This is a genomic window from Listeria farberi, from assembly GCF_014229295.1.
Classification (GTDB): Bacteria; Bacillota; Bacilli; order Lactobacillales; family Listeriaceae; genus Listeria; species Listeria farberi.
Map to the genome: position 1 here is coordinate 169,623 of NZ_JAARZL010000004.1, position 57,671 is coordinate 227,293.

The following is a 57,671-nucleotide window of genomic DNA, read 5'->3' on the forward strand; positions in this document are numbered from 1 at the left end:
TTTGTTTTCGGAGCAGTCTTGGGCGCTATGGCCGCTTTTGATTTTGGTGGACCGGTAAATAAAGTAGCTTCTTTGTTTGCAGACGGCTTACTACTGGAGGGAGTCAAAGAACCAGAAGCTGTAAAAATTCTAGCTTCGATGGTACCGCCATTTGGAGTAACGCTTTCTTGGGTAATCTCAAAATTAATTAAAAAGAAAAAATATACAAAATCAGAAGAAGATAATATCAAACTCGCCTTTCCAATGGGAATTTGTATGATTACAGAAGGTGTTATCCCGATTGCTGCAGTGGATCCGATACGCGTTATTATTTCATGTACATTAGGGGCTGCTGTTGGTGGTGGTCTTAGTATGACTTGGGGTATTGGATCGCCAGTACCATCAGGTGGAATGTTTATTGTTCCAGCAATGAATGAACCAATTTTATTCTGTTTGGCACTTTTGATTGGAACTTGTGTAACAGCAGCAATGCTACTCCTATTAAAACGGGAGCCTACAGAGGAAGAAGAATTAATTGCGGACCAAGCTATAGAAGAGGAAGAAGTCGATTTGTCTGGAATTAAAATTTCATAAGACGAGGAGAAATAAAAAATGTATGTTTCGATGAAAGGAATCCTAAAGCGTGCAAATGAAGGGCGCTATGCTGTCATGGCAATTAATTGTTTTAATTTAGAAACAGCACGAGCGGTTATCGATGCTGCTCAAGAACTCCGTGCGCCTATTATCATTGATTTGCTCCAAGATCATTTAACAAGCCATCTAGACGCTCGTTTTTTAACGAACCCTATTATAAAAATGGCAGAAGAAGCAAGCGTTGAAGTAGCGATTAACTTGGATCACGGGCATAATGTTGCTATTGTAAAACAATGTTTAGAAGCAGGCTTTTCAAGTGTCATGATGGATGCATCCAGTTATCCTTATAAAGAAAATGTTGCAATTACGAAGAAAATGGTTGAATTTGCAGAAACTTATAATGCAAGTGTTGAAGCAGAAGTTGGAAATATTGGCGCGGTGACAGGGGAAAATTATACAAATCAAGCTATGTATACGGATCCTAAACAAGCTATTGATTTTGCTAACCAGACTGGAATTGATGCACTCGCGATTTCATACGGCTCTTCGCACGGTGATTATCCAGGAGGGTTCACGCCAGCTTTTCAGTTTGACATTGTACGAGAAATTAAAGAAGCGACTAATATGCCACTTGTTTTACACGGAGGTTCTGGTTGTGGTGAGGAAAATATTTTGGAATCCATTCGGCTTGGTATCAATAAAATCAATGTTGGCTCAGACTTCATGAAAGCGCAAGTTGATAAAATAAAAACTAATTTAGAAGAAACGCCAACGATTAATTATGTTGACTTAATTAGCGATACGATTACAGCCGGCAAAGAAGTTGTGCAATATTATATTCAATTATCCGGTTCTACTGGAAAATCACTTTAAAAGGAGAAATGAAAACATGTTAGTAAATATGAAGCAATTATTAGAAGTAGCTAAAGAAAATAAATTTGCGGTTGGTGCATTTAACGTGGCAGATAGTAATTTTTTACGAGTAGTGGTAGAAGAAGCTGAAAAAAATAATGCACCAGCGATTATCGCGGTACACCCAACAGAACTAGATTTTACAAAAGATGATTTTTTCCAGTATGTCTTATCAAGAATTAAAAATAGCCCAGTGCCTTTTGTACTTCATTTGGATCATGGTGATAATATGAGTGATGTGATGCGAGCAGTTCGCTGTGGTTTTAGTTCTGTCATGATTGATGGCTCGTTGCTACCTTTTGAAGAAAATATTCGCATCACAAAAGAAGTAGTAGATGTTTGCCACCGATTAGGTATTTCCGTAGAAGGAGAGCTTGGAACTATCGGGAAAACAGGTAATAGTATTGAAGGTGGAGTAAGTGAGATTATCTATACGAAACCAGAAGAAGCGAAAGAATATATTTTGCGAACAGGGGTGGATACACTCGCAGTAGCTATAGGAACAGCTCATGGAATTTATCCAAAAGACAAAGAGCCTAAATTACGTCTTGATATACTACAAGAAATCAAAGACCTAGTAAATATTCCACTTGTGCTCCATGGGGGCTCAGCGAATCCAGATGATGAAATTGCTGCTGCAGTTAAAATTGGGATTCAGAAAGTTAACATTTCCAGTGATTATAAATATGCCTTCTATAAAAAATGTCGCGAAATTTTAAGTACGACTGAATTATGGGATGCAAATGCGATTTACCCAGATTGTATTAATGCTGCAAAAGCAGTAGTGAAGTATAAAATGGAACTATTTAAGTCAATTAATCAAGTAGAGAAATACCAACTAGCAAATACCCAGGCTTGGCGCAATAACGTAATCTAAACGAAAAACCAAGAGCGATTTTTATTGCTCTTGGTTTTTTATAAAGTTGAAAGTAAAGCTTCTGTATGAATCAATTCTTGTAGCTTTTGGACATCGTTAATGCGCCAAGGCTTTTTTTGTGATTCTAAAATACCTTTTTCTCGTAAATGACTAAGAACTTTAGATGTATAACTTTTGGAAGAGTTTGAGTGGTCAGCAAGGAACTGATATGTTAAAAATTCAGGTAACTCCACTGCTTTTTCAGAAACCCTTAAGCCATAATCAAGCATAGTATTTAGAGAAAAATAAATACTATCGCGAGAACTTAATTTTTCTTGGACGGCGATAAGATACAATCTCCTTCTCGTTTCAGCAAGTTGGTGGAGCATTAAATAATTTCTAGGATCCTCTAATTGCATCATTTTCCGAAAAAATTGAAATTCAATTTTCCACCAAACTACATCCGTTAATGCAATTAGCATCATATGTTTAGGTATATCCTCAGTATAAACTGGAAGATAAGGAAAAGCGCCTTTCTGTAGAATATAAGAAAAATTATACTGATTTGTTCCTTCAAAAACTAGCTTCATATAGCCTTCTTCTATTATATAGATATATTTTCTTTTTTTATCTGCTGTAAGGATTGTTTTATGAAGAACGCGTTCTTGTATACAATATTTATTAAAACCAGGATCTTTTTTAAGTAACTTAAGAATATTACTAATGGAAGCAAATTGATCTAATGTTTCTTTCAAATACATGCTAGTTCCTCCTTTATTGTAATTTCCCCCTATTGTTCTGCAATAAAACGCTAAAACAGATATTCTTCTAGAAGAATACTTTCTTCCAAATAATTGACGCGAAGGAATAGTTAATCTAGCTAAAAACCGCCTTAAAAAGTTCATAATTAGCTTTAAAAAAAGGTTAAAACTACAATTTTAGAAGAAAATAGTATTCAGTTAAATACTATTTTTTAAAAATAACAAAGGGACTATATTTGACCAAATTTAGACGGCTCTTAACAAGGTTTATAATATAAATATCAAGAAAAACGACAAAATAAATTACTCAGCAAATAAGGTTTAAATGTGACGAAAAAGTCAAAAATAGTTGCTAAAAGGTGGAAGTTTGGTTTTTTTGTTGGGTTCCTTTTAAAAGTGTTTGGTAGTATCATCACTTGTAAGAAGCCACTCATCGCATTATAAAACTATTTGCTTATGACACAAAATAGAAATGAGATGACAATAAATGCAGTCGTTATTTGAAGATTTGTATAGTAAAAAAGTATTAGAAGAAGAATTTGGGTATAAACGATTTTTACAAACTTTAATTGACCACAGAATCCCGTATAAAAAAACAAAAATTTCAACCAATACAATTTTATTAACAGAAGATATTTTAAATACAAAAGTTTACTTTATTGAAAAAGGGATTGTTTCATTAGAAAAAGAGAAAAATGTAGTAAGTTTTCTAGGCCCCAACCAAATTGCTGGTTTAAATGACTATTTTATGGCAGAAGCGAATGTTTATACAGCAAGAGTCATCGAAACGATTACAGCATATGAATTCGATAAAGAGGATGTCATTTGTTCGATTATTGGGATGCAAGAGGGGTGGCTCTATTTATATCTTAATAATCGTAATCATGAAAATGTTTTAATTGAAAAATGTAACTTAATGCGGGGGAACGGGGAAAGTCGATTAAGGGAGTCTTTAGAACAATTAGGGAAATTTTTTGGTATTGAAAAAGAGGGAGTGCTTCGCATACCAAAGTGTTTTACAAGAAAATTAATTGCTAATTATGCCAATCTTTCAGTTCGATCGGTTACACATTTGTGTGGAAAGTTGATAGAATCGGGATTTTTAGCAGAAAATTCGAAGTCTTTTATTTTATTGAAAAATTATGAAGGTAGCTGTGGCAAGATAAGAACTAAAGCAACATCTCCATAGCGAAACGAAAAGATCATTTAGCATTGTTTAGATGCTAAATGATTTTTTTATATAAAAAAACAAGAAAAGAATTCTTTTCTTGTTTTTTAAGGATGAGCCGTGCTGGGTTCGAACCAGCGACCCTCTGATTAAAAGTCAGATGCTCTACCAACTGAGCTAACGGCTCTAAATATGACTGGGCTAGCTGGATTCGAACCAGCGCATGACGGAATCAAAATCCGTTGCCTTACCGCTTGGCTATAGCCCAATAATAGAAAATGGTGGAGGGGAGTGGATTCGAACCACCGAACCCGAAGGAGCGGATTTACAGTCCGCCGCGTTTAGCCACTTCGCTACCCCTCCGATATAAATGCCGACTGCAGGAATTGAACCCGCAACCTACTGATTACGATTCAGTTGCTCTACCAGATTGAGCTAAGTCGGCGAAGAATCGCTCTTTACTGGTAAATCGAAATCTCTTGCATCGTTAAATCTTTAAAACAGATACTAATACATAATATAACATTTTTAATATTTTTACCAGCTTTTTTTTCAAAAAAATGAAATTAATTTTTTTAGCTGCTTTTTTGATTAAAAGTGACCCGTACGGGATTCGAACCCGTGTTACCGCCGTGAAAGGGCGGTGTCTTAACCGCTTGACCAACGGGCCATTTACATAAAAGTTTTTTACCGCTAGAAACTATTATATAAAAAAAGGATATCATTTGTAAATACCCAAATTAAATTCTTTTTTTTCTGAAAATAAAAGTGTGAAGAACGGGTTATTTATCTGATTAATGGGTATGTATATTGAAGAGAATATGAAATAAATATTTAGGTGACATAAATGGAAAATGAAGCTTTATGAACAACTATTCAAGTGGAATGTAATTAGCCTTATAAAATAATACAAATTAGTATTACAATCTAAAATCAGCTGTGCTATAATGTGTCTGGTCAACTTGAAGTTAGCTAAAAAATCACATAAAAAAGGTAGGGAATACTATGGCATCGCCGCTAAAAAGATTATTAATCGGCCGCCCTCTGAAAACATCAGAAGCTGGAGACCAAAAATTAGGGAAATTAAAAGCTTTAGCCGTTCTATCATCAGATGCGCTTTCTTCCATTGCATACGGTACAGAACAAATTTTATTGGTACTTGTAACTGTTAGTGCTGCAGCTATGTGGTATTCATTACCCATTGCACTTTGTGTTCTTGTTCTTTTGTTTGCACTAAATCTTTCTTATAAACAAATTATTTATTCTTATCCACATGGTGGTGGAGCATATATTGTTTCAAGAGAAAATTTAGGAAACAATGCTGGACTAATCGCAGGAGGTTCTTTACTGGTAGATTATATGCTTACAGTAGCTGTAAGTGTGTCTTCAGGAACGGATGCAATTGTTTCAGCAGTGCCATCATTGTATCCTTTTGCAGTGCCTATAGCAGTATTGCTTGTAGTGGGTGTAACGATCATTAACCTTAGAGGGATTACTGAATCTGCTAGTTTACTTGCCATTCCGGTCTATTTATTCGTTTTTTCCATCATTGCTCTTATTTTTACAGGTTTATTTAAAGTGTTAACTGGTATGGATGCTAGTCATGAAACAGCCGCAGTTGGAACTCACGTACAAGGTGTAACAATCTTTCTACTATTAAGAGCATTTGCTTCCGGGTCTGCTTCTTTGACAGGTATTGAAGCTATCTCAAATGCAGTGCCCCTATTTAAAGAGCCGCGGCCAAAAAATGCGGCCAAAACATTAACTTTAATGGCAGGACTATTAGGCTTCTTCTTCGTAGGTATTACGGTTTTAGCATTTGTTTATGGAACCGTACCTGAATTGAAAGTAACAGTGCTATCTCAGATTGCTGAAAATGTATTTGGCAGAAACTTTATGTTTTATTTCATTCAAGCTACAACAGCGCTGATTTTGGTTTTAGCCGCTAATACCGGATTTTCTGCATTTCCAATGTTAGCTTTTAACCTAGCTAAAGATAAATTTATGCCAAGAATGTATTTAGCTAGAGGAGATCGATTAGGCTACTCCAACGGGATTATTACTTTAGCTGTAGGATCTATTTTATTAATTATTTTATTCAAAGGGAAAACAGAATTACTTATCCCGTTATATTCAGTAGGGGTTTTTATACCATTTACTCTGTCACAAACAGGTATGATTGTAAAATGGTGGAAACAGCGCCCGAAAGGCTGGAAGAAATCTTTATCCGCTAACTTACTTGGGGCGTCTATTTCATTTACAGTACTTCTAGTATTATTCTTAACGAGAATTGAGTCTGTATGGCCTGTATTTGTATTTATGCCTATTATGATTTATGTTTTCCATCGTACAAGACATCATTATCGTAAAGTAGGACCACAACTTAGAATTGACGAAACAATGGACTTGCCTGATTTCAAAGGAAATGCCGTTATTATTTGTGTATCCGATACCACCAAAGTTGTAGAAGGAGCATTACAGTATGCTAAGTCTATTGGCGATACAGTCATTGCTGTTCATATTTCTATTGATAAAAAGCAGGAAAAAGAATTTGTTGAGAGATGGAATAGAGTTCATCCGGAAGTTCGTATGGCTAACCTGTATTCTCCGTATCGGTCGATTTCAGATCCATTAATGAAATTTATTGATACAGCAAAACAAAAAGCTGACCAAGACAACTACTCACTTACGGTATTAATACCACAGTTTATCCCTAGAAAAGGTTGGCAAAATGTCCTTCATAATCAAACAAGCCTATTGATTCGTACAAGACTTCTAATGAAAAGAGATGTTGTTGTTTCAACGTATCCATATCATTTAAAAGAATAATAAGAGAAAAACGGAAGAGACCTTCGGGGGAAGAGGGGGGATGCTCTTCCGTTTTTATAATGGAACGATATAAGCTTACCTGGATGAAATGGATTTGTAAAAAGACGAAAATAAGATTTTGAGAGCAAAAAAATGAATAGAAATACCTTTTTCTCTAAACAAAAATCCTCTTTTTGCCATTAAATGCGAAAATAAATTCTATTTTAAGTTTTAAAAGATTTTTTTCATGAAAAATAAAAAGAATTCCTCACTATAATAATTAGGGGAACTTTTATGTATATATTATAAATAAAACATATCTAGAAATGGATATATCGGTGAATAAAAAGTAATACTTATATACAAATATGAATAAATATAAGTAGCATGACAGGTAAGTAAAAGGACTTAATTAATATTACAAACTGGTAACAAATTTTTCTTTTTGATGAATTCAGAGTGAGTGGATTTATTATGGGCGAAGAAAGCGCTATATAGAGCCATTTCCTTTTTTTTGAATAAGCCTTGAAGTTCCTTTCAGACCTTGAAAAAAGCCAGTTTTCGCGTTATAATTTCTGTAGTTGATAGGAGAGATTAATTTAGTAAAGGAGCGCTTTGTATGCAGGAACAGGACATTAGGTATTATGTACTACCTACTATTATCACTTTTATATTGGGAATAGCTGCAATGAATACATCTAGTTTTCCATTTATTAGTTTTCTGACAACTACGCTCGTGGCTATTACTATTGGAATTTTAATTGGTGGGATACATCAATTGTGCCGAGTAATTATTAAGGCTTATCAACACACAAAGGAACGCAGAGTCTCTCAAAAAAAGTGGCAAACACTTTAAAATGAGTCTTTACATAATTATAATAGACCAAGCATTTTCGTGTTTTTAAAGGGAATGCTTTTTTTGTGGGTTAAATCTTATTTTTTTTTGCGGAAAAGATGGTACAATAAGGAAGATTATGAATGGAGGAGGTTGGAGATGGCGACTTTAGCAGATGTTGCGAAACGGGCAAATGTCTCCAAAATGACAGTTTCACGGGTTATTAATCATCCAGATCAAGTCTCAGATGAACTGAAAATGCTTGTTTATAGTGCGATGGAAGCTCTAGAGTATGTACCTAACTATGCAGCTAGAGCACTTGTTCAAAACAGGACACAAGTTATTAAATTTTTGATTTTAGAAGAAATTGATACAGTTGAACCTTATTATATGAATTTATTAACGGGAATCAGCCGTGAATTAGATAAGTATTATTATTCACTTCAACTTGTTACGCAAAGGTCCAGAAATATCGGAGCTTATGATGGGCTTATTGTCACAGGAATACGGGATAAAGATTATGATTTAGGTCTTTTGGATATTGATAAACCAGTTATTTTTTATGGTGAGAATAAACGTGGCTATGATTCTATAGATGTAGATAATAAAAAAGGAACGATGCTAGCGACAGAGCATATGGTAGAGATTGGTTTTTCGCGAATTGTATTTTTAGGAATTGATTTACTTGATGAGCAGTTTATGAAATCACGTTTAGAAGGATACGAAAAAGTGGTGCGAAAACATGGACTTAATCCGGAAAGTTATTTTATTGCGAATAGTTCGAGTGTTGCAGAAGAAAAAGCATTTGAATTATTACGTTATAACTCAGAAAAAATTGCCATTGTTTGCGCTTCAGACCGTATTGCGATAGGAGTTGTTCGTGCAGCAGCAACTTTCGGTCGTCGTTTTGGTGAAAATATTGCCGTAACAGGATTTGATGGTGTCTTCTTAGATCGAATCTCTTCCCCAAAAATCACTACTGTTCGCTCTCCTGTCGTTGAAATGGGAGAAGAACTTGCAAAAATGTTACTTGCTAAAATTAATAATCACGGAAAACCTCAAGGAAACCTATTATTTACTCCAGAATTACTGATAAGAGCTTCTACAACTGGAAAAGAAGAGTAATAAAAACGCTAGGAATCTTTTTCCTAGCGTTTTTTTTATTTGAGTAAAATAGGTAAAAATGCAACAAAATCAAAAATGAAATGCACGATAAAAGTAACCCAAATGGAGTTGGTTTTTTTAAACAAGTAGTTCAAAATGAGCCTGGCAGGAGCTAAAGTAATGATACATTGTAGAAAGTTAAAATCATAAGATGTCAAATGCCAAGTTGCAAAAAGTAAAGAACATAATAGTGAAGCTTGCCAAAATTTCCAGTTCCATTTTTTCCAAGCGGCGTATAACAAGCTTAAGGATAGTAATTCTTCACCGAGTAGCATAAATGGAATACTTGTAAAGACATAAGACCATGTAAGAACACTGTTGATACCATTTTCCGTTGTACTACCTGCGAAATAAGCCCACGCATAATTGAAAAAAGCGCTGATAATAATTAATGCAGGAGCACCGATAATTATCCATTTGAAACTAAAATGTTTAAACCAATCAAGAAATTCTGCTTTTAGAATGATAAAAGCAATAACTCCCATACATAGGGCATTAAAGAAAGCACCTATGAATTCTAACACTCCAATATTGGAAATGATGTGCGGCAAAAGAAGAAAAAGAACACCAATAATGATTGCGCTGGAAAATAACCAATACCCTTGTTTCTTTAAGCTTAAAGTATTTTCCATTTTATCCTCCTTTTAGACCTTTTTTCAAAAGATTTTATTAGTCCATGAGTTATTATAGCTCTTTACTTTAAATCAGTAAAGTTACTAATTTGTCACTTTAAAAGAGGAGAAGTAATTGTTTTTTCTATATATTGAAAGAATGTTAAATAGCCAAAAAAACTTGTTACCGTTAACGAGCGAGAAAAGGTTGCAAACGCTTTAATGGAAATGCTAATTTGAAATAGAACGAAAGGTGATATAGGAGGAGAAAAAATGGAAAAAGCAGGGATTTATCATCAACCGGCGAGTAGCTATGCTTATAGTTATGACGCTAAAACATTACATATTCGGATTAGAACGAAACGTTTGGATATTAGCAAGGTTACTTTAATTGCTGCGGACCCTTACTTATGGAAAGATGGAAAATGGCAAAGTGAATCTTATACGATGCGCAAAATCGCAGAAACAGAAGAGCATGATTATTGGTTTTTTGCAATCACACCAGAACATAGACGTCTTCAATATGGGTTTTTATTAACTGATACAGAAGGAGAAACAGTCTTTTACGGTGGACGAGGTTTTTTTGAGCCGACAGAAGCGAACTTAGAAACGATGGATTATTATTTTAAATTTCCATTTATACATGCTGTTGACACGTTTGAAGCGCCTGAATGGGTAGGTAAAACTATTTGGTATCAAATTTTCCCAGAACGTTTTGCAAATGGAAACCCGGCAATTTCTCCTGAAAATGCCTTGCCGTGGGGAAGTAAAGACCCGAATACAACAGACTTTTTTGGTGGAGATATCGAAGGGATAATCGAACACTTAGATTATTTAGTAGAGCTTGGTATTAATGGGGTTTATTTGACGCCTGTTTTTGAAGCACCAACCAACCATAAATACGATACAGTTGATTACAAAAAAATTGATCCGCATTTCGGAGACAAAGAAACTTTTAGAAAGTTAGTTCAAGAAGCGCATAAACGTGGTATTCGCATAATGTTAGATGCGGTGTTCAATCACATCGGAGACACTTCCGCACAGTGGCAAGATGTTGTTTTAAACGAAGAAAAATCAGCATATCGCGATTGGTTCCACATTCACAGTTTCCCAGTTCGTCAAAATGAAAATGGCAATATCGAAGGAGAAGCAACACTTTCTTATGATACATTTGCTTTCACAACGCACATGCCAAAATTAAATACAGCTAACCCAGAAGTTCAGAAGTATCTACTAGACATTGCCACTTACTGGATTCGCGAATTTGATATTGATGGTTGGCGCTTAGACGTTGCTAATGAAGTCGATCATGCTTTTTGGAAGGAATTCAAAAAAGCAGTCCAAGCGGAAAAAGAAGATATTTATATTCTTGGTGAAATTTGGCATGACTCTTGGATTTGGTTACTTGGAGATGAATTCCATGCAGTAATGAACTATCCGTTTACTCAAACGATTATCGAAAACTTTATTGAAGAAAAAATTACTCCTGAACAAATGGTTTCAGGTATTAATGAACAATATATGCGCTATCCAAATCAAGTGAATGAAGTGATGTTTAACATGCTTGATAGCCATGATACAGCGCGTATTTTAACCCGTGCTAATAATGATGAGGACAAAGTAAAACAAGCGCTTGCCTTCATGTTCGCACACACTGGTTCGCCGTGTATTTATTACGGAACAGAAATCGGTATGGACGGTGGAAATGACCCAGGTTGCCGTAAGTGTATGGAATGGAATGAAGCAAAACAAAATCAATATATGCTAGCATTTACGAAAAAATTAATCGCGCTAAGAAAAGATAACCAAGCAATTATCACATCCGGCGAATTAACTTGGCTAGGTGCAAGTAGCGAAACAGGCATTACAGCATTTTCTAAAGAATTAAATGGTGAAAAACTGTATTTCCTTTTCAATCAAGCAAAAGAAGATAAAGATTTCACAATTTCATTTGAAAATACAGCGACTGATATTTGGAACAACCGAGCTGTAACAGAAAATCTTGTCATCCCAGCAAAAGGATTTCTTGTTATTAAAGAAAACAGCTAAATCAATGGCGTAAAGGAATTTTTCACATGTTTACCGAAAAAATGTTGTTATCGGTAACATGTGAAATCTCCTTGTAAACGCTTTCGGAATCAGCATATAATAAATGCATAGGTTAACCTAATTCACAAACTTAAAAAAGAATTGAAAAAAGATGGGGACTTTGAAATCAGACATTATAGAGCGGCTTTTTTCATAAAGAGGAGGAAAAGTAAATGAAGCGTTTCAAAAAAGTGGGAATAGTTTCGGCGGTTTTAGTAATGGCTTTAAGCTTAGCAGCATGTGGTGGCGGCAAAGACACGAGTAAATCTGGCTCATCTGATGAAAAAACATTAACCGTTTCCGTTGATGCAGGCTACAAAGACTACGTGAACAAAATAAAAGGTGATTTTGAAAAAGACAATGACGTGAAAGTAAAAGTAGTCGAAAAAGACATGTTCGAAACATTAGAAGCTCTTCCACTTGACGGTCCTGCTGGAACTGCTCCAGACGTAATGATGTCCGCATTTGATAGAATTGGAAGTTTAGGTCAACAAGGACATTTAGCTGAAGTAAAACTTGGTAATAAAGACGATTACGATGAAAAAGACCAAAAACAAGTAACCATTGACGATAAAATTTATGGTGCTCCAGCAATTATTGAAACTCTAGTACTTTACTATAATAAAGATTTACTCGACAAAGCTCCAGCAACATTTAAAGATTTAGAAACACTTTCAACAGATTCTCGTTTTGCCTTCACTTCTGAAAAAGGAAAAAATACTGGTTTCTTAGCAAAATGGACTGATTTCTACTTCTCATATGGACTACTTGCAGGGTATGGCGGTTATGTATTCGGCGATGAAGGTACAAATCCAAAAGACATCGGTTTAAACAATAAAGGTTCGGTTGAAGGAATTACTTACGCAACAAAATGGTTCCAAGATGTATGGCCAAAAGGTATGCAAGACAATAAGAGTGCAGATGACTTTATCCAAGATCAATTTGTTAAAGGTAAAGCAGCAGCAATTCTAGGTGGCCCATGGTCAGCAGCAAACTATAAAGAAGCAAAAATTAATTACGGCGTAGCAAAAATCCCAACGCTTAATAATGGTAAAGAATACTCTCCATTTGCAGGCGGTAAAGGTTGGGTTGTAAGTAACTATTCTAAAAACAAAGATGTAGCTCAAAAATGGTTGGATTATGTTACTAACCAAAAAAATCAAGAAACTTTATATGATATGACAAATGAAGTACCAGCTAACTTAAAAGCACGTGATACAGCGAAATCGAAAAATGACGAATTAACAAATGCTGTTATCGAACAATACAAAAATGCACAGCCAATGCCAAATATTCCTGAAATGTCAGAAGTTTGGACAGGCGCTGAAAACTTAATGTTTGACGCAGCTTCTGGTTCGAAAACACCGCAACAATCAGCTGACGATGCAGTAAAAGTAATTGAAGATAACGTAACACAAAAATATACTAAATAATTAGGAGTTGGCGGGGCAAAGGTAGCGCGCCCCGCCAATTTTTCAACTTAGCTAGTGAATCTATATCTAGAATTGAGGGTAACAAAATGAAACTAGAACAGAAACAAATTAAAAATGTTCGTCAAGCGACTTTGTTATCAATCATTCCGGGACTTGGTCAATTTTATAATAAGCAAAATTTTAAAGGGATTGTCTTTTTCGCACTATTTGCTTTGTTTATCATAGAATTTTTTGCAGTTGGGCTGAATGCACTGATTGGCCTTGTAACACTTGGATCTGTACCAGGTGTAGATCATTCCTTATTTTTAATGATTGAAGGTACTTTACAATTAATTGTGACATTACTATTTATAGGCTTTTGGTTTATAAATATTTTCGATGCAAGACGCGTGGCTATGCAGTGGAACCTTGGTGAAACTGTTAACCGTTCCGCAATTGCTATTATAAAAAATATGCTCGACAAAGGTTTCCCGTATTTACTTACACTACCCGCTTACCTAGTGATGACTTTTGTTATTATTTTCCCAGTTCTTGTAACGCTTTTCATGGCATTTACCAACTACGATTTTTACCATATTCCGCCAGCGAACTTAATTGACTGGGTTGGATTTAAGAACTTCTTTAATATTTTCTTCCTAAGTTCGTACCGTGACACCTTCCTAAGTGTATTCTCGTGGACACTCATTTGGACAATCTGTGCGACTTCTTTACAAATTGTCGTTGGCGTATTCACAGCGATTGTTGCAAATCAAAACTTTATTAAAGGGAAACGTCTTTTTGGGGTAGTTTTCTTACTTCCGTGGGCGGTTCCAGCTTTTATTACAATCATGAGTTTTTCAAATATGTTTAATGATAGTATTGGGGCAATCAACTCGCAAGTCATTCCGCTCCTAAACCATTTGCCATTTGTTGATATCAATGCGATTGCTTGGAAAACAGATCCTTTCTGGACAAAAGTAGCACTGATTAGTATTCAAGGTTGGCTTGGTTTTCCATATATTTACGTTATGGTTACTGGGGTGCTTCAAGCAATCCCTGGTGAACTATACGAAGCGGCTAGAATTGATGGGGCAAGTGCAATTCAACGTTTCCGTAAAATTACGTTACCGATGATTTTATTTGTAACAGCACCTGTATTTATTACGCAATATACATTTAACTTCAATAACTTTTCGATAATCTACTTATTCAATGAAGGTGGTCCCGGAAGTGTCGGAGCAGGCGCAGGATCAACCGATATCTTAATTTCATGGATTTATAAACTAACAACTGGTACTTCGCCGCAATATGCTGTAGCCGCTGCTGTGACACTTCTTATCTCTATTATCGTAATTACAGTTTCGATGATTGCCTTTAAGAAAACGAATGCCTTTGGGAACGAGGAGATGATGTAAATGAGAGACTTTATGAAAGATCAGCGGACAACAAAGTTCTTAACACAGTTTTTCACGTATTTATTTTTAACCGTGCTAACGATTATTATTTTGTATCCAATTCTAATAACAGCATCTTCTGCCTTTAAACCAGGGAATATCGCAGCATTTACGCTTGAGTGGTCGGATAGTTGGACACTTAATAACTTCACGAGATTGTTTAATGAAACATTGTATCTTGATTGGTACAAAAACACACTGATTATCGCGGTTGTAACGATGATTATGCAAGTAACAATTGTGACGCTTGCAGGTTATACATATAGCCGTTACCGTTTTAAAGGACGTAAAAATAGCTTGATTTTCTTCCTTATTATTCAAATGGTGCCAACAATGGCGGCCCTAACAGCTTTCTACGTGTTAGCAATGTTACTAGGCGCACTTGATCAATATTGGTTCTTGACATTGATTTATATTGGCGGCGGGATTCCAATGAACACTTGGCTAATGAAAGGATACTTTGATACCGTGCCGCGTGATTTAGATGAATCGGCCAAACTTGATGGGGCAGGACATTTCCGGATTTTTGCCCAAATCATTTTGCCACTTGTAAGACCAATGATTGCCGTTCAAGCTCTATGGGCATTTATGGGACCATTTGGAGATTTCTTACTTGCTAAATTCTTACTAAGAACTCCAGAAAACTTGACGATTGCGGTAGGACTTCAAACGTTCATTGCCAACCCACAACAACAAAAAGTAGCTTTATTTGCAGCAGGAGCAATATTAGCCGCGCTACCAATTTGTTTACTGTTCTTCTTCTTACAAAAGAATTTTGTTTCTGGCTTAACTGCTGGTGGAACAAAAGGATAATTGATTTTTAAAAAGGCTGTGATACCAATGAAAAAAGTTCCGTTTATCATTCAATATGTAAAAAGTACGCTTGGACCAACGGCAATTTTCGAAGGTCGGAAAATACTGAAATTCTGGCAAATGGTTATCGTATTTATTTTCTTAAATGCGCTTCTATTGCTTCCTGTTTCGGCGCACTTTGCCAATCAATCGAGTTTTGATTTACCTAGTTTAATGCCAAAAATGGCGACGCTTGGTACAGATCAATTTGCAACAGAACTTAGTAATCTTTCACTCGAAAACGGAGAATTAACTGACAAAAATGCACATATTGTCGAAAAATCGACTAATGGCGTGGCTGGTGTAAATTTAACACAGGCAGAACTTGCCGGAGCTAAAAATATCATTAACTTCAAAAACCGAGAAATGACGCTTACAGATGCAAGTGGTTATACATTTGAAGTGAGCTATCCAAAAGATGCCACATTAAGTGAAATCACTTCTGGTGAATCGCTAGTAGATTGGGTTTCTGCGCAGTGGTATTTAGAAAATCAAGCCTTTGTTTTCTTATCGATGGTGCTGATGATTGGCTCAATTATTTTTGTTAGTTCACTTATGTTAACAACATTTACCTCACTTTTCATTTGGATGACAAAACGGAGCAGTTTTTCAAGCATTGCATCTTTTAAAGAATCAGTAAATTTAACGCTAAATGCACTGGGAATTCCGGTGATTGCGGCTTGTATTATCGGTTTTATTTACTTCGATATTACGATTATTATGGCTGTTCAGTCACTTGGAATGGTGTTGATGATAGCATGGACATTTTTAAAAACAAGATTTTATAAGACTAGTGAAAAAAGCATGGCTGCTAGTCGCTAATTAGGAGGTTTTAGTATGGCACAGAAGCAATTATTTGAAATCGAACCATGGACATTACGGACAACCAAACTAGATAAAGAAAATAAACGTTTGCAAGAAAGCCTAACTTCACTCGGTAATGGATACATGGGGATGCGCGGGAATTTTGAAGAAGGATACTCCGGCGACGGCCATATTGGAACTTATTATGCAGGCGTGTGGTTTCCAGATAAAACAAGAGTTGGTTGGTGGAAAAATGGCTACCCAGATTATTTCGGTAAAGTCATTAACGGCCTTAATTTTATCGGGATTGAAGTACATCTTGACGGTGAAAAACTCGATTTATTTGTAGATGAGGTAAGCGATTTTGAACTTGAATTAGATATGGAAAAAGGTGTTTTGAGACGACAATTCACGGTAGTTAAAAATAACAAAAACTTTCAGATTACAGCAGAACGATTCTTAAGTGTTGCGACAAAAGAACTTGCGGTTATTCGCTATCAAGTGGAAGCGTCAAGTCCTGCAAAAGTGGAATTAACGTCCTTTTTAGATGGCAATGTGCAAAATGAAGATGCTAACTATGAAGAAATGTTCTGGCAAGAAGTTAAAAAAACTTCATCGGCAAGTCGCGGTTCGCTTGTCACAAAAACCATTCCAAACAACTTTGGAACTCCACGATTTACTGTTTCTGCAGTGATGGAAAATAAGACCAATGCGGCAAACGAAACGAATCAAACAAAAGCTCTTTATACCGAAAATTATTTTCAATTTGACCTACAAGAAGATGAAGTGGCTCAAATAGAAAAACGGGTTGTCATTACAACATCTCGCGATTATGAGGAAGCGGAAATTCTTCCAGCAGGAGAAGAAATCTTACAAAGTTTAGAAGCAAAAACTTATGAAGAACTATTAGCTGAGCATGTTTCAGGTTGGCGTGAACGATGGGATAAAGCGGATGTTGAAATTTCTGGAGATAATTCCGCACAACAAGGGATTCGCTTTAACATATTCCAATTGTTTGCGACTTATTACGGGGAGGACGCAAGACTAAACATTGGTCCTAAAGGATTTACTGGTGAAAAATATGGCGGCGCAACATACTGGGATACCGAAGCATTCGCCTTACCGATGTATTTATCGCTGACTGACAAATCTGTGAGCCATAACTTGCTTAAATACCGCCACAATCAATTAGATGGTGCTAAAATCAATGCAAAGAAAATTGGCTTAGATGGAGCCCTCTATCCGATGGTAACTTTTACCGGAGTCGAGTGCCATAATGAATGGGAAATCACGTTTGAAGAAATTCATCGCAATGGCGCGATTGCTTATGCGATTTATAACTACACAAACTACACTGGTGATGATTCATATTTAAAAACAGATGGAATCGAAGTATTAACCGAAATCACTCGTTTCTGGGCTGATCGCGTGCATTTATCTGACCGTTTAGATAAATACATGATTCACGGTGTAACAGGACCAAACGAATATGATAATAACGTTAGCAATAACTGGTATACTAACTATATCGCTGCTTGGACGATTCGTTATACGTTAGAGAACTTAGATTCAGAAGCGAAAAAACGTTTAGGTGTCACCGAGTACGAAATAGCAAAATGGGAAGACATTGAGCATCGTATGTATTATCCTTTTGATGAAAAATGGCAGATTTTTGTGCAACATGATACCTTTTTAGATAAAGAATTGCGTTCCACTGACACATTAAAACCAGAAGATATGCCGATTAACCAAAATTGGTCATGGGATAAAATTTTACGTTCTTGCTTCATTAAACAAGCCGATGTACTTCAAGGTTTATATTTATTCTATGATGACTTTGATTTTGATACGAAACAACGCAACTTCGAATTCTATGAGCCACTAACGGTACATGAATCTAGTTTATCGCCAGCTGTGCATGCGGTGTTAGCGGCAGAGCTCGGTAAATATGATAAAGCAGTAGAACTATACAAACGTACAGCAAGACTAGATCTTGATAACATTAATAATGATACAGAAGACGGACTGCACATTACTTCAATGGCAGGAAGTTGGTTATCAATCGTACAAGGCTTTGCAGGCATGCGAGTAACATCTGGTCAGTTAAGTTTTGCTCCATTCGTGCCAAATGGCTGGAAAAATTACCGTTTCAAAATTAATTTCCGTGATCGTTTGTTGGAAGTAAAAGTAGAAGTTGGACAAGTAACTATAAAATTATGCCACGGAGAAGCTATTAATTTAGAAATGTATAAGAAAAATTATTTGCTAGAAACAGCGGTAACAGTAGAAATATAAGAGTAGTAGAACTTGCTAGAAACGATAAGATTCGTTTTTGGCAAGTTTTTTCTTTAACAAATCTTTCCGATTTTTGGCGGGACGATTGCTTTTTCCGCCTGCACTCTTATGCTATAATAAAGAAAGTGAACCATGTGATCATAAATGGTTTTCAAGAGGCACGGAGGTGAAGTGATGGATTTTTCCAATATGTCGATATTGCATTATCTAGCAAATATTGTAGATATTCTTGTCGTATGGTTTGTAATTTATAAAGTGATCATGTTAATCCGAGGTACGAAAGCAGTACAATTATTAAAAGGTATTTTTATTATCATTGCAGTTAAACTATTAAGCGGATTTTTTGGTCTCCAAACAGTAGAATGGATTACGGATCAGATGCTTACTTGGGGATTTCTTGCAATTATAATTATCTTCCAACCGGAATTGCGCCGTGCTTTAGAGACACTTGGTCGAGGCAATATTTTTACGCGATACGGTTCTAGAATCGAGCGAGAGCAACACCATTTGATTGAATCAATTGAAAAATCCACTCAATATATGGCGAAACGTCGTATTGGTGCGCTAATTTCAGTAGCACGAGATACTGGGATGGATGATTATATTGAAACAGGAATTCCACTTAATGCAAAAATTTCTTCTCAATTATTAATTAATATTTTTATTCCAAACACACCACTTCATGATGGTGCAGTTATTATCAAAGGAAACGAAATTGCATCAGCAGCAAGTTACTTGCCACTTTCAGATAGCCCGTTCCTATCCAAAGAACTTGGAACGCGTCACCGGGCTGCACTTGGAATTAGTGAAGTGACAGATAGTATTACGATTGTAGTTTCTGAAGAGACAGGCGGAATTTCCCTAACTAAAGGTGGAGAACTTTTCCGTGATGTGTCAGAAGAAGAGTTACATAAAATTCTTCTTAAAGAACTAGTCACAGTAACTGCAAAGAAACCTTCTATCTTTTCTAAATGGAAAGGAGGCAAAAGCGAATGATGGATCGAATTTTGAATAATAAATGGTCGATTCGGATTATAGCCTTATTACTCGCAGCCATCCTTTTTACGTCTGTTAATGCAAACAATAATAATGCCACTACTTTCTCAACAACATCATCCAGCGATACGGAGGTTATTGAGAATGTTCCAGTAAAAGTATATTACGACAAAACGAACCTTTATATTTCAGGTGTTCCAGAAACAGTTACAGTAACGCTTTCTGGTCCTAGAAGTATTGTCCAATCTGCAAAAGCACAACAAGATTTCACCGTATACGCAGATTTAAAAAATGCATCCATTGGAACGCAAGAAATTAAACTCCAAGTAAAAGATGTATCGGACCGGCTTAAAGTTAAAGTTAATCCGGCAACTGTTAACGTAAATGTTCAAGAAAAAGTAACAAAAAAATTCTCTGTAGATGTAGAGTTAAGTAAATCTGTTATTGCAGATGGTTATCAAGCGGGAACGCCGATAATTGATCCTAAAAAAGTTTCCATTACAGGTGCAAAAGACACAATCGAACAAATTGCTTACGTTAAAGCGACACTTGAAAGTAATGGTAAGCATAAATCGGAATTTACCGATAAAGCGACGGTATCCGTTTTTGATAGTAACTTGAATAAGCTTGATGTAGAGGTTAGTCCGCAAGAGGTAGAAGTAACTGTACCAGTGGAAAAAGTCGGAAAATCAGTACCAGTAAAAATTAAACAAGAAGGCTCGCCAGAAAGTGATATAGAGATTTCTAGCATGACACCAGATAAATCAGAAGTAGTGGTGGTAGGTGATGATGCGGTCCTTGATAAAATTAAGGAAATTGAAATTCCGATTGATGTTACTAAAATAAAAGCAGATACTGTCAAAGAAATTACTGTGCCAATTCCAACAGGCGCAAAATCAGTACAACCTACGACCATTGAGGTTAAAATAAAAACCATAAAAAAGTCTGAAACAAGTAATGGGTCGACCACCTCAGATAATAATCAAAACACAGAAACAAATAATAACGATACAACGGATGATTCTGAAGCAGATGATTCTAAAACATCTAAGTCTTTTTCTAGTATGCAAGTATATATGAGTGGTCTGAAAAATACTTTTGATGCCCAAATGATAACACCAGCAAATGGTAAAGTTTCTGTAACTATCACTGGAGAGAAAAAAGTATTAGAAGATATAACTGCAAAAGATTTAAGTGTTATTGCTAACCTTAGTAAGAGTAAAGCTGGCAATTATAGTATCCCGCTAGAATTAAACGGTTTACCAGATAACGTAGCGTATGTTATTAATCCTAAAAAAGCTGATTTCATTATTACAGAAAAAGAAGCACAAAATACAGCACCTTCCAAAAACACATAAACTTAAGGAGTGTGGGATCAGCGTGTCCCATACTCCTGCTTTTTTACAAAGGTTTTATCTACATAGAATTGTTTGAAAACTGACTAATGCCAACGTTTTATTATAGAGAGATGAAATTTTTTCTTAAAAAAGGTATAATAACAAATGTATGGTTAAGGCTTAACAAAAATAGAACCAACATTTGAAAAGAGCAAAATTTAAAAGACAAACAAAAATCATTTAGATAATGAATGACTTAGAAGGAGAGTAATAAAATGGGTAAATATTTTGGTACGGATGGAGTTAGAGGGGTTGCAAACTCAGAATTAACACCAGAACTTGCATTCAGATTAGGTCGAATGGGTGGGTATGTTTTAACTCGTCACGTGGGTGAACATCCGCGTGTGCTTGTTGCTCGTGATACACGTATATCTGGAGAAATGCTTGAATCCGCTTTAATCGCAGGACTTGTTTCTGTAGGAATTGAAGTTATGCGTTTAGGTGTTATATCAACTCCTGGCGTCGCTTATTTAACTAAAGCGCAAGGAGCTTCTGCCAGCGTCATGATTTCTGCAAGCCATAATCCAGTAGATGATAATGGAATTAAGTTTTTCGGTTCGGACGGTTTTAAACTTTCTGATGATCAAGAAGAAGAAATTGAACAATTACTTGATACAGCAGAGGATACACTACCTCGTCCAAGTGGTGAAGGTCTAGGAACAGTTAGCGATTACTTTGAAGGTAAACAAAAATATATTCAATACTTAAAACAAACAATCGAGAATGACTTCAATGGTTATCATATTGCTTTGGACTGTGCAAATGGAGCAACTTCTGGCTTAGCAACACATTTATTTGCTGATTTAGATGCTGACATTAGCTCAATGGGCGCTTCTCCAAATGGCTTAAATATTAATGATGGCGTTGGATCTACACATCCGGAGGCGTTAGCTGCATTTGTTTTAGATAAAAAAGCAGATGTAGGTTTAGCTTTTGATGGCGACGGCGACCGCGTGATTGCAATTGATGAAATCGGTCAAATTGTCGATGGAGATAAAATTATGTTTATTTGCGCGAAATACTTGCGCGAACAAGGTCTATTAAATAGTAATACGATTGTTTCCACAGTAATGAGTAACTTAGGTTTTTATAAAGGCTTAAGAGAACTTGAAATTGAAGATGTTCAAACAGCTGTTGGTGACCGTTATGTAGTAGAAGCAATGCGAGAAGGTAACTATAACCTTGGCGGAGAACAATCTGGTCATATTATTTTCCTAGATCATAATACTACTGGTGATGGCCTGCTTTCTGGAATTCAACTAATTAACGTTATGAAAGCAACTGGGAAAAAATTATCTGAACTTGCTTCAGAAATGAAAACATTCCCACAAAAACTGGAAAATATCCGTGTAAGTGATAAGAATCATGTAACAGATAATCCAAAAGTAAGTAAAGTAATTAGTGAAGTAGAAGCTGAAATGGCTGGTAATGGTCGTGTTCTTGTTCGTCCATCTGGTACAGAACCATTAGTAAGAGTAATGGTGGAAGCTGCCACAAAAGAAGCAACAGACGAATATTGTGAACGTATTTCAGCGGTTGTTCGTTCAGAAATGGCACTTAACGATTAAAGCTACAAACAAAAAATCCTGATGATATAAACTTCATCAGGATTTTATTTCTTTCGAAAGAATGATTTGATCTACGCAAGCAATACCGTTTTCGACAATGGTTTGCCCTTTATAATGATCTATAAAATAATTTGGAACGATTTGTTGCATCCGAAAGCCGTTTTTTTGATAAAAAGCGAGTTGGTCAATACTTGAATTGCCTGTTTTAACAATGATTTCAGTAAAGTTGTTTTGTAAAGCAAAATCAAACGCTTTTTCAAGTAGTTTCTTACCAATTCCTTGATTTCTAAGCGTAGATATAACAGCAATATTCATAATTTCAAGTTGCTTATTATTTAATGGAAGTAAACAAACGACGCCGATTGTTTTAATGGCATCATTTAATTGGAAAACGTGTGATTTATCAAGATATTTCGCAATTTGTTCTTCACTTGGATCAGCTTCAAGTAACAATGCTATTGGAGCAGGTTGTGTTTTATCCCAAACGGTCCAGTTCATTTTTATCACCTCGATTTTAGATTAACATGAGGAAACATAAATAGGAAGGGAAGTGGGCAAATTGCCTGAAAAATTAAGAGGAATATGCGGTAGTTTGCTAATTGCTCTAGGTGTGACACAACTATACAGCTTTGTAAGTGCTTTGGTTGGTTATTTTAGTGCAGAGAAAGATAGCTTTACATTTGTTTGGAATTATTGGGTATTACTGATTTTTGGTTTAGCATTATTTATTGTTGGTTTTAGTTTCATTAAAAGCGAAAAATTTCGATTAGTAAGCATTATGCTAATCAGTTGCTTTGTTTTATTTCAAGTCTTTTCCGTGTATTATTACCAACTAAGAATTTTGGCGAAATTGGAATATTCGCAGCCATTTGAGTGGTCAGGAACGTTACTGGTTATCAGTAGTATTTTAGTGTTAATCACGTTATTATTTGGCCCGAAATTCGCTTTAAAAGAGGTAAGTGAAGACCAGTCTTGGAAAAATAAATGGCGTTACGCATCTGGCTTTTTCGCAATTTTTGGTGCTGTTACGGCAATCTTTGCGGCAGTAACAATTTTTAAACAACTACATTCGGATAGTATTAAAGAAGGCTATTTATTTACAACTTCACTTGATGCTTACTTTGCTTGTTTTATAGCTGTGATTTTCTTGCTTGTAACTATACTGGCATGGCGTAAAGTCTCGCTTTTATTAATTGGAATTCTTATGGGAGCTGCTTTCATTTTACTTACGAATTATTTATCTGTAACCAACTGGATTAATTTTGCAAAAGAAAACTTGTCGATTACGTTTGGTAGTAATGAAAGGCAAGTCTTTGGAATGCAATTTTTAATGGGAGCATCTGCTTTTCTATCTAGTATCTTTGCTTATATCGCAAAAAAGTCCTCTAAATAATTAGAGGACTTTTTTTATTATTTTTTACCGAAAACAATGTTCGTATAGCTATTTAGAGTGACAAAGTAATACACAATGTACATTAATGTGTAGACACCGGTAGAAATCACAACTGGTAGTGTTAAATCTAGTGCCAGCATATGTGAAAGTCCGATAAGTGCAAAACTACTGTGTGCAATTCCGATAACTAATGGAATCAAGAAGACAACGAGTAATTGTTTAGCAAGAATTTTGCGGATGTCTTTTTTAGTAAGACCGATTTTCTTCAAGATGTCAAATGTACCGATGTCATTATATGCTTCAGTTAGTTGTTTAAAGTAGATAATACTTCCTGTCGCTGCTAGGAAAACAAAACCGATAAACATACCGATAAATAGAAGTACACCGGTTACTGTGATGATTTGTTGATAAGTAGCTGCGTAAGAAATGAGATTGCTATCTTTTGGAACTAGCGATTGCATTTTTTTATCTAAATCTTGAGCTTGTTTTGCATCTTTTACAGTGATAGATTCAACTGTTTGAGATGGGATGCTCTTATCAGTAGCGATTTGGGCAACTTGTGCATCTGGAAGAACGAGTAAGCCCATAACAGATGCAATTGGTGAGTTTTGAACAACTGATTTAATTTCAACAGTTGGTTTGTTTGGAGAAGCTAACGTATATTTTTCGCCAAGCATTTCTTTCTGTGCTTTTTCATCATAAGTGACAGAAAGTACCATTTGTGCTTCATTTTCTTTTAAACTAGCTGTGTTTTCTGGATTTCCTTGTTTTTTAACGAGCGCATTATACGCGGATTCAGATATAACTGGAAAACCTTCATTTATATCATATTCTACAAAGTCTGGTCGAGTTCCTTCTGCCTTGACAGTGTAGTAAGTGCTCTTTTGTTCGTATTCTACTGGGTGATCAGAGTCACTTTCAGCTGTTTCCACGATTTTATTATTTAGCGCTTTGTCTTTCGGAACTAGATACTCAAAACTTGATGGTGCAGAAGTGTTTGCGGATGTATTTGCTTGATAGTATATACTGCTTATCGTTCCAATAGCAGACAAGGTAGTTGCACTTAAAATAGAGATAATAATTAATGTTTTTGCATTGGATGAAATCCTAAAGTTCAACTGAGAGGTAGAAATGATATTACTACCCTTATAAAAAATCCGTTTGTTGTTTCTTAGCTTTGTAAGTAAATATGGTAAGAAGAAGGTAATAAACAAAGAAGTACCAATAATTACGGAAGCTAAAATGACCAGTGCTCCGATAGAAAAACCTAATTGCGCCCATAACGAATTTTTGGCATCAAGTGGTTGTCCAGCAATAAAGTACCCAAGCGCAATTAAAACTAGAGAAAGTAGCGCCAAAATAAAAGAAGGTTTCGGACTTTTTTCACGTTTTGATTCAGAATGGAATAAGTCTAATAATGTGGTGCGATAGATAATTCGATAGCCTGTAATAGATGTAAACAAAGTAATGATAATAAAGACAATACTTGTTTGTAAAACAGCTCCCCATGAAAAGGCAAAACCGCCAATACTATCCAAATTAATTAAGTTAAGTAAGATGGTTACAAAAATTTTTGAAAGAAGTGTACCAGCTAAAATACCAATTACTAAAGCCCCGATACCCATAATGAAATTTTCATAAAATAACATCCGACCAATTTCTTTTTTTCGAAGTCCAAGCAAAGAATAAAGTCCGATTTCTTTTTTCCGTTTTCTTGTGAAAAAGTTGTTGGAATAAAGAATGAAAATTGCTACAAAAATAAGCAAAATGACAGAGGAGCTAGAAAACGCGGTCGATAACTTAGCAGATTGGTCAATTCGAGCTACGACTGACGGATCTTTTGAAAGAACAAGGAAGGTAAAATAAATCATAATGCTAAAAATCATTGATGCAAAATATAGAAAGTAATGTACGAAATTATGTCTAATATTTTTCTTCGCTAAATCAAATAACGTCATCTGTGTCGCCCCCCAATTTTGCAAGAACGTCTAGAATTTTTTGGAAGAACTCCTTACGTGTTTTCGTTCCACGATAGATTTCTGTATATAACTCTCCGTCTTTAATAAATAAAATTCGTTTGCAGAAGCTAGCTGCAAATGCATCGTGTGTAACCAACATAATGGTAGCTTTATCTTGTTCATTTAAGTCACGTAAGCTTTCAAGTAAGTTGGTTGCAGATTTGGAATCAAGTGCCCCAGTTGGCTCATCCGCAAAAATCAAACTAGGTGAAGTAATAATCGCACGTGATGCAGCTGTACGTTGTTTTTGACCACCAGAGATTTCACTTGGGTATTTATCAAGAATTTCTGTAATACCAAACTTTTCACTAATACTTGCTAATTTTTCCTCCATTTCTTTGACGGGGCGTTTCGCTAGTGCAAGTGGAAGGATAATATTTTCGCGGATGGTAAGTGTATCTAATAAGTTATAATCTTGGAAAATAAAACCTAGTTTATCACGGCGGAAAGTAGACATTTGTTGTTCATTCATGTTTTCAAGTTCTTGTCCGGAAATCATAATTTCACCAGAAGTTGGCTTATCAATAGTAGATAAAACATTAAGTAAAGTAGACTTACCAGCTCCAGAAGGACCCATAATTCCAGTGAATTCTCCCTCTTTAATATCAATACTGATATTTTCAAGTGCAGTATACACATTTCCTTTGCTTCCATAAATTTTTCTTACATTTTTTGCTTGTAGAACTGTCTCCATTATTTTCTCTCCTTAAAACTAGATTCATTTAGTATATGTATCATTCTATCGTTTAAAAGAGAGGCGTTCCATCGTATCAAATGACAATTACGGGAGATATCCTTACAAAATTGTTAGTTTTGTGAAATAAAAAACTGGAATCCGTCTCAATAAACTTTTGAAAAAAGATTTATTAAAGAGAATTCCAGCTTATTTTAATTAAAGGGTAAATAATTTGGAGAGGTTTTCGGATGGTAGAAGGTTTCCGATGAAGAAGGAGCCAAATTCTGCATAACGGGCACTTGCTTCATCAAAACGCATTTCTGTCACGATGCGTTTGAATTCTAGTGCATCATCTGAAAATAAGGTAACGCCCCATTCGTAATCATCAAACCCAATAGAACCACCAATAATTTGTTGTACTTTCCCAGCATAACTTCTACCAATAAGACCGTGGTCACGGATAAGTTTTTGGCGTTCTTCCATTGGAAGCATATACCAATTATCAGCACCATCCCGTTTTTTACTCATAGGATAGAAGCAAATGTGTTTTTTAGGTGGAAGAGTTGGATAAAGTCTCGCACGAACCCCTTTATTTTGATAAGGATCTTCGCCGCCCGCCATGTGAGATGCAAGATAGTTACTTAATTCCACAACAGATATGTAGGAATAGGTTGGTAATAAGTAGTCGGCAATGGCTAATTTATTAAAACGGTTTTCGACTTCATTTAATGCCTCTAAGGAATCACGTAAAGTAAAGAATACTAAATCCGCTTTTTGACCAAGAATGCTGTAAATGGTATGTTCACCCTCACCGATATTTTTTGTGATTTCCATATCACTTAAAAAGTGGCTTAGCTCATTTAACATAAGTTCTTGATTTGCTGGATTTAATTCACGCCATGCTGCCCAGTCAATTGAACGAAAATCATGTAGACAAAACCATCCATCTAAAGTTTTTACTGCTTCATTCATTATGTATCACTCCTTGTTTAGAATATCACTAACTAAAGTGTAACATATCGGATGTGGTTCGTCCGTTTCGCTGTTTGTGAAATTACGTTTCAAAAGGGCGGTACTTTTTTCGTAAACTTTGCTGACTTTCTAACCGAAGTTCAATATCCATTTTATGAAAGAGAACCATATTTCCTTTTTTTGTAAAAGGGAGTACATCGCGTTTTGCTAAGGAGAGGAGGGCTTGCTTAGATATGCCTAAGTAAGTCGCGGCTTCATTTGTAGTCAAGAAGTTTTCTTCTAGCCATTTAAAATCTATTTGTTGTTGACGCACATCTTTTCACCTCTTTTTCTTTAAGTGTAGAAAATATCTGGCAGAAATACAAGAGAAAACATTAACAATTGCCTAAAAACAAGCTATACTTTAATTAAACCATAAATCTAGGAGGCATAAATATGAATGACGTATTAACTTTGCTGAGAAATCATCGCTCTTTTCGAAAATATAAAAAAGGGGTGGAGATTCCAGAAGAAAAGCTCGATGCGATTATCCGAGCAGCTCAAGCAGCTCCGTCGTGGATTAACGGTCAACACTATTCTATTATTGCGATTAAAGATCAAGAACGTAAAAACAAAATGGCAGAACTTTGTGGCAATCAACCTTACATAGCAGAATGTTCCGTTTTTCTTTGTTTCGTTGCAGACTTTCACCGCGTAAAAGTAGCGAGTGATATGCACGGTAAAAGTTTCCAAATTGCTGGGGAGGAAGATTTACTAATGGTTGCGGCAACAGATATCGGACTTTGTATGCAAAATGCTTTAACAGCTGCTGAATCGCTTGATTACGGAACGATTTGTATTGGTGGTTTGCGACGAAATATTACGGCAACCGCTGAATTCCTAAATTTGCCAGAATTCGTCATGCCAGTTGTCGGACTTTGTATCGGAGTTCCGGATGTAGAAGCTCCTGTAAAACCTCGCTTGCCGAAAGAAGCAGTTTATTTTGAAGAAACCTACCAAACGGATGTGATGCCTTTACTCGAAGCTTATGACCAAGAAATCATTCCTTTTTCTGAGCGGGAAGGTTTTGTGTCTTATACCGAACGTTTAGCAAAATTTTATGATAAACCGTATTATCCGAATTTAACAGAACAAATAAAAGAAAGAGGCTTTTTAGGCGGGAAATAACTAGCATCTTCGCCATTATTAGTATATACTTTTAATTGACAAAACCCAGCAAAATCGCTGGAATGGAGGTAATTTTATAATGACAGAAGCATTATTTTTAAACCCTGTTTTTCAAGACCGAATTTGGGGTGGAACGAAATTACATGATTATTTTGGTTATGATATCCCGTCTAATACTACAGGGGAAGACTGGGCGATTTCTGCTCATCCGAACGGTCCTTCCGTAATCAAAAACGGGGAATACAAAGGAAAAACGTTAGCCGAATTATGGCAAGAAAAACCGGAACTTTTTGGTAACCCGAAAGAAGCTGTTTTTCCATTACTTACAAAAATATTGGATGCAAATACGGATCTTTCTGTACAAGTTCATCCCAATGACGAATATGCTAAAGTACATGAAAATGGCGAACTAGGAAAAACGGAATGCTGGTATATTATTGACTGCGCTCCAGGTGCGGAATTAATTTATGGACATAAAGCCGCAAGCAAAGAAGAATTCGCTAGCTGGGCAAAAAATGGCGAATGGGATAAATTGCTTCGTAAAGTGGCGATTAAACCAGGTGAATTTTATTATGTTCCAAGCGGTACAATTCACGCGTTAGGTACTGGCACTTTAGTCCTTGAAACACAACAAAGCTCTGATACGACTTATCGTGTATATGACTATGACCGTAAAGACGCAGAAGGAAACTTGCGCGAACTTCATTTAGATAAAGCTATTGATGTTACGACTGCGCCACATGTGGATGCGAAGTTAGATATTAAAACAGAAACACGAGACGGCTTAACCGAAACGACTTTTGTATCGAATGACTTCTTTAGCGTTTATAAATGGGAAGTGGATGGCACGGCTGAATTTGTGGCCAAAGCGCCTTACACGTTAGTAAGTATTTTAGACGGAGAAGCGGTACTTACAATTGATGGTAACGAACAGGCTATTAAAAAAGGAGATCATTTCGTTTTACCAAATGAAGTGAAATCTTGGGAAATTAGTGGCAAAATCACAGCGATTGTTTCTACACCTCCTGTAAAATAACAAGAAAAGCTCTGGTTAGTATCAAAGCTAAGACTGGAGACAAAGCGGGAAACCATTTTGTCTCTTTTTTATGTAAATAGGTTTGTTCACTTTATGGTACAATAAAAAAAGAATACAACATAGAGGTGAAAAATGTCTTTAAAGATAAAGTGGATTATAGCAATTAGTATTATCGTCATACTTTTAGTTGCGGGATGGTTTCTCGGAACTAGACTAACGGTAAAAAAATATGAAGTGAGCTCTACTAAAATTGAAAAAGAGATTAAACTAGTGCAATTATCGGATTTACATTTTAGTGAATTTGGCGATAAGAATGAAAAATTGTTACATAAAGTGGCAAGTTTAAATCCAGATGTGATTGCGATTACAGGGGATCTTTTTGATAAACAAGGGGATAGCGTTCCTAAAGAGCTTATAAAGCAGCTTACGAAGATTGCGCCCGTTTATTATTCGCCAGGAAACCACGAATACGATGTTAAAAATGCCTATGAGGACGATTACAAGCCTTTTTTAGAAAAAATGGGTGTAGTTAACTTAGAAGATAAAACGGCTACTATCGATGTTGATGGGCAGAAATTTCAGATATCTGGTTTGCGGAGTAGTGCGAATTTAGATTATGATTATCCTTATTATAAAGAAGGTATAGCGGAGATAAAACCGCAGCAATATTCGCAGTATTATCAAATTCTTTTGTCACATATGCCGGATTATTTTGAGCTTTATGTGGAAAGTGGTTTTGATTTAACGTTAAGTGGTCACACGCATGGTGGGATTGTGCGTATCCCGTATACGAATATTGGCGCGATTGCTCCTGGACCGCAGCGAACACTTTTGCCGGAGTATGTATACGGTGAGCATTCGAAAGATGGGAAGACAATGATAATTTCTGCTGGTCTTGGTGCAGGAAGTCTTCATCAAAAAGCATTTCCAAGATTAGGAAATCCATATGAAATTGTTGCAGTGACGATTAAACCAGCGTCGAAATAAAAAAGAGCCTGAGATAGGCTCTTTTTCTATTTAAAGATATGATCCAAATTCGTATGCTCATCTGACTCGCAATTACAGGCTTTTTCAAGTTCGCAACCGCCGCATTTTCCTTCTTTGCTGCGTTTGACAAATTTGATAATCGCATAAATGGTATAGCCAAAAATTGCTCCGCCAAGTAATAAATTAACGATAATACTCACGAAAAACATCCTCTCTTAAACGAATAGACTGCCGATTTGATATACAAGAAATACTAATACATAAGCTGTAACGAGTGGATAGGCGACAGAAAATGCGGTCCATTTCCATGAACTAGTTTCTTTTCGAATCGCTGCAACAGTTGCTAAACATGGGATGTATAGCAAGATGAACAACATAAAGCAATAAGCCGAAAGGGGCGTATAGAAGGTGCTAACGATGCTGCCAAGCGAACTTTCTCCAACTGCATAAATAATCGCCATTGTAGAAACGACTACTTCTTTTGCTAGAAAACCAGGAATCAGTGTCGCGCCAGCTTGCCAAGTACCAAATCCTAAAGGAACGAGCAGTGGTGCGAGCATTCCACCGATGATTGCTAAGAAACTTTCACCCATTGGTACATCGAGTCCGGCTGGGCCAGCATAGTTCAGTAACCAAATGATAACCGAACCTGCAAAAATAAATGTTCCTGCCTTACGTAAGAATCCTTTTCCTTTTTCCCATGTACTGCGCCATAACGTTTTAAGTGAAGGTAAACGATATGGTGGTAGCTCAACGACGAATACGGAATTATCTTTTTTAAGTAATGTTTTTGAAAGAATTTTAGTAACGATAAGTGCCATTAAAATACCGATAACATAAAGAGAAAGTACGACAAGCGCCTGATGTTTTTCGAAAAATACGCCAACAAAAAGAGCATAAACAGGAAGGCGCGCGGAACAGGACATAAATGGTGATACGAGAATGGTTAATGTTCGTTCTTTGGATTCCTCAATCGACCGTGCTGCCATAATTCCAGGAACATTACATCCAAAACCGATAATCATTGGAATAAATGCTTTCCCATTTAAGCCAAAAATTTCCATTATTCGGTCCATAACAACCGCTATTCTAGCCATATATCCGGAATCTTCTAAGACAGAAATGAAGAAGAAAATAACCAAGATTTGGGGAACAAAGACGAGCACGCCACCAACCCCAGCAATGATACCATCTGCAACCAAATCAATAATAAATCCAGATGCGCCAATGGTTGTTAAGAAGGAAGTTACCCAATCTGTCAGCGAGCCACCGATAAAACCATCAAGCAAATCAGACAGAGGAGCGCCAACCCAAGTAAAAGTTATTTGGAAAATTAACCACATGATTCCAAGGAAAATCGGAATCCCGAAAAACTTATGCGTAAAAATCTTATCGAGTTTGTCGGATAGTGGAATATCGGAATTGCGCGTATATTCGACTGAGGTCAAACAAATATCATGAATGTAATTCACGCGAACTTGGTGAAAATGATTTTCTAATTTGCCGGCAAGCGCAATTTCTAGTTCTTCGCGGATATCTTTCAATCGCTCAAACGAAGGGTTGTCTGTTAAAAATTCTTCAGTGACTTCATTTTTAGAAAGGAATTGAACTGCGAGCCATCGAGATTGCTTAGCAGGAATAACATCTTTAGTTAAAGCTTGGATTTCTAAAATAGCCTTCTCCGCAGGTTCGCCATATGGTAAAATAAGCGGAATTGCCGGCGCCACATGTTTTTCCGATAAAGTAGTTAAAATATCATCGGTACCTTTTCCAGAACGAGCAACTACTGGTAAAATCGGAATGCGCAGTTTTTTTGCTAAGTTTTGGATGTTTAAGTGGATGCCACGACCTGCGGCAACATCAATCATGTTAAGACCCATCACAACAGGTGCACCGAACTCAAGTAATTGAATCGTTAAATTTAAATTTCGTTCAATTTGCGAGGAATCGACAATATTTAACATACAGTCGAATTTCTCTTGCAGTAAAAATCTAGTTACAACTGTTTCATCACGAGAAATGGGATTTAAGTCATAAATACCAGGTAAATCAATTAATTTGCCTGTTTTAGAACGTAAAGTACCAATTTTCTTTTCAACAGTGACTCCGCTCCAGTTTCCTACATATTCATAAGAGCCTGTTAATGCATTAAATAAGGAAGTTTTCCCAGTATTCGGATTTCCGAGTAAGCAATATGTATTTTGACTCATCTGCGTTCCACCATAATGGCACAAGCATCACATTGCCTAATACTGATATATTGCCCTTTTGTTTCAAAAGTACAAGGGCCACCAAATAGACCTTTTTGTTTGATACAAATATCACAACCTTCATCGCAACCAAGTGCAAGTAAGCGACGTTTAAGCATGGCGTTCTCAATTTTTAATTCTGAGATGCGAACTTTTTCACCAACAACAGTTTCATTTAATTGCATAAGCTAGCAGGCCTCCTTCTATGTTATGTATTGAACATGATAATCATTATCAACTATGTTCATTTTATCACGAATAGACCTTAATATGAAGTGTTTTGTTAAAATTAACAACAAAGTAGCAAAATAATAGGGTATAACAGTAAAAAAGTTTCCTAAGGGAAGAATGCTCTTTTAACTGAATGTTACGCCTTTTTACCTCTGTATTGATACACGGAAATAAGTGCTGGAGCTGTTTTTAATCACTTTTTTTCTATCAAGTTGTTTCTTTTTATAGTAAAATGGTAACTATAATATTTAATATTAATGGAGGCAATTAACACATGAGTAATTTATTTACTACAATTAAAGGACAAGTTACTGGGAAAAACGTGCGCATTGTATTACCTGAAGGAACAGATGAACGTATTGTTGGAGCAGCTGCACGTCTGCAAAAAGAAAATATCGTAACACCAATCTTACTTGGAAACAAAGCTGAAATTGAAGCAAAAGCAAAAGAAATTGGTGTTTCTGTTGAAGGTATCGCTATTCACGAACCTGCGACAGATCCACTTTTTGATGAATTAGTGGCTGCATTTGTAGAACGTCGTAAAGGTAAAGCTACAGAAGAAGCAGCTCGTAAAATGCTCGTTGATCCAAACTATTTCGGCACAATGCTTGTATACACAGGTAAAGCAGAAGGCCTTGTAAGTGGTGCGGCTCACTCTACTGGTGACACGGTTCGCCCTGCCCTACAAATTATTAAAACAAAACCAGGCGTAAGTAAAGTTGCTGGCGCGATGATCATGGTTCGCGGTGAAGAACGTTATTTATTCAGTGATGTAGCTATCAACATTGCACCAGTTGCAGCAGATTTAGCGGAAAACGCGATTGTTAGTGCCGAAACAGCAGAAATCTTTGGCATTGACCCACGTGTTGCTATGTTAAGCTTCTCTACAAAAGGTTCTGCAAAATCCGATGAAACGGAAAAAGTGGTTGAAGCAACAGCTCTTGCAAAAGAAAAAGCACCTGAATTAACGCTTGATGGTGAATTCCAATTTGATGCAGCATTTGTTCCAACGGTTGCTGAGAAAAAAGCGCCAGGATCGGTTATTAAAGGGGATGCAAATGTATTTATCTTCCCAAGTCTAGAAGCAGGAAACATTGGCTACAAAATTGCCCAACGTTTAGGTAACTTTGAAGCAGTTGGACCAATTTTACAAGGCTTAAATGCGCCAGTTAATGATTTATCTCGTGGTTGTAACACAGATGATGTTTATAACTTAACGTTAATTACGGCAGCGCAAGCAGTGAATAAATAATATGCAAAAGCAGTAGACTAAGTTGTCTACTGCTTTTTTTATACCATTTTTTCGAGGAAGTAATTCATCCAACGATTGTCATTTGTAAGCTCAGGATGAAAAGCAGTTACGAGAATATTCGCTTGTTTAGCAGCGACGATTTTCCCGTCAATTATTGCTAATACAGTTACTTCACCACTTGGTTCTATTAAGTAAGGTGCACGGATGAAAATTGCTTCAAAATTAGGCTCACCAAATGCTTCGACGTTTAACTCGGCTTCAAAACTCTCTTTCTGCCTACCAAAACCATTACGAATCGCGGTAGCATCAATCAATCCTAGGCTTTCTTCGCCACCTTCAATTTCTTTTGACAAAAGGACAAGCCCAGCACAAGTTCCAAAAATAGCTTTCCCTTCACTTGCAAAAGCGCGGATAGGTTCCATTAAATCATAGTGCTTCATTATCTTCCGCATCGTTGTGCTTTCACCACCAGGTAAAACAAGTCCGTCAAGCCCAGCTAAATCATTTGAATGCTTTACTTTAAAAGCAAGAGCGCCGGCTGATTCAATCATTTGGATATGTTCATCAACTGCACCTTGAAGCGCAAGGACACCAATTATTTTCATATTAAAAACTCCGATCTTGCATTCTGTCTTCTGGGTTAAGGCGAGACATTTCGATTCCTTTCATCGGGGAACCTAGCTCTTTGGAAAGTTTTCCGATTAATTCATAGTCTGTATAGTAAGTAGTAGCTTGGACAATCGCACTGGCGAATCTTGCTGGGTTATCAGATTTGAAAATACCAGAACCAACGAAAACGCCGTCTGCTCCAAGTTCCATCATTAAAGCTGCATCAGCGGGAGTCGCAACACCACCAGCGGCAAAATTAACGACCGGAAGTTTGCCAAGTGTTTTAATTTCTTTTACAAGTTCATATGGAGCACCGAAATTTTTAGCGGCAACCATTAATTCATCATCTGTCATTCCTGCAATTTGGCGAATTTGGCCATTTACTTGGCGCATATGTCGGACAGCTTCGACGATATTTCCTGTTCCGGGTTCACCTTTTGTACGGAGCATGGCAGCACCTTCCCCAATACGGCGCAGCGCTTCACCTATATCACGGCAACCACATACGAAAGGAACTGTGAAGTCTGATTTAAGTAAATGGAATTCATCGTCAGCTGGGGTTAATACTTCGCTTTCGTCAATATAGTCGACGCCCATTGCTTCGAGGACACGTGCTTCTGTAATATGACCAATTCGAGCTTTTGCCATAACAGGGATAGATACAGCATTCATTACTTCTTCCACAATACGAGGATCAGCCATACGAGCGACACCACCTGCTGCACGAATGTCAGAAGGAACACGTTCAAGTGCCATAACTGCTACTGCACCAGCTTCTTCGGCAATTTTTGCTTGTTCAGCATTTACAACATCCATAATGACGCCGCCTTTTTGCATTTGCGCCATTCCACGTTTTACACGGTCTGTACCAACTTTTTTCTCCATACTAATAACCTCCATCAAAGTTAATTGAAAATACCTGATTATTATGATAAGCTAAAAGCCATTTCGTAAAAACAGCCAATTGGATGTTGTTTTCTCCATCCAATTAAAAAGGGGTGTAGTAGATGTGGAAACTTACTGGGAATTCTAATTTACCGATTTATTTACAAATTGTTGATTTAATAGAAACTAAAATTATGAACGGCGAACTTTTACCAGAAGAAAAATTACCTCCAGAAAGACAGCTGGCGGAATTTTTTGGTGTGAATCGCTCGACAGTGGTTCGGGCGCTTGATGAGCTTACTGCCCGGGCTGTTATCGTCCGGAAGCAAGGTAGTGGAACAATAGTAAATGCGGAAAAGTGGGGGCTTTTTGCGGGGCAGTCAACGAATTGGCGCCACTATTTAACGCAAGGTGGTTTTACGCCAGCTGTTCCTTATATTAGGCAAACAGGTGTGATGGAACGCGCGGATTCGGAACAAGTGATTGATGCTTCGACAGGGGAACTTCCACTTGAAATGACTCCTAAAATGGAAACACCAAGCCTTTCGTGGCAGTCTTTTATTGCCGAAGAACAACTAGAAGACGAAGCAGGCTACAGACCGCTACGTGAAACTGTTCAAAAGCAAATGCACGATGCCTATGGTCTAAATGCACGCCCGGAACAAATTTTTATTACATCAGGAGCGCAGCAAGCACTCTTTTTAATTACACAATGTTTATTAAAACCAGGTGATGCCGTGGCGATCGAGTCGCCGTCTTACTTTTATTCGCTATCGCTATTTCAATCTGCGGGCTTGCGGATTTTTGCCTTGCCAATGGACGATGATGGTGTGATTATTTCTGAATTACGCGATTTATATCATAAGCATCGAGTGAAAATGGTTTTTGTTAATCCGACATTTCAAAATCCAACGGGACTTGTAATGAGTTTAAAACGGCGCAAGGAACTCGTGAAAGTTTGCGCTCATTTGCAAATTCCGATTGTAGAGGATGATCCGTTTTCAGAACTGGCAGCACTTGATAGTGAAATTCCAGTTCCTTTAAAACAACTAGATTCAGATAATGTTTTATATATTGGTTCGCTTTCTAAAATAATGGGGTCAACTACACGGATTGGGTGGCTAATTGGCCCGACAGCAGTGATTGAACGGCTAGCTCTCGCAAGGCAGGAGATGGATTTTGGACTAAGTATTTTCCCGCAAGTATTAGCTAATAGCGTCTTAAATACGGCTGGATATAAAGAGCATTTAAAGCAATTACATCAAGTTTTAGCAGTGCGTAGAGATCATTTGATAGCGGCTCTAGAGGAAATTTTACCAAACGAACTAGCATTCATCCGTCCAAAAGGAGGATTTCATTTGTGGGTGAAATTACCAGTAGAATTTCGCTCCATTCGTGATTTTGATATTTTTTTAGCGAATGATTTACTAGTGATGCCTGGATTTTTATTCGGGGTAAAAGAGACGGTTATTCGCGTAACTTATGCCCGACTTGAGAAAGACGATTCAAGGCAAGTAGCCAATATAATAAAGCAAATATTAATAGAAAAAAGTGCGATGAAGCTTGATTGAAGGCTGATTCGCACTTTTTCATATTCCCCTTGAAAACCTTCTCATCTATAATAGAAAGTAACCCTAAAATATCATTCATCACAATAAATCTTTCTGCCAAAAGAGAAGTTGTGATGAATCATCATTTTTATGTAAGGGTTATCATTTACTATTAATATAAGGGAGGGAAAAGTAGATGGAACAGAATTGTAAAGAATTAATTACTTATCTGCTCTTGAATCGGCAAGTGAATCTTAGAAATGTTTCCAAGAATTTTAAAGTATCCAAAGAAGCAATTAGCGCACAGATTACACAAATAAACCATCTACTAAAGTCAGAACCAATTTTGATTGACCATGACATGATTTTTGTTACAGATGTATGTAGGGAAGCTTGTTACCGGCTTTTGACAGCAGAAGAACAACAGTTATTTTCGTTTTATGAGGTAAATATTCGTCGCAAACTCATCATGATTAAGTTATTGCTACATAATCATTATATGTCACTCGGTGCACTGGCAGAATATGTTTATGTAAGTAAAAATACCATGCTTACAGATGTGAAAAGTATCAAAGAAAGTCTGCATGAGTTTGAAATTCAGCTCGATTATTCAAGAAAAGATGGCTATGCGGTTTCTGGTTCAGAATTTCTGATTCGTAATTTACTAGCAGAACTCATTCGTGAAGTCGTTCAGACCCCCTACGGAAAATTTGTACTTGATGAAAAGAAGCTGATTACTGTAAGCGAAGTCTTTTTACTAAAGAAACGGCTGGAAAAAGTCGAAAGTAAGCTCCAAATTACCTTTACCGATGAGCAAATGGAAGAATTGCCCTATATTCTCCACGGCATCATCAAGCGAGCAAAAGTAACAAATAAAAACTGGACATTTAAAATTGAAATGTATGACATCAAAAATACCCGTGAGTTCCCGATAATGAAAGAAATGTTTTGGGGTTATGACTTTTTAAGTGAAAATGATTTGCTTTACTTATCGCTACAAGTACTTGCTTCGAACTTAGTGGAGTCGGCGCTTCATTTCTCAGACAGTGAAGAAATCGCCTATGCAGTTGATGAGTTCATCGGTTTACTTGAAATGTATTTTGCGACAGAAATCATGAAGAAAAATGAATTTAAAGAAAAAGTGATTTTACATGTCAGACCAGCAATTTACCGAACGATTTTAGGATTTCAAATCAATAACCCACTTAAAAAACAGTTTATTAAAGAGTATACCTCCACTTTCAACATTGTAGAAAAAGCCTCCAAACCTTTTGAAAAATTGGTGGGCCATAGGTGGTCAGAAGAGGAAATTGTGTATCTTTCTATGATAGTTCTTGGGTGGATGTATCAAATTGAGGAAACGGAACAGCCGATTTTCCGTGCAGTTGTCCTTTGTAAAAGTGGTACATCCATCTCCAAACTACTCTTAGAAAACTTGAAAATGATGTTTCCAAATATTGATTTTCAAGGGGCTTATGCGGTGCGACAATTAAATTCAGTGGCACGTGATATTGATTTTGTTTTTACAACCGTACCCGTTCAAAGCAGTGCGACCATTTTTGTTATCCCGTCGATTTTAAGTAAAGATAGTAGGCAAATCCTCAGAGAACAAGTCGATAAAGCTATTGAAATGGACAGTCATAAAAAAACCAAAGAATTGCTCGCTATGCTAAAAGATGAAATTCCTGAAGAAAATATTCGATTAGTGCAAGCCAAAGTAGAATCTTTTTTCAATAAAAAAGAGCAGCAGGTGGAGAAAAAAGAGCCCGAACAAATGCGAATTACGGAAGAGCAGGTTCACTTTTTAGAAACGTCACTTGGGTGGGAGCAGCTAGTTTCAGCGGCGTTTGCACCGATGTTAGAACGAGGAACGGTGGATACTTGTTACATTCATACTTGTGAAGAGATATTCTATCAAAATTATAAGCAGATGATGATTGGCCCGAATATTTATTTGCCCCACGCAAAACCGGCGAACGGGGTAATTGAGCAAGATATTCAGTTGATGATAATGAAAGCGGACACAAAAACCCCTGCGAATGAAGCAATTAAAATCATGATTGCTCTAGCACCATCCGAACAAAATAAACATATACCCTTATTACTAAAATTGAACGAAATTTTCTTGCGGCCTGAGAGATTAGCGGAACTTCTCGCTTCTACGAACAAAAAGAAAATCGTTGAAATCCTTGAAAGGGGGTGAGCATCACGTGGATTACCATGATTTGTTTCAAAAAGAGTTAACCCTGATAAATTCAAGTTATGAGAGTCAGGCAGAACTTTTTGAATACACGAGCAAGATATTAGAGAAAGAGCAGTATGTAGAGGCGACTTTTAGAGAAGCGGTGACAAGCCGAGAAGAAGTTTTTCCTACTGGACTCGAGATGAATGGCATCAAAATCGCAATTCCTCATACCGATACGATTTATGTCAAACGACCTTTTGTACTTGTTAACAAGCTTTCTACACCGATTCCTTTTATTCAAATGGGGACAACAGAGAAGTGGATTGATGTCGAAGTTATTTTCATGTTAGGTATTAAAAATCCCAAAGATCAAGTTCCACTGCTTTCAAGCATCATGGAAAAATTTATGGAAGCAGACTTTGTGGAACAAATAAAGGAAATAAATGATAGCAACGCATTATGTGATTTTCTAAAAAAACAATTTGGAGAGTGATTAGAGTGAAAAAAGTTATCGTAGCATGTGGATCAGGTGTAGCAACAAGTCAAACAGTGGCATCTAAAGTAGAACGCATTTTAAAAGAAAAAGGTGTTCGCGCAACAGTAGAAGCAGTTGATATTAAGTCTTTAGAACAACATATTAAGACAAGTGATGTATACGTGGCAATTACAAAAGCGAACAAGGAATTTGATATTCCAACATTAAATGGTATTGCGTTCTTAACTGGTATGGGCATGGACGAAGAAACAGAAAAATTACTTAACGCCTTAAAATAAATAACACAAAATAGGGAGCGTGAAAAAATGGAGTCATTACAATCAGTTATACAGTTTATTTTGAACCTTGGAGCTGCCGTTTTTGTTCCAGCACTGATGATTATTATTGGGCTAATTGTACGAATGAAAGTAAGAGATGCAGTAAGTGCGGGGATTATTCTAGGGGTAGCTTTCCTTGGAATGAATATTGTTATTGGCTTTATGATTGAAGCTTTAACACCAGCTGCACAAGGACTGGCAGAAAGAACAGGGATTAATTTAAGCATTTTAGATGGTGGATGGACATCGATGGCAACACTTGCTTGGGCTTGGCCATTTGCTTTCTTGATGTTCCCGCTACAACTAGGTATTAACGCGATTATGCTAATTATCAATAAAACCAAAACCTTGAATGTCGATTTATGGAACGTTTGGGGCAAAATTTTAACAGCGGTACTTATTATCGGAGTAACTCAAAATGTTTACTTGGCATTTATTGTTGCCGGAATTCAAATTGTTACAGAACTAATTTTATGTGATGCAAACCAACGTCAAATTCAAGAGTTAAATGGAATTCCAGGTGTAACAGTTTCCCACGGCATGATGATTTTCTGTATTTTCTTAATGCCGCTTGACTGGTTACTTAAAAAAATTCCAGCTCTTCGTAAAGATATGGATGCCAACGCGTTAAAAGATAAAATTGGTATTTTTGCAGAAAACCATGTAATGGGCTTTATTATCGGTGGACTTTTAGGGATTGCAGCAGGATACGATGTAGCAAAAACGCTTATGTTAGCCATGCAAGCAGCAGCTGCATTAACCCTTTTCCCAATGGTTGCAAAACTATTTATGCAAGCTCTTTCACCACTATCTGATGGTATTTCTGAGTTTATGAAACGTAAATTTAAAAATCGTGAATTGTTTATTGGCTTAGATTGGCCTATTTTAGCAGGATGTAGTGAAGTGTGGGTAGCAATCGTTCTTATGGTCCCAGTTACACTTATTTTTGCGCTTATTTTACCAGGAAATGGTGTATTACCTTTCGCAGGGATTTTAAATATTTCCTTGTGTGCACCAGCGCTTATTGTAACAGGCGGAAACTTGATTCGCATGATTATTCTTGGAACGATTACAACACCAATTTTCTTATATGTATCTACGTTCTTCGCTGGAACGATTACAGATTTAGCACATTCAACAGGCGCAATTTCGCTAAAAGCTGGACAACAAATTACATGGAGTACGCTGGAATATCCAGTGTTCCGTTATATTTTTGCAGAAGCAAGTCAGTTCACTATTTTAGGCTTTATTTTTGTCGCAATTTGGGTATTATTACTAGTATTTTATGTGAAAATGATGAAAAAACGAACAATTGAACTAGAAAAAGCTAGCTCTTGAGAAATAGGAGTGATGAGATGATTTACACAATAACATTAAATCCAGCTATTGACCGGTTGCTTTTCATTCAAGGAGAGTTAGAAAAAAGGAAGACTAATCGAGTCAAAAAAACAGCATATGATTGCGGGGGAAAGGGACTTCATGTTTCAGGTGTGCTATCGAAATTCGGTATTAAAAATGAAGCACTTGGAATTGCGGGATCAGACAATCTCGACAAACTATATGCCATTCTAAAAGAAAAACATATTAACCATGATCTCCTTGTAGAAGCTGGAACTTCGACAAGAGAATGCTTCGTCGTCTTAAGTGATGACACGTTTGGCAGCACGATGATACCAGAAGCAGGTTTTACCGTAAGTCAGACCAACAAAGTGAACCTTTTGAAACAAATCGCTAAAAAAGTTAAAAAAGAGGACATGGTGGTGATTGCTGGATCCCCGCCTCCTCATTATACATTATCTGATTTTAAAGAACTACTAAGAACTGTCAAAGCAACTGGCGCGTTTCTAGGATGTGATAATTCCGGTGAATATTTAAATCTAGCTGTCGAAATGGGCGTCGATTTCATTAAACCAAATGAAGATGAAGTTATCGCCATTTTAGATGAAAAGACAAGTTCACTAGAAGAAAATGTCCGCAAATTAGCTGAAAAAATCCCCTATCTTGTTGTTTCGCTTGGAGCAAAAGGATCCATTTGCGCACATAACGGCAAATTGTATCAAGTTATTCCACCAAAAGTGCAGGAACGCAATGATACTGGGGCGGGCGATGTGTTTGTCGGGGCATTTATTGCGGGACTTGCGATGAATATGCCGATTACAGAAACACTAAAAGTTGCGACAGGTTGCTCAGCTAGTAAAGTCATGCAACAAGATAGTTCAAGCTTTGATTTAGAAGCTGCTGGAAAACTCAAGAATCAAGTAAGTATTATACAATTGGAGGAGAGATAATATGTTATATCAAAAAGAACGTGAAGATTTAGCCAAAATAGTAAAGACTATGTTTGACCGCTTTGAAACGAATGCGGCTGGAGGAAATGTTAGTGTGCGTATGAATAGCGAGCACATTATTATGACGCCAACGCTTATGAGTCAAGCAAAACTTTGCGATCTTTCCCCGTATGAAATCCTTGTAGTGGATAACAACAATGAAGTAGTAGAAGGAGACGGAAGAGTAACTAGAGAAATCAACTTACACCGTGCTTGCTATGTAGAAAATCCAAAAATCGGTTGTGTTCTTCATGCTCATCCAAAAGAATCAATGTTGTTTGCAACACTTGGTATGGAACTTCCGAATTTAACGGAAGCAACGCAAAAAATTGGTCAAATCCCAACCCTTGAATTTGCTCCAGCAACTAGTCCAGAACTTGCAGAAATCGTACGGAAACACGTTATCGAGTTAGGGGATAAAGCTGTTCCAAGTGCAAGCTTATTAAATAAGCATGGTATTGTCGTACTAGATACATCACTCCATAAAGCTTATGACATGCTAGAACGTATTGAATATAATGCCTATATTGCGGAAAAAGCATTAGTGTTTGATGCTTTGGGTATAAAAAAATTAGCTCATGACCGCGAACTAAATTATAATTTGGAGGAGTAACTAATGGAAAAATTCCTTTTTAATGCAACGTTATTTGCCAGTGCTTTATTACTAATGGTAGGGATATTTAAAAGTTCTATTCCAATCACCGCCATTTCACTCGTGTTAGCAGTTGTTTCGCAACATTTCTTTCGGAAAAAATATCCTAAACAAACTCGTAGTTATCGCGAAATAATCGCGGCAAAGCAGAAAAAAGGATGAAAAAAGGGATGAAAATCTACAATTAGATTTTCATCCCTTTTTTATTACAATTGTGAACGTTGTGATTTTTTTGGTCGAACATATAACCCAAGTTTTTCTTGTTCCCTCGTCAACGAAACAAATAAGGAAACAATCATCAAGATAATGACAATGGAAAACGGAAAGGCCGCTATAATTGATGCATTTTGAAGTGCTGTCAGTCCGCCCGCATAGAGCAGTACGCTTGCTATACCAGCTTGTAGTAAGCCCCATGTTACTTTGACGGAGTTTGGTGGATTTAAAGAACCGCCAGTTGTTTGCATCCCGAGAACAAATGTGGCCGAGTCTGCTGAAGTAATAAAGAAGACTGCAATTAAAATCATCGCAACAATCGATAACACCATGCCAGCTGGGAATTCATTAAATACCCCAAATAGTACTTGTTCAGTTGCTAAACTTGAAAGCTCAGAATTTCCATGTTGTTCGACAAAAATCGCCGAGCCACCAAATACGGCAAACCAAAACACACTGACTAAAGCGGGCAACACGATGACACCGAGTAAGAATTGACGAATCGTTCTACCGCGTGAAATTCGAGCGATGAAAATCCCGACAAATGGTGACCAAGAAAGCCACCAAGCCCAGTAAAAAATAGTCCAGGAGTCAATCCATTTTCTGGCATCAGGCGCATCAGGTGCCGTCTGGAAACTCATTTGGATGATATTTTGTAAATAGTCTCCAAATGAATTGGTGAAATTATTCATAATGAAAAGCGTAGGTCCGAGAATAAGGGTTAAAACTAATAAAACACCAGCAACATAAATATTTACATTACTTAAAAGCTGAATACCTTTATCAAGTCCGGACATGGCCGACAACATAAATAAAATAGTGACGATAACAATAATCGTAAATTGAACTGTAAAATTGTTTGGAACGCCAAACAAGTATGTAAGGCCCCCATTAATTTGTTGTGCGCCAAGGCCGAGTGTAGTTGCAACTCCAATTACCGTCGCAAAAACAGCAATGATATCAATCAATTGCCCAATCGGACCTTTAGCATGTTTGCCTAAAATGGGGTATAGTGTGGCGCTTATTAAGCCAGGTGCATTTTTCCGGAATTTGAAGTAAGCCAGTGCTAAAGCGACAATCGCGTAAATTGACCAAGCGGAAATGCCCCAGTGGAAGAATGAATAGCGAAGCGCATCTTTCATAGCTGCTTGCGTGCCAACTTCGCCGCCGGGAGCTTGGACAGCATAATGAGATAACGGCTCAGCTGCACCCCAGAAAACGAGCCCAATTCCCATTCCAGCACTAAATAACATCGCAAACCAAGACTTATTACTATATCCCGGTTCTTCACCAGGTTTTCCGAGTCTGATTGAGCCAATCGGACTTAAGACTAAAAACAAGCAGAAGATAATAATAATCGCTACAACAATTAAATAGTACCAACCAAAATTACTTGTTAGAAATTTTTGGATATTGGTTGTAAAAGTCTCAAATTGTTTTGGCAAAAAAGCCCCAAATAAAACGGCTAATAAAACGAGAAGACCCGATCCCCAAAAGACACTTGTTAATTTTTTCAATACATCACTTCCCTTTATTTTCTCTGTATGTATTTCCCCAAGTTAGCACAAAGGTAACATTCTTATTAATAGTAACAAAAAAAGTACTACCCTGACAAATCTTGTAAGGTGTGAAAAAGAGCGATAAAAAAGAGAATACAATAAAAAAACTGGAATGCCAAGCAGCATTCCAGTGGGATTTACAATGTTTTTTTTGCATTAGTAAGCGCCACTCTAATTTGATCAAACCCAGTTCCACCGTAAGAATTTCTTTTTTTAACAGCCGTTTTAGAAGAAAGAACATCATAAATATCTTCTTCAATAAGTGAATTTATTTCCTTATAGTGGTTAAGTGAGATGTCTTGCAAATAAATCCCTTTTTGGGTACAAGCAAGCACCAATTTTCCAACGATTTCATGTGCTTCTCTAAATGGAACGCTCTTTTTCGCCAAATAATCTGCTAACTCGGTCGCATTGGAAAAATCTTTTTGCGTCGATTCTTCCATTATTTCTGTGTTGATCTTCATCGTTTCAATCATTCCTGCGAAAATATCTAAGCTTGTTTGAACCGTCTCAAGCGTATCAAACATGCCTTCCTTATCTTCTTGCAAGTCTTTATTGTAAGCGAGTGGGAGACCTTTTAAAACCGTTAGCATGCCGAACAGGTTTCCGTAAACTCGGCCAGTTTTCCCGCGGATTAACTCAGCCATATCTGGGTTTTTCTTTTGCGGCATAATCGAACTTCCTGTCGAAAACGCATCTGTTAACTCGACAAATTGAAACTCATGACTCGTCCAAAGTATCAGTTCCTCACAAAAACGCGATAAATGCATCATTAAGATAGAACTGTTACTAAGAAACTCAATAATAAAATCACGATCACTCACGCCGTCCAAACTATTTTCATACACAGCAGAAAAGCCAAGTAATTTTGCGCTATAAGCCCGGTCTATCGGGAAAGTCGTTCCAGCAAGTGCAGCGGAACCGAGCGGCGAAATATCAATCCGCTTAACGCTCTCCTCTAAACGCTCTAAGTCTCGCGTAAACATACCGAAATAGGCTAATAAATGATGGGCAAAGGACAGAGGCTGGGCATGTTGCAAGTGCGTGTAGCCAGGCATAATTGTTTCAACGTGCAACTCTGCTTTTTGAACAAGCACTACGCGTAAATGTTTTAATGACTGAATAATTTCCGCTACGGCTTGTTTTAAATATAAATGCATATCTGTTGCAACTTGATCATTCCGACTGCGCGCCGTATGAAGTTTTCCAGCGACTGGGCCGATTTCCTCGTGCAATAGTTTTTCGATATTTAAATGAATATCTTCGTTAACCGTGCTGAATTCGAGCTCACCAAGCGCTAATTTTTCTTGGAGAATTTTTAACCCGGCCGTAATTTCAGCTGCTTCTGAAGCAGGAATAATCCCGCATTTGCTGAGCATGGCGACATGCGCTAAACTACCCGCCAAGTCTTCTTTTGCCATTTGTTGATCAAAAGAAATAGATGCTCCAAAATCATCAATCCATTTATCACTTTTCTCTTGAAAACGTCCACCCCATAGTTTTTCCATTTTTTACACCTCAGTTGTTATGGTCACTTTTGAATTAACTTCTGCGCTCACTTTCGTTGGTAATCCCCAAAGCTTGATGAAGCCAACTGCTGCATCTTGGTCGAATGTATCGGAAGACGTATAGGTTGCTAAGTTTTCATCGTAAAGCGAATTTGGTGATTTTCTTCCTTCCACAATGGCATGACCTTTAAATAATTTAACACGGATGGTGCCGTTCACGAATTTTTGCGTGGATTTTAAGAAGGCAACTAATGCTTCTGTTAAAGGCGAGAACCATAAGCCATTGTAAATTGTTTCGCTGATTTTTTGTTCAATAATAGGTTTGAAATGTGCTACTTCACGAACAAAAGTTAAATCTTCTAGTTCTTTATGTGCAGTGATTAAAGTGACAGCAGCCGGACATTCGTATACTTCACGTGATTTAATACCTACTAAACGATTTTCGATATGATCGATTCTGCCAATACCATGTTTGCCAGCAATTTCATTTAATGTAAGGATTAAATTTGCTAGACTCATATTTTCACCATTAAGAGAAATAGGAATCCCAGCATCAAAGGTGATTTCAACGATATCTGCTGTATTGGGTGCGTCTTCTAAACTCACTGTTAAGTCGTAAGCTGCTTCTGGTGGTGTGGTCCATGGGTTTTCAAGAACCCCACATTCATTACTTCTACCCCAAAGGTTTTGGTCAATCGAGAAGGGGTTATCTAAATCAATTGGAACAGGAATGTTATGTTCTTTGGCATAATTGATTTCTTCTTCTCTAGACCATTTCCAGTCCCGGACAGGAGAGATGACTTTTAAATCAGGAGCAAGTGCATGAATCGCTACTTCAAACCGGACTTGGTCATTTCCTTTACCAGTACAACCATGAGCAATAGCAGAAGCGCCTTCTTGACGAGCTACTTCTACTAATTTTTTCGCAATTAATGGACGGCTTAAAGCAGAAATAAGCGGATATTTTCCTTCATAATAAGCATGGGCTTGAAGTGCAATCAACGCAAAATCCTCTGCAAATTCTTCTTTCGCATCAATTGTATAGGATTCGCTTGCTCCAACAGTAATAGCTTTCTCCTTAATGAAATCCAAATTTTTTCCTTCACCAACGTCTAAACAACATGCGATAACCTCATAACCTGATTCTACTAACCACTGAATTGCAACAGAAGTATCTAACCCACCTGAGTAAGCTAATACAATTTTTTCCTTTGCCATTGTATTCATCCTCCTATTCATAAATATACAGATATTTGTATTTATATTAACACTGATGCTTTTGGATATCAAACTTTTTATTTCAGTTTATTCATAATTATGCTTAAAAATACATTTTCAAATAAAAATAATCATTTCAAATAGTAATAAATTGGTTCCTGTTCGTAAAACTGCTATACTTGTTATTGAAGTTATATTGAAGGAGTTGAGCGAATGTGAAAAATACAATAAAATGGATTGCTATCGGTTTTGCCGGGATCATTCTACTTCCATTATTAATCGTTTTCTTTATTTACAAAAAAGCAGTTGGGAAAAAAGAATATAATCCCGAGGTACTTGAAAATTTAGATGAGGCTTCTCAGGAATATGTGAAAAACACTTCACCATTATCTGACGTAGATTCACGATATAAATATATGAGATTAGCAACAAAAGCATTACCTTCAGCAAAAGATATCGAAATTGGTGATGTGGAAAATAAAAAAATTGATGGCCCAGCTGGCAAAATTCCGATTCGGATTTATACACCACAAGAAGAGGGACCTTTCGAAATTATCGTTTACTATCATGGTGGCGGATTTATTTTAGGCGGACTACAAACACATGACGCGATTGCAAGAAAACTGGTACAAACTACTGGTGCGCGTGTTGTAACGGTTGATTACCGACTCGCTCCAGAAAATCCTTTCCCAGCGGCAGTGGAAGATGCTTATGCGGCACTACTTTGGGTACAAAATCACCGTACTAGCCTACGAGCTAAATCCTCCGATATTATTGTGGCAGGGGATAGTGTAGGTGGTAACTTAGCAACTGTAGTTACGCAGATTGCTAAATCCAAAGGAAAACCAAATATCACTGCTCAAATTTTACTTTATCCAGCAACGGATATTTTCAGTCGTGATGCGTCTGTTCTTTATCCGTCAATGGATGAATTTGCAGAAGGCTACGTGCTTACGAAAGAATCATTAGATAAATTCTTTAAATTATATATTGCGAATGCAAGTGATCGTAAATACGATCCACTCGTTGCACCAATCCGTAGCAAAGATTTAGTCGGACTTCCAAAAACATTTATTGCGACTGCTGAATTTGATCCACTTAGAGATCAAGGGGAAGCATATGCGAAGAAATTAAAAGACGCTGGCGTAGAAGTATTTGCCAAACGCTTTGAAAAAGTGCCACATGGCTTTATGACAACTAATTCAGAAGCGACCGATGAGACATACGAATTGATTAGCGAGTTTTTAGAAGAAAAATAAATCCGTGAATCCACTCTTTTAGTAGAGTGGATTTTTTTATTGACAAAGAATTTTTTTCATGAGAAAATGACTTACGAACGGTCGTCAGTTTTTCTAGGAGGAGTGGAATGATGAGAAAAGAAGAAATCAAACAAGCTGCACTGACACTTTTTGCTAATAATGGTTTTGAAGGAACATCGCTTGCTGATATTGCGGGAGTGGTGGGGCTGAAGAAACAATCCATCTATTCTCATTTTAAAGATAAAGATGATTTGTTTTTATCTATTATGAAGGATGCGAAATCTACGGAAATTGATTATTATCGGGCAAAACTCCTAGATAGCGATTTATCTAGACCAGATTTAGTTTTATCTAGTTTACTTTTTGGTGTGAAGGAATTATACGATACCGATGAGGCGTATCAATTTTGGCTACGGTATGGGTTTTATCCACCGAAGCATTTGTATGATATTGTTCAAGCAGATATTACCGAGAACCTGCTACAAATGGAACAAGATTTTACCACTTTATTTAGCAATTGGATGGAGCAAAAGTTAATACCGATGCAAGATGTGGAAACGATGAAAGAAGCGTATATGGGAATCCTCGATGCCGTCATCGTTGACATTGTGTACGTGAATGACCCGGAAAGAACGGAAAAGAAAATCACAGCTTTATGGCAAATTTTCTGGAGAGGAATTACGCTAAAAGCTTAATTTAGAGGTGTAACATGGCAAAGAATATAGAAATATTAGAGACAGATTCAGTTAAAAAGATTTATTTTAGATATTTAATTCCTTCCTTAGTAGGAATGTTGTTAATGTCTTTAAATATTGTGATTGATGGAATTTTTGTTGGGCATAAGCTCGGCGGAGTAGCACTGGCTGGGATAAACATTGCCGTGCCTGTATTTACGATTTTTACAGCTATTTCGATTTGGATTGGGATTGGTGCCGCGACTCAATTTTCCTTTGCAATTGGGGAGAAAAATGTTGCCAGAGCACAAACAATTTTTACGAACGCGATTTTAGCAGTTATTTCCATTACGCTCGTTATTGCCATACTTGCTTTTATTTTTAAAGTACCACTAGCTTATTTTTTAGGTGCGAATGATGAAACGATTGGTTACGTACTTGAGTATATGAATATATTGCTTATTTTTGGATTTGCACTTACGCTTGAAAATATTTTAAGTATTTTTGTCCGTAACGATGGTGATCCGAATTTATCCATGGTTGCTCTAATTGTTACGGCAATAAGTAATGTTATTTTGAATTATTTATTTTTATTCGTATTTGAATGGGGCGTTACGGGTTCTGCGCTTGCTACGATGATTGCAATTATTATCGGTGTGTTGATTCTAATTACACATTTCTTTAAAAAATCTAGTCGCTTGAAATTTGTAAAAGTTGATTGGAATAAAGCTTTTTTCAAAAAAACGCTAGGCATTGGGTTGCCAAGTTTTTTAGCAGAAGTTGGCGTGTCGGTATTTACATTAGGCTATAATATTTCTATCGCAGCTATTGCTGGAACTGCAGGCGTTGCGGCTTTCTCTGTTTTAAATTATACCCATAGTGTAATTTTAATGTTATTCCTTGGTATGGGTTCAGCGATTCAACCACTTATTAGTTATTACCGAGGGGCAAGGGCAAGAGAGAAGGAACTTGAAACATTGAAAATTGCAATCGTAGTAGCATTTAGTACAGGAGTTGCCTTTTTATTAGTTGGATTATTTGGTTCTAACTTGCTCGTTTCGATGTTCGGAAACTTTAGTGCAGAAATTAGAGAACTTGCAAGTAACGGAATTAAGTTATTCTATTCAGCCTACTTATTTATGGGCTTTAACTTTGTTATGATGACATATTTCCAAACTTCCGATAAAGTCAAAATGGCAACATGGATTACGATTTCACGAGAAATTATTTTTATGGTGATTTTCTTGCTTATTTTACCACCAATCATTGGCATCCCAGGTGTTTGGTTAGCAATTCCGATTTCGGAAATGATTGTAGCGGTTTCGATTGTATTTTATATGAAGAAGAAGCATATATTATTTAAATAGTTAAAAGCGAAGGGCATTGTACCTTCGCTTTTTTGGATAAACTAAAGTGAAATAAGCTTTAAAAGCACCATTTTTTTCGTTGTTTCCTTTTTTTAATTTTACAAGATTTGAATGTTAAAATGATATTCTACACGTTTTATGTAGGTTAAAACCTTTCAAGTGGGAATGAATAGGTTAATTGATTTATGCTAAAAGAATATAGAGGCAAAACTTTTTCTAGCCTCTATATTTATTTTTTAAGTAAATATTTAAAAAAATTAGTATAAAATATGACGAATTAGTGAAGATTTGTATGGATTTTCCAATGAAAAAACAGCAAATAAACTCACATAAGTACAATGAGTTTTATTTTAAAATGAAAAAACAAAAAATCATAATACGCTTAAACACGCTCTAGGAGTAAGGAGTAATTTATAAACAAAATTATAGTTGGGAAAAAATTCTGTAAGTAATACAGTTTTTTTGTGTTGTGTAAGATTATTTTTAAGTTCAAAATAACCTACAATATGTAGTTGTTTTTCATAAATAAATGTTTATAATTAAAATGAAAATATCTATATTATGGCGGTGGCATCATGAATTTAATTGGTTTACGAATTAGGAATATTCGTAAAGAGAAATCTCTAACTTTAAAAGATCTAGCACAAGGAATTGTTTCGATTCCATATCTTGCAAATATTGAAAACGGAGTTAAACTAGCATCCATGGAAACATTAATGCATATAGCACGACGACTAGAAGTGCCTGAAGAAGTATTATTAGTTAATGAAGAAGAAACAAACATGGAAGTCCTACAAGAACTTCAATTGATTTTTGAACTATTAGTTTTTTCAAAAACAGAAGATATAGAAACTAAGTTAAATAAAATAGCTAGTAAAGTAGATTTAGTTCAGGAATCTCCGGCTGTTGAGCTTGCCTTTTACTGTCTAAAAGCTAGCTACTATTATAAAATATGGGAGTTTTCAAAAGCTGAAGAAATTGAAGTAAGATATTTAAATAATAACGAAAAACGTGCTGAATGCAACTTTCCAATTTATTTATTAACATATTATTATTATTGCCAGTCATTAAAACATGCATTTGTTACTTGCGACTATAAACTTGTAGAAAACTACTGGAAAAAATGTATAGAAATAACAGATTCTCCATCTTTTCAGGTTGTTTTTCACATTAATATTTGTATTAATTATATTTGTCAAAACTTGTATGAGCCAGCTTTAAGCCATGTAGAAGCTGCCAGTGATTTATTAAATACTATCCCAGATGCAAGCTTTGAACTAAAAGGATCTTTGCTTTATTTTTATGGTTATATTTATTTTCAAATTGGGTTCTTAACAGAAGCAAAAAAACATTTCAACCAAGCTGTGGAATTTTACTCATTATATCCTGAATTAACAAGTAAATTCTATTTTGTTATTCGTTTTAAACTTGCAGAAATTGAAAAAATAGAAGGAAATGAAACACAATTTGATGAAAATATTATTTTGATTTACGATGAAATAATTGCCTTTGAAAATAGAGGGATTGACTTTGCCAATAATGACTTTTTAGTTATAACAGAATTAATGGTTATTTTTGCAGAAAAAGGTTGGCTAGAAGAGGCGACAGAGCTGATGCGGATTATGAGTAAAGTAACTGAGCGGGTGATGGAATTAGATTATTTTATTGAATACACCGAAACGCTACTTTTATATCATGAAAAGGAGCAAGCTAGCTACGAAAAAAATATGATAGATTTGCTTAAAAAAATTGAAGAATCCAATGATCCGGTATTAATTGAACGAGTGAAAAAGCACGCAAGCAAACACTTCGCTAAATCAACTAAATATAAAATGGCATATGATATTTTGTCTTAAACATGAAACAGCTGGTTTAACATACTAGCTGTTTTCTTTTACTTTATTGGGGGTACTATAAGGTACTATGTTCAGAAAAAAGGGAGGAAAAAATATGCAACAAAAAATAATAGCTAGTTTCTTTATTTTATTTATAGTATTTATTATTGGAAGTGCTACTGAAAAAGTGCAGGCTTATCCAACATCTTTAAATGGCTGGCAATTAAAATGGGCTATTAAAAATAATGATTTTGAAAATGTTGATATTGCCAACTATGGACAAAATGCTGGCACACCAAATGTTTGGATGGTTAACCAAGATGGTGTAGAGGCCTGGAGTACAACAAATCCTACTGGAAACATTGAAGTATGGCAAAACGGCAATGGATATAATGTGCCTGCTTTTTCTGGAAATAACTTTATTGAATTAAATTCAGATGGTATTGGACCAGTTTATCAGGATATTCGGACCATTCCAGGTTCGAATTTAACATGGAAATTTTCGCATCGAGGTCGTAATGGAATGGACACAGCTGATTTGCTTATTGGCTCACCGGAAAGTCAAACGGAGGTAACAAGAGTTTCTGATGGGGAAACGTGGGGAAGTTTTGAAGGAAATTACACAGTGCCTGCTGGACAAACTATCACAAGACTAACTTTTAATCCAATATCGACAGCAGATGGAACCCTTACTAATGGGAATTTTTTAGATGATGTTCAATTATATATTAATGTAAATGGTGCAAAAATTGGCGATATTGTATGGTATGACTTTAATGGGGATGGTATACAGCAAGATAGTGAAGAACCTGCTCCTGGTGTAAAAGTGGACTTATTAACTGAAGAGGGTGTGTTAAAAGAAAGCACAATAACAAATAATATTGGTTCTTATTTATTCACAGATATCCTGCCAGGGAATTACCAAGTGAGATTCAACCTACCAAACAATAGTTATATTTTTTCTAAAGCAAATCAAGGTACAGACACTTCTATTAATTCCAAACCAGATAAAACAGGAATTACAAAAGTAAATGTTCCAACTTTAAGAAGTGAGAATTTTGATATTGATGCAGGACTTACAACTAATGGAAAAGTAGAAATTCAAAAATTTTCTGGTAATAAAGCGCTTAGTGGAGCAGTGTATACAATTAAAGATGAATCTGGACTCGAAGTAGCGAAAATAACAACTGATAAAAATGGTATTGGAACCGCCACAGGATTACCACCTGGAAAGTATACAGTCACTGAGTTAACTGCCCCTACTGGGTATCAGATAAATACCACCCCGAAAAGTTTTACAATTACTTACGGCGACACAAAACCAGCCAAACTCATTTTTCAAAACACAGAAAAAACAGGAGCAATTAAAATTTTTAAACAAGATGAAACAACGAAAACAGGACTTGCAAAGGCAGTTTTCAACATTAAGACAACAGCCGGAACGATGTTAAAAAATGTAACTACCAACAGTAGTGGTTTTGCACTTGTAGAAAACTTGTTACCGGGAACTTATGTGATAACGGAAAAAATAGCACCGCCCGGTTATGAAAAATCAGCTAAAGAAATTCATGTAACGATACCGTTTAACCCCCAAGAGACTATCGATGTGACTTTTAATGATAAAAAAATAAAAGTAACACCAAAGCCAACTCCCGAAAATAGAAATACAACATCAGTAAAAGTAACCGACAAAGCGACAGATATCTCCGCTTTACCACAAACTGGTGATAGTTCAGACTTCACAATGATTGTTATAGGAGTATTTACCACCATAGCTAGTGGATTATTTATTTATAGAAGAAATTAAAAAGATATAAAACTTCTCTAGACCCCAAATAGAGAAGTTTTTTTCATGTTTTAGGTAAAAAGCTCTCCTTTTTTTTCCAAAGTCAATTGGCCATGTTCATCAACTTCATGACTACTACTTGATTTCGTACTTCTTGTCGGTGCTTAGAAAGCCATATATAGCACTTCATTGCTATATTATCTAAAGTAATTTCTTGCTTTGGCCTCTTTTTTCTGTAGTACTCTGTTTATGACAAAATTATGACGATTTTAAGTTGTACACTAAAAAAACCCCTTTTTTAATGATTTATTTTAGTAATTTGCCTTTTTTTAACATGGTATAGTGAAAATGTTAAATTTGTTGAAGGGAGGATTTAATTGTTCGAACAGAAGAATTATCTATATATCAGAAGGTTATATTCAGTTTAATAAACCAGCAGCATCTAAATGATAATCAAAAGTATTAGGTAGCTATAATAGAATAATTTGAAGCACAAAGTTTTACTGAAAAATAGTATTAAATACTTTGGTAAAGGAGACATCATGAAATGAATAAATTAGCTAATATACCTCATGAAACTTGCGTAGAAGGAAATAATGGTTTTTTCTTCTTAGAACGCACTATAGAAGATACAACATTATGGGCTATTTTTAAAGAAGACGGGACACAAATTACACCATTTATTTATAATGAACTAAGACCTTATGACTTTGGATACGCGGTTGGAGAGATTGATAAAAAGTTCATTAAATCAAAATGTTATATAAGTGAACACGAAGAACCAGCTGTTGGGGATGCTCTGATTTATAATGAAAAAGATGCTTACAGGAGTCAAGTGGAATGTTTTATTGATGAACAAGGTAGTGTTTTAAATAATTCTTATTATAAAAATATACTACCTATTACTCTCGATGGATATCGAGTATTTGAAATAGAATATAATTTAGGACGGGCTGGAGTTGACCTTCGAGCTGGTTTTTTAAGACCAGATGGTGTTTTGATAACGCCTCAATTTAATCGAATTGAATATAACTATGCTGAAAATAGAAAGAAACATGTGCTTGTTTCAGAAGGCGTTATTCGAGCAAATTCCTTAGAGATAGTCCCACGTGAAGAATACGGGACATATGTAAATTGTTATGGGTTAATTGATACAGATGGGAATTGGATTTCACAGCCCAAATATCATCATTTAACTGAATTTAAAAATGGAATTGCCAAGTTTTATCAAAATTATAAAGAGAGTGGCTATTTTTTTGATTGGGGCTATATTGATGGTAAAGGTACGGAATATACCGCTATTTATGCTGATGGTAAAGTGCAAATGCGAGATTCAGAAGGAACACTTGGTCCAGTTGAAAAACCTGGGGATATTATAGACATCTATGATCCAATACGATTTTTATTTGAGAATGGCTTATATGGTTATATTAACTCAGATGGGAACGTCATTGTGGAGCCACATTACGAGGGTGCTGTATATAGTTTTTGGAATGGTTTAGCATTTGTGAAAAAAGATGGTTTATGGGGCTTTATTAATGAAGAAGGTACACCTGTTACGGATTTTATGTTTGACCATGCTGGATTTATATCTCCTGGTTATGCGCAAGGATTAATCGGTGAAGAGATGTACTTGATTGGTGTACAGGGAATTATTGCGAAAAAGAAAAAAGGGTATTTTGGCTATCGCAAAAAATTAACCAATCATAAAACAAAAGAAACGCGATATTCTTGTGGCTTTTTTCCACAAATGGCGTTTGATAAAATGTATTTTTATGACAGTGTAGAATGGGTGTTTATAGATGAATTTGATTATCAGATTCAAGATAAAAGACCAACATTCAATTCACAATTCCCAGCTATTCATGAATATACACATCGTGCTGACTTCTTAATTCATCACGAACCAAGTGATACCTATTATTTTAAAACAGGTAATAAATATGGCGTAGATATTCAAGGGAATACAGTTTTGATTGCTGACTTAAAAGAAGTGATTGAAGATATTCCAGAGGCTAAGGCTAATAAAATTTATACGAACTTACAAGAAATTTATCATGGGAAAGCAATACCCGCGCTTTGGAAAGAACTATTAGCTAAAGGCTGGACATGGAAAATGCCAACTCGTGGTAATGCGGACTCACCATTTAGTAAAGGTGTGATTGTCTGGAATACGAATAAAGAAGATGTCGAAGATTTTTTAGGCTTTTTTGGTGGGGAGTATGAAGTTCTTTCTAAAAAGTTATTGTACTTAGCTAATGCAGATGGCACTGGGGCACAATATTATTATTTCATTGTTGATGAAGATCAACCAGTAGAAAATAATCCGATAGTCTTCATTGGTACAGAAGGTGAACTCGATCTTGTTTGTAGTAATTTAAATGAATTCTTACAACTCCTATCGGTGGATGCAGTACCGTGGGGAACACAGCCTGATGATGAAGAGTTGTTGTGTTACTTCAAAGATGTGGACGATGAGGCATCGTCTTATATAGAATACTATGTGGAGTGGCTCATAACGAAAAATATAACACCGATCGTTGTGAGCAAAGATACAGCAGAATATGGTAAAGCGATTATTGAAAAGGCAAATAAGATGTTTGGAGCACCTTGGAAGGCTTTTTTAGAAACAATTATAGTTGATTAGAACCGAGAATTTTCCCGAAATATAGAGAGCATCCAAACTATAGACAAAG

General features: G+C 36.3%; 49 protein-coding genes, 5 tRNA genes and 1 pseudogene (1 of these 55 only partly in view). 35 read left to right on the forward strand and 20 right to left on the reverse strand.

Annotated elements, in window-relative coordinates; translation table 11 throughout:
- The 3 genes in view from HCB38_RS11830 to HCB38_RS11840 are tightly spaced (at most 18 nt apart) and all read left to right on the forward strand, a layout consistent with a single transcriptional unit that may run on beyond the window.
- A protein-coding gene (locus HCB38_RS11830; protein WP_185638661.1) for a PTS fructose transporter subunit IIC crosses the window boundary here: on the forward strand, positions 1–573 show its 3' portion. 519 nt of this gene lie to the left of the window's left edge; only the last 573 of its 1,092 coding nucleotides appear in the window; its start codon lies beyond the left edge, outside the window; its stop codon occupies positions 571–573.
- Positions 574–591: 18 nt separating this feature from the next.
- A complete protein-coding gene (locus tag HCB38_RS11835) occupies positions 592–1,446 on the forward strand; it encodes a class II fructose-bisphosphate aldolase (protein ID WP_185638637.1) in 855 nt (284 codons plus the stop codon).
- Between the two features lie 16 nt (positions 1,447–1,462).
- Positions 1,463–2,362: a ketose-bisphosphate aldolase gene (locus HCB38_RS11840; protein ID WP_185319298.1), complete on the forward strand. Its 900-nt coding sequence runs from the start codon at positions 1,463–1,465 to the stop codon at positions 2,360–2,362.
- Positions 2,363–2,400: 38 nt separating this feature from the next.
- On the opposite strand, the gene HCB38_RS11845 is transcribed toward HCB38_RS11840, so the two are convergent.
- A complete protein-coding gene (locus HCB38_RS11845; protein ID WP_185638639.1) occupies positions 2,401–3,102 on the reverse strand; it encodes a Crp/Fnr family transcriptional regulator in 702 nt (233 codons plus the stop codon).
- A gap of 487 nt (positions 3,103–3,589) precedes the next feature.
- Between HCB38_RS11845 and HCB38_RS11850 the strand changes: the two genes are divergently transcribed.
- Positions 3,590–4,291 carry a Crp/Fnr family transcriptional regulator gene (locus tag HCB38_RS11850; protein ID WP_185319296.1) on the forward strand — a complete coding sequence of 234 codons (702 nt, stop codon included), beginning with the start codon at positions 3,590–3,592 and terminating at the stop codon, positions 4,289–4,291.
- 93 nt (positions 4,292–4,384) lie between these two features.
- Here the strand turns inward: HCB38_RS11850 and HCB38_RS11855 are convergent.
- The 5 genes from HCB38_RS11855 to HCB38_RS11875 all read right to left on the reverse strand — a co-directional run bounded on the left by HCB38_RS11855 (position 4,385) and on the right by HCB38_RS11875 (position 4,940).
- Positions 4,385–4,457, reverse strand: a tRNA-Lys gene (locus tag HCB38_RS11855).
- 9 nt (positions 4,458–4,466) lie between these two features.
- Positions 4,467–4,538: transfer RNA gene (locus tag HCB38_RS11860), tRNA-Gln, on the reverse strand.
- 11 nt (positions 4,539–4,549) lie between these two features.
- Positions 4,550–4,633 (reverse strand) — tRNA-Tyr (locus tag HCB38_RS11865).
- A gap of 8 nt (positions 4,634–4,641) precedes the next feature.
- A tRNA-Thr gene (locus tag HCB38_RS11870) sits at positions 4,642–4,715 on the reverse strand.
- Positions 4,716–4,868: 153 nt separating this feature from the next.
- Positions 4,869–4,940 (reverse strand) — tRNA-Glu (locus HCB38_RS11875).
- Between the two features lie 335 nt (positions 4,941–5,275).
- On the opposite strand from HCB38_RS11875, the gene kimA reads away from it, so the two are divergent.
- The 3 genes from kimA (at position 5,276) to HCB38_RS11890 (ending at position 9,038) form a co-directional block, all read left to right on the forward strand.
- A complete protein-coding gene (gene kimA, locus HCB38_RS11880) occupies positions 5,276–7,099 on the forward strand; it encodes a potassium transporter KimA (RefSeq protein WP_003767874.1) in 1,824 nt (607 codons plus the stop codon).
- A gap of 598 nt (positions 7,100–7,697) precedes the next feature.
- Complete coding sequence (locus HCB38_RS11885; protein ID WP_185607843.1) at positions 7,698–7,934, forward strand: hypothetical protein; 237 nt, start codon at positions 7,698–7,700, stop codon at positions 7,932–7,934.
- Between the two features lie 138 nt (positions 7,935–8,072).
- On the forward strand, positions 8,073–9,038 hold the full coding sequence (locus HCB38_RS11890) for a LacI family DNA-binding transcriptional regulator (RefSeq protein ID WP_185319294.1): 966 nt from the start codon (positions 8,073–8,075) through the stop codon (positions 9,036–9,038).
- Between the two features lie 35 nt (positions 9,039–9,073).
- On the opposite strand, the gene HCB38_RS11895 is transcribed toward HCB38_RS11890, so the two are convergent.
- Positions 9,074–9,709 (reverse strand): CPBP family intramembrane glutamic endopeptidase, encoded by a 636-nt coding sequence (locus HCB38_RS11895; RefSeq protein WP_185638641.1) that lies wholly within the window; start codon positions 9,707–9,709, stop codon positions 9,074–9,076.
- Positions 9,710–9,961: 252 nt separating this feature from the next.
- Here HCB38_RS11895 and HCB38_RS11900 point away from each other — a divergent pair, with 252 nt between their 5' ends.
- From HCB38_RS11900 to glmM, 9 genes are all read left to right on the forward strand, one after another.
- Entirely contained in the window at positions 9,962–11,737 is a 1,776-nt protein-coding gene (locus tag HCB38_RS11900) for a glycoside hydrolase family 13 protein (protein WP_185319292.1), read from the forward strand.
- Between the two features lie 212 nt (positions 11,738–11,949).
- On the forward strand, positions 11,950–13,209 hold the full coding sequence (locus HCB38_RS11905) for an extracellular solute-binding protein (RefSeq protein WP_185319291.1): 1,260 nt from the start codon (positions 11,950–11,952) through the stop codon (positions 13,207–13,209).
- Positions 13,210–13,295: 86 nt separating this feature from the next.
- Positions 13,296–14,603: a sugar ABC transporter permease gene (locus tag HCB38_RS11910; protein ID WP_185618211.1), complete on the forward strand. Its 1,308-nt coding sequence runs from the start codon at positions 13,296–13,298 to the stop codon at positions 14,601–14,603.
- Entirely contained in the window at positions 14,604–15,455 is an 852-nt protein-coding gene (locus HCB38_RS11915; protein WP_003722383.1) for a sugar ABC transporter permease, read from the forward strand.
- A gap of 27 nt (positions 15,456–15,482) precedes the next feature.
- Complete coding sequence (locus tag HCB38_RS11920) at positions 15,483–16,316, forward strand: DUF1189 domain-containing protein (RefSeq protein ID WP_185319453.1); 834 nt, start codon at positions 15,483–15,485, stop codon at positions 16,314–16,316.
- A 15-nt stretch (positions 16,317–16,331) separates the two neighbouring features.
- Complete coding sequence (mdxK, locus tag HCB38_RS11925; protein WP_185638642.1) at positions 16,332–18,593, forward strand: maltose phosphorylase MdxK; 2,262 nt, start codon at positions 16,332–16,334, stop codon at positions 18,591–18,593.
- A gap of 174 nt (positions 18,594–18,767) precedes the next feature.
- Positions 18,768–19,589 (forward strand): diadenylate cyclase, encoded by an 822-nt coding sequence (gene dacA / locus HCB38_RS11930; RefSeq protein ID WP_003722380.1) that lies wholly within the window; start codon positions 18,768–18,770, stop codon positions 19,587–19,589.
- Positions 19,589–20,947: a CdaR family protein gene (locus HCB38_RS11935; protein WP_185638662.1), complete on the forward strand. Its 1,359-nt coding sequence runs from the start codon at positions 19,589–19,591 to the stop codon at positions 20,945–20,947. Before dacA ends, HCB38_RS11935 begins: the two co-directional genes overlap by 1 nt.
- A gap of 254 nt (positions 20,948–21,201) precedes the next feature.
- Complete coding sequence (gene glmM / locus HCB38_RS11940) at positions 21,202–22,554, forward strand: phosphoglucosamine mutase (RefSeq protein ID WP_003763407.1); 1,353 nt, start codon at positions 21,202–21,204, stop codon at positions 22,552–22,554.
- Between the two features lie 36 nt (positions 22,555–22,590).
- On the opposite strand, the gene HCB38_RS11945 is transcribed toward glmM, so the two are convergent.
- Positions 22,591–23,052, reverse strand: coding sequence for a GNAT family N-acetyltransferase (locus HCB38_RS11945; protein ID WP_185319287.1), 462 nt, complete (start codon positions 23,050–23,052; stop codon positions 22,591–22,593).
- A gap of 61 nt (positions 23,053–23,113) precedes the next feature.
- Between HCB38_RS11945 and HCB38_RS11950 the strand changes: the two genes are divergently transcribed.
- A complete protein-coding gene (locus HCB38_RS11950; RefSeq protein ID WP_185319286.1) occupies positions 23,114–23,947 on the forward strand; it encodes a hypothetical protein in 834 nt (277 codons plus the stop codon).
- A 17-nt stretch (positions 23,948–23,964) separates the two neighbouring features.
- Here the strand turns inward: HCB38_RS11950 and HCB38_RS11955 are convergent, their stop codons facing one another.
- From HCB38_RS11955 to HCB38_RS11970, 4 genes are all read right to left on the reverse strand, one after another.
- Positions 23,965–25,905, reverse strand: coding sequence for an ABC transporter permease (locus HCB38_RS11955; RefSeq protein ID WP_185319285.1), 1,941 nt, complete (start codon positions 25,903–25,905; stop codon positions 23,965–23,967).
- A complete protein-coding gene (locus tag HCB38_RS11960; protein WP_185638644.1) occupies positions 25,892–26,659 on the reverse strand; it encodes an ABC transporter ATP-binding protein in 768 nt (255 codons plus the stop codon). The genes HCB38_RS11955 and HCB38_RS11960 overlap by 14 nt, the downstream gene beginning before the upstream one ends.
- 198 nt (positions 26,660–26,857) lie before the next feature.
- A complete protein-coding gene (gene hemQ, locus HCB38_RS11965; RefSeq protein WP_185319283.1) occupies positions 26,858–27,613 on the reverse strand; it encodes a hydrogen peroxide-dependent heme synthase in 756 nt (251 codons plus the stop codon).
- 82 nt (positions 27,614–27,695) lie between these two features.
- Positions 27,696–27,926: a helix-turn-helix domain-containing protein gene (locus tag HCB38_RS11970; RefSeq protein ID WP_185319282.1), complete on the reverse strand. Its 231-nt coding sequence runs from the start codon at positions 27,924–27,926 to the stop codon at positions 27,696–27,698.
- Between the two features lie 122 nt (positions 27,927–28,048).
- Here HCB38_RS11970 and HCB38_RS11975 point away from each other — a divergent pair, with 122 nt between their 5' ends.
- The 3 genes from HCB38_RS11975 (at position 28,049) to HCB38_RS11985 (ending at position 30,803) form a co-directional block, all read left to right on the forward strand.
- Entirely contained in the window at positions 28,049–28,780 is a 732-nt protein-coding gene (locus HCB38_RS11975) for an NADPH-dependent oxidoreductase (protein ID WP_185319281.1), read from the forward strand.
- Positions 28,781–28,859: 79 nt separating this feature from the next.
- Entirely contained in the window at positions 28,860–29,816 is a 957-nt protein-coding gene (gene manA, locus HCB38_RS11980; RefSeq protein WP_185638646.1) for a mannose-6-phosphate isomerase, class I, read from the forward strand.
- Between the two features lie 132 nt (positions 29,817–29,948).
- Positions 29,949–30,803, forward strand: coding sequence for a metallophosphoesterase (locus tag HCB38_RS11985; RefSeq protein ID WP_185638649.1), 855 nt, complete (start codon positions 29,949–29,951; stop codon positions 30,801–30,803).
- A 26-nt stretch (positions 30,804–30,829) separates the two neighbouring features.
- On the opposite strand, the gene HCB38_RS11990 is transcribed toward HCB38_RS11985, so the two are convergent.
- Genes HCB38_RS11990 through HCB38_RS12000 form a run of 3 tightly spaced genes read right to left on the reverse strand, consistent with a single transcriptional unit; the run spans position 30,830 to position 33,237 of the window.
- Complete coding sequence (locus HCB38_RS11990; protein WP_003769684.1) at positions 30,830–31,012, reverse strand: FeoB-associated Cys-rich membrane protein; 183 nt, start codon at positions 31,010–31,012, stop codon at positions 30,830–30,832.
- Between the two features lie 6 nt (positions 31,013–31,018).
- Positions 31,019–33,013 carry a ferrous iron transport protein B gene (gene feoB, locus HCB38_RS11995; protein ID WP_185638651.1) on the reverse strand — a complete coding sequence of 665 codons (1,995 nt, stop codon included), beginning with the start codon at positions 33,011–33,013 and terminating at the stop codon, positions 31,019–31,021.
- Positions 33,010–33,237, reverse strand: a complete 228-nt coding sequence (locus HCB38_RS12000) for a FeoA family protein (RefSeq protein ID WP_185319277.1) — start codon at positions 33,235–33,237, stop codon at positions 33,010–33,012. Before HCB38_RS12000 ends, feoB begins: the two co-directional genes overlap by 4 nt.
- Before the next feature lie 320 nt (positions 33,238–33,557).
- Here HCB38_RS12000 and pta point away from each other — a divergent pair, with 320 nt between their 5' ends.
- Entirely contained in the window at positions 33,558–34,535 is a 978-nt protein-coding gene (gene pta, locus HCB38_RS12005) for a phosphate acetyltransferase (protein ID WP_185319276.1), read from the forward strand.
- A 38-nt stretch (positions 34,536–34,573) separates the two neighbouring features.
- Here the strand turns inward: pta and pdxT are convergent, their stop codons facing one another.
- Together pdxT and pdxS are read right to left on the reverse strand one after the other, a co-directional pair.
- Complete coding sequence (gene pdxT, locus HCB38_RS12010; RefSeq protein ID WP_185638653.1) at positions 34,574–35,140, reverse strand: pyridoxal 5'-phosphate synthase glutaminase subunit PdxT; 567 nt, start codon at positions 35,138–35,140, stop codon at positions 34,574–34,576.
- A 1-nt stretch (position 35,141) separates the two neighbouring features.
- Positions 35,142–36,029: a pyridoxal 5'-phosphate synthase lyase subunit PdxS gene (gene pdxS, locus HCB38_RS12015; RefSeq protein ID WP_185319274.1), complete on the reverse strand. Its 888-nt coding sequence runs from the start codon at positions 36,027–36,029 to the stop codon at positions 35,142–35,144.
- 122 nt (positions 36,030–36,151) lie between these two features.
- Between pdxS and HCB38_RS12020 the strand changes: the two are divergent.
- The 8 genes and pseudogenes from HCB38_RS12020 (at position 36,152) to HCB38_RS12055 (ending at position 43,718) form a co-directional block, all read left to right on the forward strand.
- Positions 36,152–37,596 (forward strand): annotated as a pseudogene (locus HCB38_RS12020) (aminotransferase-like domain-containing protein).
- Between the two features lie 179 nt (positions 37,597–37,775).
- Positions 37,776–39,782, forward strand: a complete 2,007-nt coding sequence (locus HCB38_RS12025; RefSeq protein ID WP_185618229.1) for a BglG family transcription antiterminator — start codon at positions 37,776–37,778, stop codon at positions 39,780–39,782.
- A 7-nt stretch (positions 39,783–39,789) separates the two neighbouring features.
- Positions 39,790–40,257, forward strand: a complete 468-nt coding sequence (locus HCB38_RS12030) for a PTS sugar transporter subunit IIA (RefSeq protein ID WP_185319271.1) — start codon at positions 39,790–39,792, stop codon at positions 40,255–40,257.
- A 5-nt stretch (positions 40,258–40,262) separates the two neighbouring features.
- The gene (locus HCB38_RS12035; RefSeq protein ID WP_003722354.1) at positions 40,263–40,538 is read left to right on the forward strand and encodes a PTS sugar transporter subunit IIB; all 276 of its coding nucleotides are present in this window, start codon (positions 40,263–40,265) and stop codon (positions 40,536–40,538) included.
- A gap of 27 nt (positions 40,539–40,565) precedes the next feature.
- Positions 40,566–41,915, forward strand: coding sequence for a PTS galactitol transporter subunit IIC (locus HCB38_RS12040; RefSeq protein ID WP_185319270.1), 1,350 nt, complete (start codon positions 40,566–40,568; stop codon positions 41,913–41,915).
- Between the two features lie 17 nt (positions 41,916–41,932).
- A complete protein-coding gene (locus HCB38_RS12045; RefSeq protein WP_185319269.1) occupies positions 41,933–42,865 on the forward strand; it encodes a 1-phosphofructokinase in 933 nt (310 codons plus the stop codon).
- 1 nt (position 42,866) lies between these two features.
- Positions 42,867–43,517 carry a class II aldolase/adducin family protein gene (locus HCB38_RS12050; RefSeq protein WP_003724521.1) on the forward strand — a complete coding sequence of 217 codons (651 nt, stop codon included), beginning with the start codon at positions 42,867–42,869 and terminating at the stop codon, positions 43,515–43,517.
- A gap of 3 nt (positions 43,518–43,520) precedes the next feature.
- A complete protein-coding gene (locus tag HCB38_RS12055) occupies positions 43,521–43,718 on the forward strand; it encodes a hypothetical protein (RefSeq protein WP_185319267.1) in 198 nt (65 codons plus the stop codon).
- Between the two features lie 44 nt (positions 43,719–43,762).
- Here the strand turns inward: HCB38_RS12055 and betL are convergent, their stop codons facing one another.
- From betL to HCB38_RS12070, 3 genes are all read right to left on the reverse strand, one after another.
- Entirely contained in the window at positions 43,763–45,286 is a 1,524-nt protein-coding gene (gene betL / locus HCB38_RS12060) for a BCCT family glycine betaine transporter BetL (RefSeq protein WP_185319266.1), read from the reverse strand.
- A gap of 179 nt (positions 45,287–45,465) precedes the next feature.
- On the reverse strand, positions 45,466–46,836 hold the full coding sequence (gene argH, locus HCB38_RS12065; protein ID WP_185638655.1) for an argininosuccinate lyase: 1,371 nt from the start codon (positions 46,834–46,836) through the stop codon (positions 45,466–45,468).
- Between the two features lie 3 nt (positions 46,837–46,839).
- On the reverse strand, positions 46,840–48,054 hold the full coding sequence (locus tag HCB38_RS12070) for an argininosuccinate synthase (RefSeq protein WP_185319264.1): 1,215 nt from the start codon (positions 48,052–48,054) through the stop codon (positions 46,840–46,842).
- A 215-nt stretch (positions 48,055–48,269) separates the two neighbouring features.
- Between HCB38_RS12070 and HCB38_RS12075 the strand changes: the two genes are divergently transcribed.
- The 6 genes from HCB38_RS12075 to HCB38_RS12100 all read left to right on the forward strand — a co-directional run bounded on the left by HCB38_RS12075 (position 48,270) and on the right by HCB38_RS12100 (position 57,622).
- The gene (locus HCB38_RS12075; protein ID WP_185319263.1) at positions 48,270–49,313 is read left to right on the forward strand and encodes an alpha/beta hydrolase; all 1,044 of its coding nucleotides are present in this window, start codon (positions 48,270–48,272) and stop codon (positions 49,311–49,313) included.
- Positions 49,314–49,423: 110 nt separating this feature from the next.
- Complete coding sequence (gene fepR, locus HCB38_RS12080) at positions 49,424–50,008, forward strand: efflux pump transcriptional regulator FepR (protein ID WP_185319451.1); 585 nt, start codon at positions 49,424–49,426, stop codon at positions 50,006–50,008.
- Between the two features lie 14 nt (positions 50,009–50,022).
- Entirely contained in the window at positions 50,023–51,354 is a 1,332-nt protein-coding gene (fepA, locus tag HCB38_RS12085) for a multidrug efflux MATE transporter FepA (protein ID WP_185319262.1), read from the forward strand.
- Between the two features lie 575 nt (positions 51,355–51,929).
- Positions 51,930–53,210: a helix-turn-helix domain-containing protein gene (locus HCB38_RS12090; RefSeq protein ID WP_185319261.1), complete on the forward strand. Its 1,281-nt coding sequence runs from the start codon at positions 51,930–51,932 to the stop codon at positions 53,208–53,210.
- Positions 53,211–53,304: 94 nt separating this feature from the next.
- Positions 53,305–54,996: an LPXTG cell wall anchor domain-containing protein gene (locus tag HCB38_RS12095; RefSeq protein WP_185638657.1), complete on the forward strand. Its 1,692-nt coding sequence runs from the start codon at positions 53,305–53,307 to the stop codon at positions 54,994–54,996.
- A gap of 526 nt (positions 54,997–55,522) precedes the next feature.
- Positions 55,523–57,622: a WG repeat-containing protein gene (locus HCB38_RS12100; protein ID WP_185319259.1), complete on the forward strand. Its 2,100-nt coding sequence runs from the start codon at positions 55,523–55,525 to the stop codon at positions 57,620–57,622.
- Positions 57,623–57,671 lie beyond the last annotated feature (49 nt).

Bases quoted from the DNA above. Each gene is read 5' to 3' on its own strand.
- HCB38_RS11955 (WP_185319285.1), bottom strand. From the start codon at position 25,905: ATGACGTTATTTGATTTAGCGAAGAAAAATATTAGACATAATTTCGTA.
- HCB38_RS12070 (WP_185319264.1), bottom strand. From the start codon at position 48,054: ATGGCAAAGGAAAAAATTGTATTAGCTTACTCAGGTGGGTTAGATACT.
- HCB38_RS11985 (WP_185638649.1), top strand. From the start codon at position 29,949: ATGTCTTTAAAGATAAAGTGGATTATAGCAATTAGTATTATCGTCATA.
- pdxS (WP_185319274.1), bottom strand. From the start codon at position 36,029: ATGGAGAAAAAAGTTGGTACAGACCGTGTAAAACGTGGAATGGCGCAA.
- feoB (WP_185638651.1), bottom strand. From the start codon at position 33,013: ATGAGTCAAAATACATATTGCTTACTCGGAAATCCGAATACTGGGAAA.
- HCB38_RS12090 (WP_185319261.1), top strand. From the start codon at position 51,930: ATGAATTTAATTGGTTTACGAATTAGGAATATTCGTAAAGAGAAATCT.
- pta (WP_185319276.1), top strand. From the start codon at position 33,558: ATGAGTAATTTATTTACTACAATTAAAGGACAAGTTACTGGGAAAAAC.
- hemQ (WP_185319283.1), bottom strand. From the start codon at position 27,613: ATGAATGAAGCAGTAAAAACTTTAGATGGATGGTTTTGTCTACATGAT.
- HCB38_RS11915 (WP_003722383.1), top strand. From the start codon at position 14,604: ATGAGAGACTTTATGAAAGATCAGCGGACAACAAAGTTCTTAACACAG.
- HCB38_RS12100 (WP_185319259.1), top strand. From the start codon at position 55,523: ATGAATAAATTAGCTAATATACCTCATGAAACTTGCGTAGAAGGAAAT.
- HCB38_RS11900 (WP_185319292.1), top strand. From the start codon at position 9,962: ATGGAAAAAGCAGGGATTTATCATCAACCGGCGAGTAGCTATGCTTAT.
- HCB38_RS11895 (WP_185638641.1), bottom strand. From the start codon at position 9,709: ATGGAAAATACTTTAAGCTTAAAGAAACAAGGGTATTGGTTATTTTCC.
- pdxT (WP_185638653.1), bottom strand. From the start codon at position 35,140: ATGAAAATAATTGGTGTCCTTGCGCTTCAAGGTGCAGTTGATGAACAT.
- HCB38_RS11910 (WP_185618211.1), top strand. From the start codon at position 13,296: ATGAAACTAGAACAGAAACAAATTAAAAATGTTCGTCAAGCGACTTTG.
- HCB38_RS12040 (WP_185319270.1), top strand. From the start codon at position 40,566: ATGGAGTCATTACAATCAGTTATACAGTTTATTTTGAACCTTGGAGCT.
- HCB38_RS11835 (WP_185638637.1), top strand. From the start codon at position 592: ATGTATGTTTCGATGAAAGGAATCCTAAAGCGTGCAAATGAAGGGCGC.
- HCB38_RS11885 (WP_185607843.1), top strand. From the start codon at position 7,698: ATGCAGGAACAGGACATTAGGTATTATGTACTACCTACTATTATCACT.
- HCB38_RS11945 (WP_185319287.1), bottom strand. From the start codon at position 23,052: ATGAACTGGACCGTTTGGGATAAAACACAACCTGCTCCAATAGCATTG.
- HCB38_RS11920 (WP_185319453.1), top strand. From the start codon at position 15,483: ATGAAAAAAGTTCCGTTTATCATTCAATATGTAAAAAGTACGCTTGGA.
- HCB38_RS12045 (WP_185319269.1), top strand. From the start codon at position 41,933: ATGATTTACACAATAACATTAAATCCAGCTATTGACCGGTTGCTTTTC.
- HCB38_RS12025 (WP_185618229.1), top strand. From the start codon at position 37,776: ATGGAACAGAATTGTAAAGAATTAATTACTTATCTGCTCTTGAATCGG.
- HCB38_RS11905 (WP_185319291.1), top strand. From the start codon at position 11,950: ATGAAGCGTTTCAAAAAAGTGGGAATAGTTTCGGCGGTTTTAGTAATG.
- argH (WP_185638655.1), bottom strand. From the start codon at position 46,836: ATGGAAAAACTATGGGGTGGACGTTTTCAAGAGAAAAGTGATAAATGG.
- fepR (WP_185319451.1), top strand. From the start codon at position 49,424: ATGAGAAAAGAAGAAATCAAACAAGCTGCACTGACACTTTTTGCTAAT.
- fepA (WP_185319262.1), top strand. From the start codon at position 50,023: ATGGCAAAGAATATAGAAATATTAGAGACAGATTCAGTTAAAAAGATT.
- manA (WP_185638646.1), top strand. From the start codon at position 28,860: ATGACAGAAGCATTATTTTTAAACCCTGTTTTTCAAGACCGAATTTGG.
- HCB38_RS11975 (WP_185319281.1), top strand. From the start codon at position 28,049: ATGAATGACGTATTAACTTTGCTGAGAAATCATCGCTCTTTTCGAAAA.
- HCB38_RS11850 (WP_185319296.1), top strand. From the start codon at position 3,590: ATGCAGTCGTTATTTGAAGATTTGTATAGTAAAAAAGTATTAGAAGAA.
- dacA (WP_003722380.1), top strand. From the start codon at position 18,768: ATGGATTTTTCCAATATGTCGATATTGCATTATCTAGCAAATATTGTA.
- HCB38_RS12000 (WP_185319277.1), bottom strand. From the start codon at position 33,237: ATGCAATTAAATGAAACTGTTGTTGGTGAAAAAGTTCGCATCTCAGAA.
- HCB38_RS11890 (WP_185319294.1), top strand. From the start codon at position 8,073: ATGGCGACTTTAGCAGATGTTGCGAAACGGGCAAATGTCTCCAAAATG.
- HCB38_RS11845 (WP_185638639.1), bottom strand. From the start codon at position 3,102: ATGTATTTGAAAGAAACATTAGATCAATTTGCTTCCATTAGTAATATT.
- HCB38_RS12055 (WP_185319267.1), top strand. From the start codon at position 43,521: ATGGAAAAATTCCTTTTTAATGCAACGTTATTTGCCAGTGCTTTATTA.
- HCB38_RS12050 (WP_003724521.1), top strand. From the start codon at position 42,867: ATGTTATATCAAAAAGAACGTGAAGATTTAGCCAAAATAGTAAAGACT.
- HCB38_RS11840 (WP_185319298.1), top strand. From the start codon at position 1,463: ATGTTAGTAAATATGAAGCAATTATTAGAAGTAGCTAAAGAAAATAAA.
- HCB38_RS12095 (WP_185638657.1), top strand. From the start codon at position 53,305: ATGCAACAAAAAATAATAGCTAGTTTCTTTATTTTATTTATAGTATTT.
- HCB38_RS11935 (WP_185638662.1), top strand. From the start codon at position 19,589: ATGGATCGAATTTTGAATAATAAATGGTCGATTCGGATTATAGCCTTA.
- glmM (WP_003763407.1), top strand. From the start codon at position 21,202: ATGGGTAAATATTTTGGTACGGATGGAGTTAGAGGGGTTGCAAACTCA.
- HCB38_RS11990 (WP_003769684.1), bottom strand. From the start codon at position 31,012: ATGTTTTTCGTGAGTATTATCGTTAATTTATTACTTGGCGGAGCAATT.
- kimA (WP_003767874.1), top strand. From the start codon at position 5,276: ATGGCATCGCCGCTAAAAAGATTATTAATCGGCCGCCCTCTGAAAACA.
- HCB38_RS11960 (WP_185638644.1), bottom strand. From the start codon at position 26,659: ATGGAGACAGTTCTACAAGCAAAAAATGTAAGAAAAATTTATGGAAGC.
- mdxK (WP_185638642.1), top strand. From the start codon at position 16,332: ATGGCACAGAAGCAATTATTTGAAATCGAACCATGGACATTACGGACA.